The sequence below is a fragment of the Rathayibacter sp. AY1A2 genome (assembly GCF_002930935.1).
Classification (GTDB): Bacteria; Actinomycetota; Actinomycetes; order Actinomycetales; family Microbacteriaceae; genus Rathayibacter.
Window position 1 is genome coordinate 102099 of the sequence record NZ_PSTP01000007.1, and the last position, 42160, is coordinate 144258.

The following is a 42160-nucleotide window of genomic DNA, read 5'->3' on the forward strand; positions in this document are numbered from 1 at the left end:
ACCGGCGATCCGCGTGGGAGCGGATCGTCGTGCGCGGTACGCAACCCGCTCTGCGGAACGCGACCACCCTCCCCGGCCGACCGCGGCCGATCGACGACGCAGGAGGAGAGAGGCTCCTGAGCACGGCTGAGCGCAACCGGCGATCCGCGTGGGAGCGGATCGTCGTGCGCGGTACGCGACCCGCTCTTCCCATCGTCCCCACCTCCTGAGGCCGACCGCGGCCGATCGACGACGCAGGAGGAGAGAGGCTATGAGTGCAGCCGCAGCGCCGTCCAGAGCTCGGTGCGGGCGGAGACGTCGTCGAGGTCGAGGCCGAGGGCGCGCTCGACGGCGGTGATGCGGTTGCGGAGGGTGTGACGGTGCACGCCGAGGTCGCGGGCGGCGGGCTCCCAGGCGCCGTTGCGGCGGAGCCAGACGCGGGCGCTCTCGAGCAGCACGGCTCCCTCGGGGGTCAGCAGCGGTGCGAGCATCCGGCGGGCGAGCGGTGCTGCTCCGGCGGCGGCGAGGAGCCCGATCATCCCCTCGGCGGCGACGTCCTCGAACCGGACCACCGGCCCGTCTCCTGTCCGCTCGGCGGCGCGCCGCGCCTCCTCGAGGCCCCGGTCCAGGTCCGACCAGCCGATCGGGGCGGAGGCGCCGGCGCTCGCGCCGTGCCGCTCCAGCACGGCGGTCAGCGGCTCGAGTCCGTCGGCGGCGGCCACGGCGACGAGCGAGCCGTCCCTCTCGGCGAAGAACAGGCGCGCGCCGTCCTCCTCCGCCACGACCTCCAGCTCGTCGAGGAGCGAGTCGCCGTGCAGGGGCGCGCTCAGCACGACCACCCGCACGGGCTCGGCGGGCAGCGGGCTCCCCAGGCGCCGTGCGGTGCTCTCGGCGACGTCGAAGGCTCCCGCGGCCAGCAGCTCGAGCAGTCCGGAGCGCAGCTGCCGGCGGGAGGAGTCCAGCGCGCGCCGCTGCTCCAGCGCGATGCTCGCCAGGGCGATGACGCTCGCGACGAGGTCGCTGCCCGCCGGGTCCAGCGGCGTGCCCGTGCCCACGGCGAGCACCCCGCGCAGGTGGTCGCGGCGCCCGATCGTCTGCAGCGTCACTCCGCCGCCGTCGTCGAGCCGGAGTCCCGCTCGGCTGCCGCGGGTCAGCGCGTGCCTCGCGGCCGCGGCGACCGCCTCCTCCGCCGGCACGTCGAGCCGGGTGGGCAGGTGCACCCTCTGCCCGGCCGCGTCGTAGAGGGCGACCCAGCAGTCCAGCTGCCGCTCCAGCTCGGTGAGGATCGCCGCGAGCCCGTCCGGCCGCAGCGCCGCGCGGGCGACCCGCCGCTGCGCCTCGAGCGACCACTCCAGCCGCTCGCGCTGCTCCCGCGAGATCACGTCGGCGACGAAGCGGATGATCCCCATGAACGGAGTCAGGTCCGCCACCTCCAGCAGCGGCAGGCCCTGGCGCTCGCACGCCGTGACGAGAGCGGCGGGCACCTCGTCGTGCACGATGCGGGTGGCGAAGCCGAGCGCGCGGATGCCGCGGCCGCGCAGCCGGGCGACGTACTCCTCCGAGAACTCGGCGCTGTCGTGCCCGGTGAAGTGGACGCCGTCGGTCAGCAGCAGCTGGCCCGACTCGAGCCAGGGCGTCGGATCGACGAGGTCCGAGGAGTGCGCCCACACCAGAGGGGCGTCGAGATCGGCCTCGTCGTGGACGCCGGCGAGCACGCGCAGGCGGAAGGCCGGTTCGGCCAGCAGATCGCGGACGGTCGCGGGCATGCGCGGCTCCCTTCGACGTTCCGTCCATCGTAGGGTCCGCGGATCGACGGATCCGCACGCCCTCTTCCGAGGCCCGCGCGGCACGATGGGGAGCATGACGTCCTCGACCGCCCCCACCGTCCGCGACAACGCCTCGGTCACCGCCGCCGACCGGTCCCGCGTGTTCCACTCCTGGTCGGCGCAGGGCGCGCTGAATCCGCTGCCGATCGCGGGCGGTCTCGGCGCCGAGGTCTGGGACGTCGACGGCACCCGCTACCTCGACTTCTCGAGCCAGCTCGTGAACGTCACCATCGGCTACCAGCACCCGAAGGTCGTCGCCGCGATCCAGGAGCAGGCGGGCGTCCTCACCACCGTCGGCCCGGCCTACGCGAACGAGACCCGCGCCGAGGCGGCCCGCCTGATCACCGAGCGGGCGCCCGAGGGCATGGAGAAGGTCTTCTTCACCAACGGCGGCGCGGACGCGAACGAGAACGCGATCCGCATGGCGCGGCTGTTCACCGGCCGCGACAAGGTCGTCTCGCTGTACCGCTCGTACCACGGCAACACGGGAGCGGCGATCGTCTCGACCGGCGACTGGCGCCGCATCCCCAACGAGTACTCCCGCGGGCACGTGCACGCCTTCGGGCCCTACCTGTACCGCAGCGAGTTCTGGGCCGAGACCCTCGAGCAGGAGTGCGAGCGCGCCCTCCACCACCTCGAGCGCGTCGTGCAGGCGGAGGGGCCGGAGTCGATCGCCACGTTCCTCCTCGAGACCATCCCCGGCACCGCCGGCGTGCTCACCCCGCCGCCCGGCTACCTCGCGGGTGTCCGCGAGATCGCCGACCGGTACGGCATCCAGCTGATCCTCGACGAGGTCATGGCGGGCTTCGGCCGCACGGGGGAGTGGTTCGCCTTCGACGCCTTCGACGTGCGCCCCGACCTGATCACCTTCGCGAAGGGCGTCAACTCCGGCTACGTTCCGATCGGCGGCGTCGTCATCTCGGATCCGATCGCCCACCACTTCGACGAGCGCGTCTTCCCCGGCGGTCTCACCTACTCGGGCCACCCGCTCGCCGCGGCCAGCGTCGTCGCGACGCTCCAGGCGATGGAGGAGGAGGGGATCGTCGACAACGCGCGCACCATCGGCTCGGAGCACCTGGCCCCCGGCCTGGCGGCGCTCGAGGCGAAGCACGACCTGATCGGCGAGGTCCGGGGCTCCGGAGTGTTCTGGGCCCTGGAGCTGGTCACCGACCGGGCCGCGCGCACCCCGCTGCCGGCGGCCTCCGTCGCCCGCCTCAAGACCGACCTGCTGTCGCGCGGCCTCCTGCCCTTCACCGCCGACAACCGGATCCACGTGGTCCCGCCGGCCGTCATCACCCCCGCCGAGGTCGCCCGCGGCCTCGGCATCCTCGACGACGCCCTCACCGCCTTCAGCGGCTGACCGCACTCCGTTCCGCAGGCGGCGGCGTTCTCGCGGGGCGTATCCGGGGATCCGCGTTCCAGCGGATCCCCGTCGCCGTGCGCGTCCCGCTCCTCGGAACCCGGCCCCGCGCTGGAGCCGACTGCGGGACGCCGCGAAGGCAGCGGCGCCGTCGCGAGGCGTATCCGGGGATCCGCGTTCCAGCGGATCCCCGTCGCCGTACGCATCCCGCTCCTCGAGACCCGGCCGCGCGCTGGAGCCGACTGCGGGACGCCGCTCGGGGAGCGGCGTCCTCGCGAGGCGTATCCGGGGATCCGCGTTCCAGCGGATCCGCGTCGCCGTGGGCGACCCGCTCCTCGGGACCCGGCCGCGCGCTCGAGCCGACTGCGGGACGCCGCGCGGGGAGCGGCGTCCTAACCAGCGGCGTCCTCGCGAGGCGTATCCGGGGATCCGCGTTCCAGCGGATCCGCGTCGCCGTGCGCATCCCGCTCCTCGGGACCCGGCCATGCGCTCGAGCCGACTGCGGGACGCCGCGCGGGGAGCGGCGTCCTAACCAGCACTGTGCAAGGCGAACGCCGTCACGAACCCGAGGACCGCGTACAGCCCGGTGAGCACGTCGTCGCGGTCGAACGCCTCGGGGATCATCGTGTTCGAGATCATGGCGAGGATCGCGCCGGCGGCGACGGTCGTCACGAAGGCCACGACCGCGCCCGGTGCGGTGGCGAAGACCAGGAAGCCGACCAGCGCCGCGGCGGCCGAGATCGCGGCGATCCCGCCCCAGACGGTGAAGACGTAGCGGGCGGAGCGGCCGTCGGCCTTCATGCCGACCGTCGAGGACAGGCCCTCGGGGAGGTTCGAGATCGCGACCGCGGCGACGATGGGCACGCTGATCGCCGCTCCCGCGCCGCCCTGGGCGACCGAGAGGCCGAGCACGATCGATTCGGGGACCCCGTCGATCAGGGCGCCGGCCGCGATGGCCGCGCCTCCTCCTCCGCCCGACCCCTTCGCGCTCTTGCGGTTCCCCGCGCCGGCGCGGGTGAGCAGCGCGTCCGCGCCGACGAAGACGACGGCTCCCGCGAGCGTGCCGAGGATCGTCGGGAGCAGTCCTCCGTCGTCCGCCGCCTCCTGCACGAGCTCGTAGGCGAGCGCCGAGATCAGTACCCCTGCTCCGAAGGCGGAGATCGCGGCGGTGAGCTTCGGGGGCACGCGCACGAACCAGGCGAGCGCGGCGCCGATCAGGAGGGTGGCGCCGCCGATGGCGCCGCTGGCGAGGGCGAGGGTCCAGGGAGGCACGGCTCCACCCTGGCATCGGCGGCGTCCGGTCGCGGCGGGCTTGACGGGGGCGCTCCGGCGGCGCTCGACCCTCCTCCGCCGGCCCCGACAGCTGTCGTGCAGGCGTCGGGCCGCGATGCCCGGCCGATCCTCGGCGATGGAGGGCCGCTCGGGCCGGGCGTCCCCGTAAACTGCCGGAATGGCGGAGTTCAGCGCGAGTGTTTTCCAGAACGAGTTCCTCTCGGACGGCGCCACCGACGTGCACGCCATCGTCACGGTGACCGCGTCCGGCACGGGGGTCGCCGGGTCCGACGGGGCCGCGGCCGAGATCATCATCGTGGACTGCTCCGGATCGATGACCGGCGAGAACATGACGGCCGCGAAGCGCGCCGCCGCCGTGGCCGTCGACCAGATCCTGGACGGCACCTTCTTCGCCGTCGTGGCCGGGTCCGAGCGCGCCGACCGCGCCTTCCCGTACCCCAACGCCACCGTCTCGATGGTGCGGATGGAGCCGGGGGCGCGAGCCGCGGCGAAGGAGGCGATCGGCTACCTCCAGGCCGACGGCGGCACCGCGATGGGCACCTGGCTGACCCTCGCCCGCCAGCTGTTCGCGACCGTGCCGGAGGCGACGCAGAGGCACGCGATCCTCCTCACCGACGGCAAGAACGAGCACGAGTCGCGGATGCAGCTGGACGCGGCGATCCGCGCGGCGTCGGGCGACTTCCAGTGCGACGTGCGCGGCGTCGGCTCCCGCTGGATCGTCGAGGAGGCGCGCACCATCGCGAGCGCCCTGCTGGGCACCGTGGGCCTGATCGCGAACCCGGCCGACATGGCTGCCGACTTCGAGTCGCTGATGCGGGCGTCGATGGGCCGGGGAGTCGCCAACGGCGAGCTCCGCGTCTGGACTCCGCAGGGCGCGCAGCTGCTCTTCGTCCGCCAGGTCGCTCCGAACCTCGAGGACCTCAGCTCCCGGCGGAACGCCGTGAACCCGCTCACCGGCGCCTACCCGACCGGCGCCTGGGGCGACGAGTCGCGGGAGTACCACGTGGCGGTCCGGGTCGCGTCGAAGCCGGTCGGCTCGGAGCAGCTCGCCGCGCGGGTGCAGCTCAGCGTGCGCGACGAGGTGGTCGCCTCCGCCCTGGTGAAGGCGCGCTGGACGGACGACTCCGCCCTGACCGCCCGCATCGACCCCGCCGTCGCCCACTACACCGGCCAGACCGAGCTCGCCTCCGCGATCCAGGACGGGCTTGCGGCCAAGGCGCGGGGCGACGAGGCGACCGCCACGGTCAAGCTCGGGCGGGCGGTGCAGCTCGCCTCCGTCACCGGGAACGACGAGGCGACCGCGAAGCTGCGGAAGGTCGTCGAGATCGACGACCCGAACGAGGGCACCGTGCGGCTCAAGCGCGGCGTGGACCGCCTCGACGAGATGGCGCTGGACACCGCGTCGACCAAGACCACGCGGGTGCGCAAGTGAGCTTCCGCTGCCCCGAGGGGCACACCTCGCAGTCCGGGGACTACTGCGACGTCTGCGGGGCGCCCATCGGTGCCGCTGCGGCCCCGTCGCCCGCTCCCGCCGCGCCGACCACCGCGATCCCGACCGGCCCCTCGGTCTGCCCGCACTGCTCGTTCCCGAACGAGCCCGGCGCCCTGTTCTGCGAGAACTGCGGCTACGACTTCACGACCGGCTCCCTCCCCGAGGCCGATCCGTTCACCTCCTCCGGCGCCGTCCGCGCTCCGGGCGAGGTCGGCGGCTCCGCGACGCCGTCGGGGGACCCGGCCCAGCACCTGGGCGAGGCGCCCGCGCCGCAGGCCGATCCCGCGGCTCCGACCGAGCTGGTCCCGGAGCAGGAGGCCGGCTTCGACACCCCCGTCGCGACCGCGCCGCCCGCCGCTCCGCCGACCGAGGTGATCCCGGAGGCCCCTGCACCCGAGGCCGCAGCCCCCGACCCGGCACCCGGGGCCTCAGCGTCGGAGGAGGCCGCGTCCGCGCCGGCCACCGGCTCCGCCCGCCCCGCCGCCGCCTCCGCGGACCCGGACCGCCCGTGGATCGCCGAGCTCTGGGTCGACCCGGAGTGGTACGCCGAGCAGCGCGCCGACGACCCCATGCCCTCGCCCGGCCCGCCCGCGACCGTCGTCCTCCGCGAGCGCACCCTGCTCGTCGGCCGCCCGTCCGTCTCCCGCGGCATCTCGCCGCAGGTGGACTGCGGCTCCGACTCCGGTGTCTCGCGGCGCCACTGCCAGCTGAGCACCGACGGCTACCGCTGGTGGGTCGAGGATCTGCAGTCGGCGAACGGCACGTACCTCGCCCCGGCCGGGGCGCCGCTCCCGCAGTCGCCGATCGCCGCCGGGCAGCGCCGCGAGGTCGAGGAGGGCGACCGGATCTACGTGGGCGCCTGGACGCGGATCGTGCTCCGTCCCGCGTTCCCCGGCGAGGCCTAGGGCCCCGCGCCCGGTCGGTCAGCGACCGGCGAGCGCTCCGAGCATCCACGACAGCGCCGCGATCGCGCCGACGCCGACCACGCTCGAGCCGATGATCACGGAGCGCCGGATCCGTGCCGCGCGCGAGTCCGAGGCGGTCGGCGCGCCCGAAGCCGAGCCCGTCGTCATCCCGCCGCGGAGCCGGTGCGCGACCTCGTCGGCGGTCGGCCGCTTCTCCGGGTCCCGCTGCGTCATCGAGGTCAGCAGCGCCCGCCACTCCGCCGGCAGGGTGTCGGGCACGGAGGGGCTGCGGTGGAGGCGGGCGATCGCCGCCTCGAGGACGGTGCCCGAGTACTCCCGGTGACCGGTGATCGCCTCGAGGAGGACCAGGCCGAGGGAGAAGACGTCGCTCGCTCCGCTGATCGGCTCGCCCGCGACCTGCTCCGGGCTGACGAAGCTCGCGGTGCCGATCACGACGCCGTCGCTGGTGAGGCGGGAGCCGTCCATGAAGTGCGCCACGCCGAAGTCGGTGAGCTTGGCGGTGCGGGCGTAGCCGCTGGAGGCGACCTCGCTGACCAGGATGTTCGCGGGCTTCACGTCGCGGTGCACGACGCCGCGCTCGTGCAGGTAGGCCAGGGCCTCCGCGAGCTGCGTGCCGATCGCCGCGACCTCCGCCGCCGGGAGGGGGCCGGACTCGAGCCGCGCCTCCATCGTGGGGTCGGCGACGAGCTCCATCACGACGTAGCGGCGGACCTCGCCGCCGAAGTTGTGCAGCCCCGCGTCGAAGAGGTTGACGATGCCCGGGTGGGCGAAGGAGCTCAGCATCCGCACCTCGCGCTCCTGGCGGGCCACGTCCTCGGGGTTCGAGGCCTCCGCGCGGAACACCTTCACGGCGACCTCGCGCTGCACGGTCTCGTCGCGGGCCCGGTAGACCGAGCCCATCCCGCCGGAGCCGATGCGCTCGATCAGGTAGTAGCGGCCGGCCACCTTCTGCTGGGCGGCGTTCGCGGCGACGGTACTCATGGCGATCCCGCCTTCCGCTCGAACGGTGCGCTCCGGAGCGCACGAGGTGGGCGCCTGCGACGACGGTACCGCGGGGCGGCGCCGGCCGGGTCGGCGGAACGGGGGGATTGACACTCCCGGCCCCGGACGGGGGGACGAATGGCCGCTCAGCGCACCGATCCGCACCCCCCCCGCCGCAGGGTCAGCGGAGGCCGCTGCGCGCGAAGCCCTGCACGAAGTAGCGCTGGAACACCAGGAACAGCACCACCATCGGCACGACGTTCACCAGGGCGAACGCCATGGTCGCTCCGTAGTCGCTGCCGAACTGCCCCTGGAGGAAGAGCAGCCCGATCGGGAGCGTGAACAGCGCGTTCTCCTTCAGGGCGATGAGCGGCCAGGCGAAGTCGTTCCAGGAGCCGAGCAGCGACATGAAGAAGAGCACGGCGATGAGCGGCTTCGAGAGGGGGAGGACGATGGCCGTGAACACGCGGAAGTGCCCGGCGCCGTCGATCCGGGCCGCCTCGATCAGGTCCCGCGGGATCGCGAGGATGAACTGCCGCGCCAGGAACAGCCCGAACGCCGATGCCGCCGTCGGCAGGATCACCGCCCAGTAGCTCCCGTAGAGGCCGAGGTCGGTGACGAGCCGGAACAGCGCCACCATGATCACCTGCACGGGCAGGGTGAGCGTCGACAGGGCCAGGAGGAAGAGCACTCCGGATCCGCGGAACCGCAGCTGCGCGAAGGCGTAGCCGCCGAGCAGGTTGATCGTCACGGTGATCAGGGCGGTGACCAGGCTGATCGCGAGGGAGTTGCCGAACCAGGTCGCCACGGGGAACGACGAGAACACGCGCTCGAAGTTCACCAGCGTCAGCTCGCGCGGCCAGAGGCGGAGGGTGCCGCCGAGCAGCTCGGACCGCGAGGAGAACGCGACGACGACCATCCAGTACAGCGGGAAGACGATGACCACCGAGACGGCGAGGGCGAGGGCGAGGCGGAGCAGGCGCGAGGTGCGCGACGTGCGGATCATTCGACGAGGTCCCTCGAGCGGTTGGTGCGCCACTGCACCGCGGTGAAGATCATGGTCAGGATCAGCAGCACGATGCCGATGGCTGCGGCGTAGCCCTGGTCGCGGGTGACGAACCCGGTGTCGTAGGCGTAGGTCACGAGCACCGAGGTCGCGTTCTGCGGTCCGCCGCCGGTGAGCACGAAGACGATGTCGAACACCTGGAACGAGTAGATGACGTTGAGGATGAGCAGGAAGAACGACGACGGGCCGACCAGCGGCAGCGTCACGTGGCGGAACTGCTGCCACGCGTTCGCTCCGTCGAGCCGGGCCGCCTCGTAGAGCGCCGGGTTCACCCCCTGCAGCCCCGCCAGGTAGATCAGCATGTTGAAGCCGGTGCGCCACCACAGGGTGACGAGCACCACGGAGGCGAAGGCCGCCGCTCCGCCGGACTGCCAGGCGATGCGGGGGAGGCCGATCGTCTGGAGCATGCCGTCGAGCACGCCGCTGTTCTCGTCGAAGATCAGCACGCCCATCAGCGCCGTCGCCACGCCGGAGACCGCCATCGGCAGGATGAGGATGCTGCGGAACACCGGCCGCGCGGGCAGCACCGAGTTCATCAGCACCGCCGCGCCGAGGCCCAGCGCCATCGAGAGCGGGGTCACGATCAGGGTGAACAGCGCCGTGTTCAGCGTCGAGCGCCAGAAGAGGCCGTCGCCGAGCAGCCGCGCGTAGTTGTCGAGCCCGACGAAGACGCCGTCGCCGAAGCCGTTCGTGCGCTGGAAGCCGATCAGGAACGCGCCGCCCAGGGGGACGAACACGAACAGGCCGAGCATCAGCAGGTTCGGCGCGAGGAACGCGTAGGCGGCCGCCGTCTCGCGGGCGGGGGCGCGGGAGGTGCGCCGGGGGCGGGCGGTCACCGCCTCCGGCGCGAGGACCGACCGGCTCACTGCGTCGCGGCCGCGATGCCGGCGGTGAGGCCGGCGATGGTGTCCTCGGTGCTGCGCCCGCCGACGAAGGCCTGCTCCAGCTGCTCCTTGAGCACCGTGATGATCGCGGCCATGTCGGGCGAGGCGACCTGCGCCGAGTCGGACGCCTGGACGGTGCCCGCCTGGCCGAGGAACACCTCGGCGAGCTCGGGGCGCACGGCGAACTCGATGCCCGACTCCGTGAGGTCGCGGCGAGTGGGGAGGAGCGAGGCGCCGGCGCAGAAGTCGCGCATCGCCTCCTCCTCCGTCACGAACGCGAGGAAGGAGGCGGCCAGCTCCGGGTTCTTCGCGGCCTTGGTCGCGACGAGGGCGTTGCCGCCGAAGTCGCCGCCTCCGCGCACGTTGCGCGGGGAGTAGGTGGCGCCCCACTCGAAGTCGAGGGTGGAGTCGGCGTCGGGGATGAGGAACGCGCCGGCGAAGGTCATCGCGGTGGTCTGCGAGTACCAGAGGTCGCTGGCGTAGGTGGTCGCCTGCACAGAGCTGCTCGGCGGCACGAGGCCGTCGGTGAAGAAGCTGCGGCTGAAGTCGATCGCGGCGCGGCCGGCGGCGGAGTCGATCGCGGGCCCGGACAGGTCCTCGGTGAGGAAGCGGCCGTCGGCCTGGAAGAGCAGGCTGAGCCAGCGCGTGACGCCGTTGCCCTGCCAGTTGTAGGCGAAGGGGTAGCGCTCGGCGGGGAGCGAGGCGCGCAGCTTCCGCCCGACCTCGGTGAACTCCTCCCAGGTCCACGCCTCCTCGGGCGAGGAGGGGAAGGAGGTGACGCCCGCGTCGGCCAGCACCTGCGTGTTGTAGAGGATCAGCGAGGTGTCGGTGTGGTGGGGGACGCCGAAGGGGCTCCCGCCGCTCTGCACCGCGGCCCAGGCCGGATCGGTGAACCGCTCGGCGACGTCGGAGTCGAGGAAGCCCGACAGGTCCAGGAGCTGGTCGCGGCCGGCGTAGCTGCCGAACGTGTAGTACGGGACCCGGAAGACGTCCGGCGGGTTCCCCGCCTGCAGCTGCGCGTCGATGTTGGTGAACATCTGCTCGTACGGGACCGCGTTGAGGGTCACGGTGGCGCCGGCTTTCGCCGACTGGAACGCGTCGATCGCGCGCCGGAAGCCGGCCAGCTCGGCGTCGGTGCCCCAGGTGGTGAAGGTGAGGGTGTCGCTGCCGGCGCTCGCCGCGGGGCCCGCGGGGGCGAAGCCGCAGCCGGAGAGGACCGGGACGGAGGCGGCGACGCCGAGCGCTCCGAGGAAGCGGCGGCGGTCGAGGACCGCGCGTCCGAGCTGCGAGAGGTCGAGAGCCCCCGCGGGGAGCCCCTTGCTGGTCAGGCCCATGACGGCCTCCTTCCGGGGGCCAGCGGCAGGCTCCCGGGGGCAGGCTATTCCGGCAGGGCCGCGGGAATCGCGGCTGGACGGATCGGCCGATCCATGAGAGGAGCGGCCGATCCGCGCGGCGGGCGTTCAGCCGCGGTGGCCGAGCATCCCCTCGAACGAGCCGTCGAGCGCCCACGGGTCGGGCGTGGAGCCCGAGCGGGAGGAGCGGGCGGCTTGATCGGCCAGCTCGCGTCCGGCGCGCTCGATGCGCGAGGGCAGCGCCCGTCCGTCCTCGGTCGCGCCGCCCCAGTCGTCCGTCGCCGCGAACACGGTGGTCGCGAGGGGCGCCGCGTGCAGGTAGGTGAAGAGCGGGCGCATCGCGTAGTCGACGGCCAGGGAGTGGCGGGGGGACCCGCCCGTGGCCGCCAGCAGCACGGGCAGACCGCGCAGCGCCTCCGTGTCGAGCACGTCGACGAACGACTTGAAGAGCCCGCTGTAGCTGGTGGTGAAGATCGGCGTCACGGCGATCAGGCCGTCGGCGCCGGCGACCGCGTCGAGCGCGGTCTGCAGTGCGGGGCTCGCGAAGCCGGTGAGGAGGTTGTTCGTGACGTCGTGCGCGAGGTCGCGCAGCTCCACGACGCTCCGCTCGACGGCGAAGCCCTGCTCGGCGAGGGAGGACTCGGCGGCGTCGGCCAGGCGGTCGGCGAGCAGCCGGGTCGAGGACGGCTGGCTGAGGCCGGCCGAGAGGACGGTGATCCTGCGGGTGTCCATGGAGAGCTCCTGACTAGACGGTGACGGGCTCGGCCGCGGGCTGCGCGTCGCGCGCGGCCACGAGGGAGGCGTGGGTGGGGGCGTCGGGCACGTGCGCGGGGCGGCCCTCGGCGAAGCCGGCGCGGAGGGCGGGGAGGATCTCGCCGAGCATGTCCATCTGCTCCAGGACGGTCTTCAGCGGGAGTCCCGCGTGGTCCATCAGGAAGAGCTGGCGCTGGTAGTCGCCGACGTACTCGCGGAAGCCGAGGGTGCGGTCGATGATCTGCTGCGGGGAGCCGACGGTGAGCGGGGTCTGCTCCGTGAAGTCCTCGAGCGAGGGGCCGTGGCCGTAGACGGGGGCGTTGTCGAAGTAGGGGCGGAACTGCGAGACCGCGTCCTGCGAGTTCTTCGCCAGGAAGATCTGCCCGCCGAGGCCGACGATCGCCTGATCGGCGGTCCCGTGGCCGTAGTGCTCGAAGCGCTGGCGGTAGAGCTGCACCATCTTCTGGGTGTGCGAGGCGGGCCAGAAGATGTGGTTCGCGAAGAAGCCGTCGCCGTAGTAGGCGGCCTGCTCGGCGATCTGCGGGGAGCGGATCGATCCGTGCCACACGAACGGCGCGACACCGTCGAGGGGGCGCGGGGTCGACTGGAAGCCCTGGAGGGGAGTGCGGAACTGGCCCTCCCAGTCGACGAAGTCCTCGGTCCACAGGCGGTGCAGCAGGTCGTAGTTCTCGATCGTCAGCTCGATGCCGCGGCGGATGTCCTTGCCGAACCACGGGTAGACGGGGCCGGTGTTGCCGCGGCCGAGCATCAGGTCGACGCGGCCGCCGGCGAGGTGCTGGAGCATCGCGTAGTCCTCGGCGAGCTTCACGGGGTCGTTCGTGGTGATGAGGGCCATCGCGGTGGAGAGCGTGATCCTCTCGGTCTTCGCCGCGAGGTAGCCGAGCGTGGTGGTGGGGGAGGAGGACCAGAACGGCGGGTTGTGGTGCTCGCCCAGGGCGAAGACGTCGAGGCCGATCTCCTCCGCCTTCAGCGCGATCGCGAGGGTCGCCTGGATCTTCTCGGACTCGGACGGGGTCCGTCCGGTCGTGGGGTCGGTCGTGATGTCGCTGACCGTGAAGATGCCGAACTGCATCAGGCGCTCCTTCTGTCCTCCGGCCCGGTGGGGCCTGGTCCATGCGTTTGCATGTACATCCTCATTCAACCACGTGCGGCCGGATCTATTCCCGAGATCCCCGGGCCTCCGCCGGGCTGTCGCAGGACGGCGGAGGCGCCGTGCCCGGACGTCGCCGACCCGCCCCGCTCGCCCCGCGGCCGCCCGAAACATCCCCGCAATACGCCCCGCACTAGAGTCGTGCCATGGGTGACCTCTTCGACGGATACGGGTCCCAGAAGGTCGAGCGGCCCGACACGGGCGCCACCCCCTGGGACGAGATGTTCGCCGACGTGGCGTCGACCGGAGGCCCCGACGGGGTCCGCGGCGCCTATCGCGACATCTACTCCTCGCTCGCGCGGATGACCCAGGAGGAGCTGCGCGGCCGCACCGACGCGCTCGCCTCCTCCTACCTCGCGCAGGGCGTCACCTTCGACTTCGCGGGGGAGGAGCGGCCGTTCCCGCTCGACGCCGTCCCCCGGGTGATCGAGCGCGCCGAGTGGAACGAGGTGCAGACCGGCATCAAGCAGCGGGTCCGTGCTCTCGAGGCGTTCCTCGCCGACGTCTACGGCCCGCAGAACGCCGTGGCCGACGGCGTCATCCCCGCCGGGCTCATCTCGAGCTCCAGCCACTTCCACCGGCAGGCCGCGGGCATCGTCCCCGCGAACGGCGTGCGGATCCAGGTGTCCGGGATCGACCTGATCCGCGACGAGAAGGGCGGCTGGCGGGTCCTCGAGGACAACGTCCGCGTGCCCTCCGGCGTCTCCTACGTCATCTCGAACCGCCGGGTGATGGCGCAGACGCTGCCCGAGCTGTTCGTCTCGATGCGGGTGCGCCCGGTCGGCGACTACCCGAACAAGCTGCTGCAGGCACTGCGCGCCTCCGCCCCCGACGGCGTCGACGACCCGACCGTGGTCGTGCTCACTCCGGGCGTCTACAACTCCGCCTACTTCGAGCACACCCTCCTCGCCCGCCTCATGGGCGTCGAGCTGGTCGAGGGCCGCGACCTGTTCTGCACGGGCGGCAAGGTGTTCATGCGCACCACCTCCGGCCCGACCCGGGTCGACGTGATCTACCGCCGCGTGGACGACGAGTTCCTCGATCCGCTGCAGTTCCGCGCCGACTCGATGCTCGGCTCACCCGGGCTGATGCTCGCGGCCCGGCTCGGGAACGTCACGATCGCCAACGCGGTCGGCAACGGCGTCGCCGACGACAAGCTCGTCTACACCTACCTGCCCGACCTCATCCGCTACTACCTCTCGGAGGAGCCGGTGATCAAGAACGTCGACACGTGGCGGCTCGAGGATCCGGGAGCGCTCGAGGAGGTGCTCGACCGCCTCGACGAGCTCGTCGTGAAGCCGGTCGACGGCTCCGGCGGCAAGGGCCTGGTCGTGGGGCCGGCCGCCTCGGCGAAGGAGCTCGCGGAGCTGCGGTCCCGCCTCCAGGCCGACCCGCGCGGCTGGATCGCGCAGCCGGTCGTGCAGCTCTCCACCATCCCCACCCTCGTCGACGACGGGATGCGCCCCCGGCACGCCGACCTGCGGCCCTTCGCCGTGAACGACGGCACCGACGTCTGGGTGCTGCCCGGCGGCCTGACCCGCGTCGCGCTCCCGGAGGGGCAGCTCGTCGTCAACTCGTCGCAGGGCGGCGGATCGAAGGACACCTGGGTGGTCGGCCTCGAGGAGGCGCGCAGCGCCGAGCCCGAGGCGCGCGACATCCAGGCGCTCGTCGCCGAGCAGGCCGCTGTCACCAGCTCCATCCCGATCGTCTACCCGCTCAACCACACGCCCGACCACTCGCCGCAGGACGCGCCGAACACCGACCAGGACCAGCAGCAGCAGCAGACGCTCGCGGCGGGGGAGGACGACTGATGCTCTCCCGGATCGCCGAGTCGCTGTTCTGGATCGGCCGCTACATCGAGCGGTCCGACGGCACCGCCCGCATCCTCGACGTCCACCTCCAGCTCCTGCTCGAGGACCCGTGGATCGACGAGGACACGGCCTGCCGCTCGCTCCTGTCGGTGATGGGCTCGACCCCGCCCGACGACATGGGCGAGATCACCCGTGCCGACGTGCTGGCGATCCTCGCGATCGACCGCACGAACCCCGCCTCGATCGCCTACTCGCTCGGCGCGGCCCGCGAGAACGCCCGCCGGGCGCGCGAGATCGTCTCGACCGAGCTCTGGGAGTGCCTCAACACCACGCGCACCCGGATGCCGCGCCGCGTCTCGGGCGAGCGGGTGTCGGAGTTCTTCAGCTGGGTGAGGGAGCGCTCCGCCCTCGCCGTCGGCATCATCGAGTCGGCGACCTCGCGCGACGAGGCCTGGCAGTTCTTCACGCTCGGCCGCTCGATCGAGCGCGCCGACATGACCGCCCGCCTGCTCGCCACCCGCTCGCTGACCGAGGCGAGCGGCCCCTCCTGGACCACGATCCTCCGCTCCTGCGGCGCCTACGAGGCGTACCTGCGCACCTACCGGGGCGTGCCGAGCGCGCGGAACGCGGCCGAGTTCCTCCTCCTGGACCGGCTGTTCCCGCGCTCGATCCTCTTCTCGGTCTCGCGGGCGGAGGCGTGCATGCGCGACATCGAGCCGCGCACCGGCCGCATCGGCCACTCCGGCGACGCGCAGCGCGTCCTCGGGCGGATCCGCAGCGAGCTGGAGTTCCGGCCGATCACCGACATCCTCGAGGACCTGCCGCGGCACATGGACAGCGTGCAGGAGGCGACCTCGGCCGCGTCCGAGGCGATCCGCCAGCGGTACTTCCCCACCAACGTCATGCCGAGCTGGATCGGGGAGGCGCTGTGAGCAGGCTGCGCATCAGGCACACCACGGGCTTCACCTACGCGGGGGACGTGGTCGCGTCCTACAACGAGGCGCGGATGCTCCCCGCCTCCTCGGACGGGCAGCTGGTGCTGTTCTCGAACCTCGACATCCGGCCGGTGACCTCGGTGCACGCCTACACCGACTACTGGGGCACCCGCGTCTCGTCGTTCGACGTGCTCGACGCCCACCGCGAGCTCTCGCTGACGGCGACCTCGCTCGTCGAGATCCGGCCGAAGCAGCACCCCGACCACCCGACCGGGTGGGATCAGCTGTCCGAGCAGGTCGAGACGCGCACCGAGTACGTGGAGCAGTCGAAGCAGACCCACCGCACCGCGCCGCCGGAGGACCTCTCGGCGATGGCGCGCTCGCTCGCGGACGAGGCGGCCGGGCCGTGCGAGGCCGCGCTCACGATCGCCGAGACGATCGGCCGGGCGATGACCTACCGGCAGGGCGTCACCGGCGTGCACTCCACCGCGACGGAGTCGTGGACCGCGCGCGAGGGCGTCTGCCAGGACATCACGCACATCGTCCTCGGGGCGCTGCGCTCGGTGGGCATCCCGGCGCGCTACGTCTCGGGCTACCTGCACCCCAAGCCGCACGCCGAGATCGGCGAGACCGTGGTGGGGGAGTCGCACGCCTGGGTCGAGTGGTTCTGCGGAGGAGCGTGGCGCGGCTACGACCCGACGAACCTGATCGACATCGGCGACCGCCACGTCACCGTCGGCCGGGGGCGCGACTACAACGACATCGCGCCGCTGCGCGGGGTGTTCGCCGGGCCCCGCTCGTCGAAGCTCTTCGTCCGCGTCGAGATCACCCGCGAGGCCTGAGGGCGGGTGGCGGACGCGCCCGGCGTCGGGGGCGACCCGTCGAGTGGGCGGTCCGCGGATCCGCCCGGCGTGCGGACCGGCCGACGGAGCCTAGGCGCGCGGGCGCAGCAGGGGGACACCGCCGGTCGCCGGCAGAGCCTCCGGCTCGGGGGCCGCGAGCCGGGCGGCGCGGCGCAGACGGAGGTGGAAGGCGAGTCCGATGGCGGCCGCCGCGATCCCGGAGGCGGCGCCGACCAGCATCGCCTGGCGCGGACCGTAGGCGTTCGCGACCCAGCCGATCAGCGGTGCGCCGATCGGGGTGCCGCCGACGAAGATGGCCATGTAGAGCGCCATGACCCGGCCCCGCATCTCGGGGGCGGTCGAGAGCTGCACGTAGCCGTTGGCCGAGGTCATCAGCGTCTGCGCCGCGATGCCGACGAAGGGGAGCAGGATCGCGAACGCCCAGACCGTCGGCATGACGCCGGCCAGCGCGAGCGCGACGCCGAACGCCGCGGAGGCGCCGACGATGAGCCGGAGCCTCGGGCGGTCGCGGCGAGCCGAGAGGAGCGCTCCCAGCACCGAGCCGACGGCGATGGCGGAGGAGAGCAGGCCGAACTCGCTCGCCCCCATGTCGAACTCGACGGTCGCCATCGTCGAGGCGAAGATCGGGAAGTTCAGGCCGAAGGTGCCGATCAGGAACACGATCGCGAGCACCACGAGGATGTCCGGCCGCTTCGACACGTAGCGGAACCCCTCCAGCAGCGCACCCGGGCCGCGCGTGGCGCGCGGGGCGCTGCGGAGCTGGTCGCGGTGGAGTGCGCGCAGCGAGAGCAGGACGGCGAGGAAGCTCGCGGCGTTGAGGAGGAAGACCCAGCCGGAGCCGACCGCGGCGATGAGCACGCCCGCGAGGGCCGGTCCGATCATCCGCGCCGAGTTGAAGGAGGCCGAGTTCAGCGAGACGGCGTTGGTGAGGTCGCGCTCCTCGACCAGCGCCGAGACGAACGTCTGGCGCACGGGCGCGTCGATCGCCGCGGCGAAGCCGAGCAGCAGGGCGAAGAGGTAGACCATCCAGAGCTGGACGACCCCGGTCACGACGATGAGCCCCAGGCCGAGCCCGAGCGCGCCCATCGCGCCCTGGGTGGCCATCAGGAGCTTCCGCCGGTCGAAGCGGTCGGCGATGAAGCCGGAGAAGGGGACCATCACGAGCTGCGGTCCGAACTGCAGCGCCATGGTCACGCCGAGCGCCGTCGCGTCGTGGTCGGTCAGGTCGTTGATCACGATCCAGTCCTGGGCCGTGCGCTGCATCCAGGTGCCGACGTTCGAGACCATCGCGCCCGCGAACCAGATGCGGTAGTTCGGCACGGCGAGGGAGCGGAACATCGCGCTCATCGGTCGGCCACCGCGCGCAGGACCGCCGCCGCGTCGTGGAGGAGGCGCAGGTCCTCGGGAGGGAGCTCCTCGAGGCGCGCCACGAGCCAGGCGTCGCGGCTGCGGCGCACGTCGAGCACCAGTGCGGTGCCGGCCTCCGTGGGGCGGATGCGGGTGACGCGGCCGTCGGCGGGGTCGGCCAGGCGCTCCGCGAGTCCTTCGTCGACCAGGCAGCCGACCGTGCGGGTCATCGACGGCGGGCGGACCCGCTCCGCCTCGGCCAGCTCGCCGAGGGTCTTCGCGCCCTCGCGGTGCAGGAGCGCGAGCACGCTGAACTGCGGATCGTTGAGCTCGTGCTGGGCCTTCTCCTGCCGGAGCCGCCGTCCGAGCCGGCCGACCGCTGCCCGCACCTCGCCGGCGAGGGAGGTCAGCGGGAGATCGGTCTGCGGGGTGTCGGTCGGAGGGGTCTCGGTCTGCAGGGTCTCGGTCTGCAGGGTCTCGGTCGATGGCACATAGTTAGCCTAACAAAAGAACTGCCGCTCAGGCGGAGGTCCGCGCGGTCCGCACCGCCCCGATGCTCGCGGCGACCACGAGCGCGATCCCGACGGCCTCGACGGCGCTGAGGCGCTGCCCGAGCACGAGGAAGCCCGAGAGCGCGGCCGCCCCGGGGGAGAGCGACATCAGGATCGAGAAGGTCGAGGAGCGCAGGCGCCGCAGCGCCAGCAGCTCCAGCGCGTAGGGCACCGCGGAGGAGAGCACCGCCACGGCGAGCCCGAGGAGCAGCACCGGCGGCACCACCAGGGCGGGCCCGGCGGAGGCGAGGCCGAACGGCAGCGACACGATCGCGCCGGCCGCCAGCGCCAGCGCGAGCCCGTCGATCCCCTGGAACCGCCCGCCGGTGCGGCCGGCGAAGACGATGTACGCGGCCCAGAGCACTGCGGCTCCCAGCGCGAAGCCGACGCCGACCGGGTCCAGCGCCGAGAACCCGCCCTGCGACAGGGTCACCACTCCGGCCAGCGCGAGCACCGCCCAGACCAGGCTCAGCACGCTCCTCCCGGCGATCACCGAGAGCGTCAGCGGCCCGAGCACCTCGAGGGTGACGGCGGCGCCCTGCGGGATCCGGGCGATGGCCTCGTAGTAGCAGGCGTTCATCCCGCCGAGGGCGAGACCGTAGGCGGCGACGGTGGCCCAGTCGCTCCGGCTGTGGCCGCGCAGCCGCGGACGGCAGACCAGGAGCAGCACGACGGCCGAGAACACCAGCCGGAGCGTGACGGTGCCGATCGGCCCCGCGGCGGGGAAGAGCAGTACGGCGAAGGAGGCGCCCAGCTGCACGCTCGCGACCGACCCGAGCACCAGGCCGATCGAGCCCGCGCTCGCCGGGCGCCGCTCCGGAGCGGCCGCTGCGCTCAGCTGGAGCGCCGCTGCGTCTGGACGGGCGGGACGTTGTAGCCGAGCAGGCCGACGCCGGTCGCGTCCCAGCGCAGCGTGGTCAGCGAGACGTTGTCGACCACCGGGAAGGTGTGCCGGTACGTCTCCGGGTTGATGCCGAGATAGGCGCACAGCAGGAGGCGGATGAGCGTGCCGTGCGCGACGACGAGCACCCGGCCGTCGGGGTGCTCGCGGTGGATGCGCGCGAGTGAGGTGTTCGCGCGGGCGACGGCGTCGAGGCCGGACTCGCCGCCGGGCATCGGCTGGATGGCCGGCGCCGCGACCCACGCGTGGTACTCGTCCGGGAAGCGCTTCTCCATCTCGTCGGTGGTCAGCCCCTCACCGCGGCCGAAGTCGACCTCGACCAGCGCCGGGTCGGGCTGCAGCTCGAGGTGGGCCGCCCGCGCGGCGGGCACGGCGGTGCGCACGGCCCGGACCAGGGTGGAGGAGTACACCGCCTCGAGGTCGGCGTCGACGGCCCAGGCGGCCAGAGTCGCCGCCTGGTCCTGGCCCCGGGGGGTCAGCGCGATGTCGGAGGAGCCCGCGAAGCGGTTCTCGGAGTGCCAGACAGTCTCTCCGTGCCGGGCGAGGATCAGGGTCGTCACCCCCTGAGCCTACCGACCGCGCGGGCCCGCGGGCCCCGCGCTCAGGCGGCGGGAACGCCGTAGTGCGCGTCGACCATCACCGGGAGGTGGTCCGAGACGCCCTGGGGCAGCGTGGAGACCCGCTCGATCCGCACGGAGTCGCTGATCGCGAAGTCGAAGTGGCCGCTGAAGTAGCGGTAGCGCGCGTAGGTGGGGGAGTCGCTCCGCGAGACCAGGTAGCCGTTCCGGGTCATCCGGCGGTCGAGTCCGCGGAAGAACCACGGGTAGTTGTAGTCGCCGACCATCAGGGAGGGGGTGTCCGGCGCGTACTCGCGCAGCCGGTTCAGCGCCTCGTCGATCTGCTTGCGGCGCAGGGCGTTGCCGGCCGAGAGCGGGGCGGCGTGGAAGGAGGAGACGGCGATCGATCCGCCGTCGCGGTCGTCGAGGCGGACGGCCAGCAGGCGCTCGTGAGCGGGGGACATCACGCGGTCGTGCATGGACTTGCTGAGCTCGAACGCGGCGCTGCCGGAGAGTTCGAAGCGGTCCTGCGAGTAGTAGACGGCCAGGCCCAGGCGGTTGCGGGCCGTGACGGACGCGAGCCGGAGCGAGCCCACCTCCTGCGGCAGCTTCGTGGTGTCGCACTCCTGCAGGCACAGCACGTCGATGTCGTGGCGGGCGGCGAGGGGGGCGATCTCGGCGTGCGCTCGGTGCTCCCGGAGGTTGTAGGAGATCACGCGGAGGGCGCGTTCGGTCGGCTGCATTTCGCCAGTGTAGGGCGCGCCGACCGAGCGCCGGCCGACCCTCCGGCGAACACGGAGGGACCTCCTCGGAACGCGGTCGGAACGTTCGCCGACCGGCCGGGGAGGTCCCTCGCGGAGCCGTGTCAGTGCTGCTCGGTGCCCGAGGCGTCGGTCTCGGCGTCGGTGCCGTGGACGCCGTCGGTGGGGCCCCAGTCGGGCAGCGGGGGGTTCTGCTCCTCGCCGTCGGCGCCGACGCCGTCGGCCAGGGGGGAGGCCGCGCCGCCGACCTCGTCGAGGCCCGCGGAGGTGCCGGTCTCGGTGGCGGGGTCGGGCGTGCGCGCGCCGTCGGTCGTGTCGGTGCCGTCGGTCGTGTCGGTGGGGGTGGGCTCGATGTCGTAGTCGGAGCTGCTCATGTCCCGACGCTACGACTCCGCCGCCCGCGGGGGCACCCCCTTGCGCTCCCGCGAACGACGGAGGCCCCCCGCACCGGGAAGGTGCGAGGGGCCTCCGAAGGGGGAGTGCTCAGCGTCCGTAGGCGGAGGCGGCGGGGCAGTCGAACGGGTCGCCGCCGGCCGACAGGCCGACCTTGTTGAGGTAGCGGACGACGATCGCGTACGACTCCATCAGCGAGGTCTCGGTGTAGGGGATCTGGTGGGTGGTGCAGTACTCCTTGGCGATGACCTGCGCACGGCGCAGCGCCGGGCGGGGCATGTTCGGGAAGAGGTGGTGCTCCACCTGGTAGTTGAGGCCGCCCATGTAGAGGTCGGTGAACCAGGTGCTGCGGATGCTGCGCGAGGTGAGGACCTGGCGGCGGAGGAAGTCGACGCGCGCCTCCTTCGGCAGCAGCGGCATGCCCTTGTGGTTCGGCGCGAACGAGGCGCCCATGTAGAGGCCGAAGACGCCCAGCTGCACGCCGACGAAGGCGAACGCCATGCCGAGGGGGAGGGCCCAGAAGACGACGGCGAGGTAGAGGCCGACGCGGGTGACGAGCATGGTGATCTCGACCCAGCGCTTGTCGACCTTGCCCTTGCCGAACACGGTGCGGAAGCCGTGCAGGTGCAGGTTGAGGCCCTCGAGCAGCAGGAGCGGGAAGAACGCGTAGCCCTGGCGGCGGGTGAGCCAGGCGTAGAGGCCGCGCGAGCGGGCCGCGTCCTCGGCGGTGAAGGAGACGACGTCGCGCTCGATGTCCGGGTCCTTGCCCAGCACGTTCGGGTTCGCGTGGTGGCGGCTGTGCTTGGTCATCCACCAGGAGTAGCTGATGCCGACGAAGAGATTCGCGAGGGTGCGGCCGGCGATGTCGTTGGCCTTGCCGGACTCGAACACCTGGCGGTGCGAGGCCTCGTGGGCGAGGAAGGCGAACTGCGTCAGCACGATGCCGAGGGCGGCGGCGAGCAGGAGCTGGAACCAGGAGTCGCCCAGCAGGACGAAGCCGGTGACGATGCCGCCGAGCGCGAGGACCAGCGCGCCGAACATCGTGTAGTAGAAGCCGGTGCGGCGGCGGAGGAGCCCCGCGTCGCGGACCGTGCTGAGGAGACCGGAGTACTCGGTCGTCGGGTTGACGCGGCCGTCGGCGCGCGGACGGGTGCGGACGACGCGGGGGGCGCCTCCGGTGACGGACGTGGTGGTGGGGGTGCTCATCGGCGCCTCGCTCTTCGTGGTGACCGTCGGCGTCGACGATCTCTCGGTGAGCGATCCCGACGGGGGCGGTCCGCTCATGGTTCACCGCGTCGGTAGGGGCCGGACGCGGCATCAGGGCGACCGGGGTCAAGGGCAACCTGGTGTGAACACTACGGGGACGGCGGCGGCACCGCACCATGGCGATTGCCAGCCTTCGCTCCGCGCGTGTCGGGAAGGGGAGTGCGCCTCCGGCAGGACCGCCGGAGGCGCACGGGCTCAGGAGCCGATCGAGTCCTGCGGGCGGCCGGACTTGAGCGCGGCGAGGCGCGCCTCCACCTCGGTCATCTCACCGAGGTCCTCGAGCGACTCGAACTGCGCGTCCAGGCTCGAGGAGGCGAGCTCCTCCGCGCCGCGGACGCGCGCCTCCTCGCGGCGGATCTTCTGCTCGAAGCGGCTCACCTCGCTCGTCGGGTCCATCAGGTCGATGCTCTTCACGGCGTCCTGGACCTGGCTCTGCGCCTCGACGGTCTTCGAGCGCGCGATCAGCTCGTCGCGCTTGCTCGAGAGCTGCTGCAGCTTCTCGCGCATCTGGTTCAGGCCCGACTTGAGCTTGTCGACGACCTCGGTCTGCGAGGCGATGGTCGGCTCGGCGTCCTTCGCCTCCTTCTCGGACTGGATCTGGCGCTGCAGAGCGACCTTGGCCAGCGCGTCGAACTTGTCGGCGTCGCCGGCGCTCCCGCCGGTGCGCAGCTCGTCGGCCTTGCGGCTCGCGGCGAGGGCCTTGCCGCCCCACTCCTGGGCGTTCTGCACGTCCTCGCGGTAGTCGTCCTCGAGCAGGCGCAGGTTGCCGATCGTGGTGGCGATCGCCGCCTCGGCGTCGCGGATGCTGTCGGTGTAGTCGCGGACCATCTGGTCGAGCATCTTCTGCGGGTCCTCGGCCTGGTCGAGGAGCGCGTTGATGTTGGCCTTCGCGAGCTGCGCGATGCGGCCGAAGATCGACTGTCTCTGAGCCATGGGTGTCTCTCCTTGCGTCGTGGGTGGTGCCGGATGTCGGAGGTGGTGCCGGAGTCGTGGGGGGAGGTGGTGGTCGTCGGTCGTGCGCGGATGCCCGGGGGCGCTCAGAAGCGCCCGCCGCCGCCGCGGCGTCCGCCGCCGCCGCTGCTGCGCCCGCCGCCGAAGCCGCCGCCGCCGGAGCGCCGGGACGAGCCGCCGCCGCCGAAGCCGCCGCTGAACCCGCCTCCGCCGAAGCCGCCCGAGCGGTAGCCGCTGCGGCGTCCGCCTCCCAGGAGCGACTCGACCAGGATCCCGCCGAGGAACGCGCCGGTCGTGTCGCCTCCGTAGGGGCTGCCGACGGCGTTCGGGGCGGAGTAGGAGCCGGCGTCGGCCCGCGCCCGCTCGAGCGCCTGCTGGGCGAGCTGCGAAGCGCGCTGGGCGGAGGCGAGAGCCTCGCGGGGGTCGGTGGCGGCGATGCGCTCGGCGTATTCGGCCGAGCGGGCGGCCTCGGCGACGCGGGTGCGCGCTTCCGAGCCGACCGCGCCGCGGCGGGCCGCGATGAAGTCCTCGGCGGCCGAGACGCGGCTGCGGGCGGAGGTGAGCTCGGCGCCGAGGGCGGCCCGCTCGCGCTCGCGCTGGGCCTGCGCGTCGCGGAACCCGCCGACGGCGGCGTCGATCGTGGCGTCGGCGGCGGTGAGCGCCTCGAGCAGGGCGAGCGGGTCGTTCGGCCGCACGGAGGCGGCGCGCTCGACGTCGTCGAGGGCGGCCTCGGTCGAGGCGACCGCCGCGGCGACGTTCTGCGCCTGGGCGGCGGACTCCGCGTCCTGGAAGGCGGCGAGCGCTCGTCCCTGCGCCACGTCGGCGCGGATCTCGGCGACGCGGCCGGCGAGCGACGCCTCCGCCTTCTGCAGCTCGTCGCCGCGCGTGGCCACCGCGTCGACGAGCCCGGAGGCCTGCTCGGCGGCCTGCTGCCCGGCGCGCAGCAGCACGGCGGCGCGGCCGGAGTCGCCGGCCTGCAGCGCCTGCTGGGCGCCGGCGAGCTGGTCGCGGGTGAAGCGGAGGCGGTCCTCGGCCTGGTCGGCGTCGTCGCCCACGTCGTCGATCGCGGTCGGCGCGTAGCGGGAGGCGAGCTCGGCGAGGCGGGCGCGGGCCGACGGGAGGCGGTCGCCGACCTCGGCGGCGCGAGCCGAGAGCGCGGCGGCGAACTGCGGCGCGTTCTTCTCGAGGTCGCGCAGCTCCTCGAACGCACTCGCGCGCTCGTCGAGCGTCTGCTCGGCGTCGGCGCAGAGCTGGAGGATGCGCTGGTAGCCGTCGCGGCGCTCCTGATCGGTCTCCGGCTCGGCGTCGTCGAGACGCTGCTGCAGGGTGAAGGCCTCGCCGAGCAGGCGCTTCGCGGTGACGAGCGCCTCGCGGAACGCGCCGGTCGCGTCGGCGCCGAACTGCGCCTCCGCGAAGCCGACCTCCTGCTCGCTGGTGCGGACGGCGTCGTCGGCGTGGACGAGGGCCGACCCGGCACGGGTGGCGAGCTCGTCGATCGAGGCCTCCACCGCCTCCTGGGCGCGGCGCTTCCGCGCGCGGCGGACGAGCAGCAGCACCACGAGGCCGATCACGACGAGCGCCGCGAGCACGCCGAGCGCGATCAGCAGCCCCGAGCCGAGGGACTCGCCGGCGCTGGGCGCGTCGAGGCGCTGCCCGATCCCGTCGGCGGCGGCCACCGCGGCTCCGGCCCAGTCGCCGTCGGCGAGCCTCGGCTCGATGTCGTCGGACTGGAGCGAGGAGACCTGCGCGTCGTCGAGGGCGAAGCCCTGCGCGACCGACACCTGGTACTGGCGGGCGTCGACCGCGACGGCCAGGAGGACGTCGTCGGTGCCCAGTCCGTTGCGGGTCGCGGTCTCGTCCGCCCACGCGGCGCGGTCGGACGGATCGGTGAAGGAGTCGACGAAGGCGACGAACAGCTGCACGCGGTGCTGGTCGTAGAGGGCCCGCGAGGCCTGCTCGATCTCGGCGGTCTCTCCGGAGCTCAGCACCCCGACCGAGTCGAGGACGGTGGAGGAGGAGAAGGAGACGGGCGATTCGGCCGTCGCCGCGGTCGCGGGGACCAGCGCGAGGACCGCGGCGATCAGGAGGGCCGCGAGCGCCGGCAGCAGCCGGAAGCTCACGGGGTGGTGGGGTCTCGCCGGCATCGCGCACACTCCTTCGTCGTCGCCTCCCGAGTGTAGACAGCCCCGGTGTCCGAGCAGGGGTCGGGAGGCGGCAGGCCGTCGACCGCGTGCCCGGGGCGCGGGGGATGGGAGAACGCCGGGAGGAGGAATGACCGTGCTCCGCTCGCGGTTGCTGCCCGGAGTGCGCCGCAGGTGCACGTGCCTCCCCCCTCAGGGCAGCCCCCTGAGACAGCTCCGTAGAAAGGCGATCCCGTGGATCCGTTCTCCCCCCTCACCGCCGGCGACCTCGACCTCCCCAACCGCATCGTCCTGGCACCGATGACGCGACTGCGCTCCGACGAGCAGGGCGTGCCCGGCGCGATCGTCGCCGAGTACTACGCCCAGCGCGCGAGCATGGGCCTGCTGATCAGCGAGGGCGTCTTCCCCAGCGCCGAGTCCAAGGGCTACGCCGGGCAGCCCGGCATCGAGACCGAGGCGCAGGCCGCGGGCTGGCGCGCCGTCGCCGACGCCGTGCACGCCGCGGGCGGACGCATCGTCATGCAGCTGATGAACGCGGGCCGCGTCTCGCACACCGAGATCACCGGCACCGACCGCATCGTCGCCCCGAGCGCCGTCGCCATCGACGGAGAGGTGCACACCCCCTCCGGCAAGAAGCCCTTCCCGGTGCCGCACGCGCTGACCACCGAGGAGCTGGCGACCGTCCGCGACGAGTTCGTCGCCGCCGCCCGCCGCGCGATCGACGCCGGCTTCGACGGAGTCGAGGTGCACGGCGCCAACGGCTACCTGCTGCACGAGTTCCTCTCGCCCGTCTCCAACGTGCGCACCGACCAGTACGGCGGGACCCCGGCCGAGCGCGCCGCGTTCCCGCTCGAGGTCACCCGCGCGATCGTCGACGAGGTCGGAGCGGGCCGCGTCGGCATCCGCCTCTCGCCGGCCCACAACATCCAGGACGTCGTCGAGACCGACGGCGACGACGTGCGCGCCACCTACGAGGCCGTCGTCGACGGGCTCGCCCCGCTCGGCCTGGCCTACCTCAGCGTCCTGCACGCCGAGCCCGCCGGCGAGCTGGTCCAGGACCTCCGCTCGCGCTTCGACGGCGTCTTCATCGCCAACAGCGGCTTCGGCTCGCCGACCAGCCGCGAGGAGGCGACCGAGCTGATCAGCGAGGGCCACGCCGACGCCGTGGCCGTCGGCCGCCCGGCGATCGCCAACCCCGACCTGGTCGAGCGCTGGCAGGGCGGGCACCCCGAGAACGAGGTCGTCCAGGAGACGGTCTACGGCGGAGGAGCCGAGGGCTACACCGACTACGAGCCCCTCTCGGCGTAGTCGCGACTCACGCGGAAGGCCCGCTCCCTCGAGGGGGAGCGGGCCTTCCGCGTACCGGGGGGATCAGCTCTCGCTGCCCCGGCTCTTCAGCTCGGACTCGATGCGGGCGTCCTGCTCGGGCGAGAGCTCGTGGTCCTCGTCCTCCGGGCCGGCCGTCTCGCCGACGCGGCCCTCGCCGAGGGCGTGGATCGAGGTGATCTCGTCCTCGAGCGCGGCGTCGCGGTCGTGCTCGCTCACGAGCCGGTCTCGATCTCCCCGGCGGAGACGGCCTCGGCGTACTTGCGGAGGTCCGGGCCGGGCTCGAAGTCGATGAAGCGGTCCTTGAGGCGCGCGTTCAGCTCCGCGAACACGTCCTCCCAGGGCTCGCCCTTCTTGCTCGTCGCGAGGTCGAGCACCGCCTCGCGGAGGACCCTGTCCGAGTCCTCGAGGATCTTGTCGCGGGCTTCGTCGTTCCAGCGGATGTCCTGTGCGTCCATGCTCCGACCGTAGGCGCGGGGCCGGGGCGCCCCAAGGACTTGCGGGCGGGGGGCGGGAGGCGTAGGAGCCCCCGCCGCTCCGCGCTCAGGAGAGCGCCGGCAGCACCTCGCGCTCGAACAGCTCGATGCCGGACCGGTCGTAGGCGGCGTCCGGGAAGTAGAGGATGCCGTAGTCCATCCCGCGCGACTGCATGCCGGCGAGCCGGTCGACGATCTGCGCGGGAGTGCCGACCGCGAGCGCGTCGGGGCTGCGGTACTCGGCGACGAAGGACGCCGCTCCCTCCGCGCCGAGGTACGGCACCACGCGCTCCTCGAGACGCTGCAGCGCCGCCTCGACCTCCGCCTCCGTCTCGCCGATCACGACGTTGTAGTTCGAGCTCCGGGTGATCGCCGAGAAGTCGGTGCCCAGGCGCTCGCAGTGCCCGCGGAGGACCGAGCTCTTGTGGTCGAACGCCTCCGGGGTCCCGGCGAAGTTCGTGTACTGCGCGTACTGGGCCGCGATCCGCAGCGTGACCTTCTCGCCGCCGCCGGCGACCCACAGCGGGATGCCGCCCTCCTGCAGGGGCAGCGGCCGGTTCTGCGCGCCGTCCACCTGGTAGTAGCGGCCGTCGAGGGTCGCGGACCCGGTCGTCCAGGCCTGCTGCAGGATCTGCACTCCCTCGTCGAGCCGGCCCAGCCGCTCGGCGATCGGCGGGAAGCCGTAGCCGTACGCGCGCCACTCGTGCTCGTACCAGCCGCCGCCGATGCCCATCTCGACCCGCCCGCCCGAGACGATGTCGACGGTCGTCGCGACCTTGGCGAGGTAGGCGGGGTTCCGGTAGCCCATGCAGGTGCACATCTGGCCCAGCCGCACGCGCGACGTGGTGGCGCCGAACGCGCTCATCAGCGACCACGCCTCGTGCGTCGCCTCCTCCGTCACCTGCGGGACGGTGTGGAAGTGGTCGTAGACCCAGATCGACTCCCAGGCGCCGTCGTCGGCGTGCCGGGCGAGGTCGCTCATGGTGCGCCACTGGTCGGCGGCCGGGACGCCGACGAGGTCGTGGCGCCAGCCCTGGGGGATGAAGAGTCCGAATCGCATGCCGCCGACCCTAGGGCGGCCCGGCCTCCGAGGTCGAGGGGGTCGCGGTGCTCGCGTACGCTTCCGACCGATGCTGACCTTCACAGAGGATCTCGGACTCCCCGTCCTCGCGCTGATGATCCTCGCCGCCTTCGCGGCCGGCTGGATCGACGCGGTCGTGGGCGGCGGCGGACTCCTCCAGCTCCCCGCCCTGCTCCTCGTGCCGGGGATCTCGCCCGTGCAGGCGCTCGCCACGAACAAGCTGGCCTCGATCTTCGGCACGACCACCAGCGCGATCACCTACTACCGGCGCGCGAAGCCCGATCTGCGCACCGCACTGCCGATGGCGGCGGTCGCCCTCGCGGGCAGCTACGGAGGCGCGACGCTCGCCGGCCTCCTCCCGGCCGCGGTGTTCAAGCCGATCATCGTCGTCGCGCTGATCGTGGTCGCCGTCGTGACGATCGCCCGCCCGGCACTGGGCAGCGTCACGGTGCTCAAGCACGCGGGCCGGCGCCACCTCGTCACGGCGGCCGTGCTGGGACTCCTGATCGGCTTCTACGACGGCCTGATCGGACCGGGCACCGGGACCTTCCTGATCATCGCCCTGATCACCGCGCTGGGCTACGACTTCCTGCTCGCCAGCGCCAAGGCGAAGATCGTCAACGTCGCGACCAACCTCGGCGCCCTGCTCTACTTCGTGCCGGGCGGGCACGTGATCTGGCTGCTGGGCCTCCTGATGGGCGCCGCCAACGTGGCGGGCGCGTACCTCGGCTCGCGGATGGCCGTCGCTCGTGGCAGCCGCTTCATCCGGGTCGCGTTCCTCGTCGTGGTCGGCGCCCTCATCCTCAAGGTCGGCTCCGACGTCTGGACCGAGAACCTGGCGCCGCTGCTGCGCTAGCGCGGGCTGCGGGACCGAGCCGCGGAACGAGGACGGGACCCCCGCCGCAGCAGAAGGTCCCGTCCTCGTTCCGATCGCTCGGCGCTCCGCTCCGCCGACCTCAGCCGAAGGGGATCGAGCCGACCAGCACGCCGACGGCGAGCATGACCAGCGAGACGACGACCGCTCGCCACAGCACCTTGCGGTGGTGGTCGCCGAGGTTCACCGCGGCGAGGGAGACGAGCAGGAGGATCGCCGGGACCAGCGGGCTCTGGAGGTGCACCGGCTGCCCGGTGATGGAGGCGCGCGCCATCTCGACCGGCGAGATGCCGTAGTTCGCCGCGCTCTCGGAGAGCACGGGGAGGATGCCGTAGTAGAACGCGTCGTTCGACATGAAGAAGGTCATCGGGATGCTGAGCACGCCGGTGATCACGGCGAGGAACGGTCCGAGCGCCGGCGGGATCACCGCGACGACCCACTCCGCCATGGCGTCGACCATGCCGGTGCCGTTGAGGACGCCGATCAGCACGCCGGCCGCCAGCACCATCGACACGACGCCCACGATGCTCGGCGCGTGCTTGACGATCTCGGCCGCCTGGTCCTTCATCTTCGGGAAGTTGATCAGGAGGGCGACCGCGGAGCCGACCATGAACACGTAGGGCAGCGGCAGGATGTCGGCGACCAGCAGCGTCATCACCGCGAGGGTCAGGACCAGGTTCACCCAGATCAGCTTCGGGCGCAGCGTCTCGCGCTCGGGGTCGAGCATCGTGTCGGCCATCGCGGTGTCGGCGTCGTCGGCCTGCACGCGGGCGGCGACCGCCACCTGGGCTCCGCGCAGGGCCTGAGGGCCGCGGAGGAAGGAGAAGCGCTCCCGGGCGACGGTGCGGATGCCCCCGGTCAGCGCCGCGAGGCCGCCGGTGCGGGCGCCGCCCGGGCGGTAGGAGGAGCCGCGGCCGGCGCCGACGAGCTCCTGCTCGAGCATCGGCTCGGCCAGCGCGAGCGAGCCGAGGCGGCGGCGCTCGCCGAGCCCGAGGAACCAGGCGAAGACGAGCGTGACGACCAGGCCCACCGCGAGCGAGGGGAGCATCGGCACGAAGATCTCGCTCGGCGAGACCTGGAGGGCCGCGGCGGCGCGCACCGTCGGTCCGCCCCAGGGGACGATGTTGAGCGTGCCGTTGGCCAGGCCCGCGACGCAGGTCAGCACGACCGGGTTCATCCCCAGGCGCAGGTAGATCGGGAGCATCGCGGCGGTGGTGACGATGAAGGTGGTCGAGCCGTCGCCGTCGAGCGAGACCGCGCCGGCGAGCAGCGCCGTGCCGAGCACGACCTTCGCCGGGTCGTCGCCGAGCGCGCGGACGATGAAGCGGATCAGCGGGTCGAAGAGCCCGACGTCGATCATGATCCCGAAGTACATGATCGCGAACATCAGCAGCGCGGCCGTGGGCGCGAGGCTGCCGATCGCCTCGAGGACCATGTCGCCGATGCCGAGGCCGGCGCCCGCGAAGAGGCCGAAGATCGTCGGCACGACGATCAGGGCGACCATCGGCGTCAGCCGCTTGGTCATGATCAGGGCCATGAAGGCCAGGATCATGGTGAAACCGAGTACTACCAACACAGCTGACTCCTTCGTCCAGTGCCTCCGCCCGCGCTCGGCGGGAGAGCCGGCCGGGAGATGCTGGAAACCCTAGGCAGCCCCGCGTCCGGCGCCGGGGTATCGCTCATTACGGCGACATCTGCGCATAGTGTGGCTTCTGCGCATTCTGCGCACGACGACGGCGAGGAGGCCCCGATGCGCTTCGCGACCCACGTCCTGGTCCTGCAGCTCGCCACGGTGTCGGCCGCCGTGCTGGTCTGCGCGGGGCTCGTCACCGCGCTCAGCGTCCAGCAGCTGCGCGGCGAGGCGGAGGGCACGGCGCTCGCCATCGCCCGCACCGTCGCCGAGGATCCCGACGTGCGCGACGCGGTCGCCGCGTCCTCCGCCGTGCCCGGCGCGCCCGCCGCCTCGGAGCTGCGCGGCGGACCGCTCGAGGACGTCGCCGCCGCCGTCGAGCAGCGCACCGGCGCGCTCTTCGTCGTGATCACCGACGATCAGGGCATCCGCCTCGCCCACCCCGACGAGGACCGCCTCGGCGAGCGGGTCTCGACCAGCCCCGACGAGGCGCTCGCCGGGCGCGAGAGCGTCTCGTGGGGCACCGGCACGCTCGGCGAGTCGGCACGGGCGAAGGTCCCGGTCTTCGCCGAGGGGGAGCAGCGGGTCGTCGGCGAGGTCAGCATCGGCTTCGCGCGCTCCAGCGTCTTCACCGACCTGCCGACCGCGCTGCTCGGCGTCCTCGCCGCGGCGCTCGCCGGCCTGGTGCTCGCCGCCGTCGCCTCCGTCTTCATCCGCCGCCGCCTACTGCGCCTGACGCTCGGCCTCGCCCCGGAGGAGCTCACCTCGCTCGTGCAGGACCAGGCCGCCGTGCTCGACGGGGTCGACGAGGGCGTGCTCGCGCTCGACCGCGACGGGCGCGTCGGCGTCTGCAATGCGCGGGCCGCCGCGATCCTCGGCTCCGACGACCCGACCGGGCGGGCGCTGCACGGGCGGCCGCTCGCGGAGCTCGACCTGCCCGTTCCGCTGGCCGACGCGATCGGCGCCGCGCTGCACTCCGTCGAGCCGCCCCGCCCCGGAGGCGAGGAGGGCTTCGTCGTCCGCTCCCGCATCGTCTACGTCGACATCCGCCGGGTGACCCGCGGCGACCGCGACCTGGGCGTGGTGGTGGTGCTGCGCGACCGCACCGACCTCGCCGCGCTGAGCCGGCGCCTCGACGCGGTCGGCGCGATGACCAACGCGCTCCGGGTGCAGCGGCACGAGTTCGCCAACCGCCTGCACGTGGTCGCGGGCCTGCTGGATGCTGGGCGGACCGCGTCGGCGCGCGACTACCTCGACGAGGTGCTGACCCGCGGCCCGCTCAAGTACCCGGTGCAGCACGCCGACCGGCTGCAGGAGCCGTACCTCCAGGCGCTCGTCGGGGCGAAGGGGATCGAGGCGGCCGAGCGCGGTGTGCTGCTGACGCTCGGCGAGGAGACGCTGGTGCGCGGCACCGTCGTCGAGCCGGAGGACGTCGCCACGGTGGTCGGGAACCTGGTCGACAACGCGGTGCGCGCGGCGGTCGAGGGGCGGCGCGACGTGCGCTTCGTCGAGGTCGAGCTGCTCGACGACGGCGACGCGCTCTTCGTGACGGTCGCCGACTCCGGCGACGGAGTGCTCGATCCGGACTCGCTGTTCGACCGGGCCGGCGCGGGCGACCCCGTCGAGGACGACGGACGCGTGCACGGTCGGGGCTTCGGCCTGCCGCTGTGCCGTGAGGTGGCCGCCCGGCGCGGCGGCGAGGTCTGGCTGGCGGACGCCGGCGGAGCGGAGTCGGGGGCCGTGCTGTGCGCGCGCCTCCCCGGAGCGGTGCTGCCGCCGGAGCAGGACGGGGACGGGTCATGAGCGCGGACACGGCGCGGGAGCGCACGGTGCTGGTGGTGGACGACGACTTCCGGGTCGCCCAGCTGCACGCGGACCTGGTCGAGGCGCGGCAGGGGCTGACGGCCCTTCCTCCGGTGCACACGGCGCGCGCGGCGCGGGCGGCCGTCGCCGAGCACGCGCCCGATCTGATGCTGCTCGACGTGCACCTGCCGGATCAGAGCGGGATCGCGCTGCTCCGCGAGCTCGACACCGACGCGTTCGTCGTCAGCGCCGCCTCCGACGGGGCGACGGTGCGGCGCGCCCTGCACGCGGGGGCGCTCGGGTACCTCATCAAGCCGTTCGAGGCGCGCCTGCTCGGCGAGCGCCTCGACGCGTACGTGCGGTTCCGGAACGTGCTGCGGGAGGACCGCGCGGCCGATCAGGAGGCGGTGGAGCGGGCGCTGCGCATCCTGCACTCGGGCGACGCGACCGCCGCGCAGCCCTCGCGCTCGGCGACCGAGCAGCTCGTCCTGGCGCGCCTGGCCGAATCGGGCGCCGAGCTGTCGGCTCTCGAGGTGGCCGAGCGCGCCGGCATCTCGCGCGCCACCGCCCAGCGCTACCTCTCGGGCCTCGCGGGCCGCGGCCTAATCGAGATGACCCTCAGCTACGGCACCACCGGCCGCCCGGAGCACCGCTACCGCGCCCGCTGACCCTCCGCGAGCGGAGTCCGCGCTCGAGCCGGCGGGACGTTCTCGGCGGTCGGGACCCGCTCTCGGGGACCTGAGCGCCTAGGGGAGCTGACTGCGGAGCACCGGCGTGCGGTGCTCGGTCGAGCCGAACGGGGGATCCGCGTGTCAGCGGATCCTCCTAGGCGGTCGGGACCCGCTCTCGGGAACCCGACCGCCCGTGGGAGCCGACTGCGGTGCGCCGCCCTGCGGCGCACGAGACGGCCCGTCGAACGAGCGACCCGCGTGTCAGCGGATCGTTCTAGGCGGTCGGGACCCGCTCTCGGGAAACCGACCGCCTAGGAGAGCCGACTGCGGTGCGCCGCTTCGCGGCGCACGAGACGACTCAGTGCGTCGCGTCGACGTCCGCGCCCGCGGCCTCGGCCACGCGGCGGCGCTCGGCGGCCTCCGCGGCCATGCGGCGGCCCTTGGGGCTGACGAGGGAGGCGATCACCGTGATCACGAGGACGCCGATGATGACCGAGAGCGACAGTCCGGTGCCGATCTCGAAGACCTCCACGTGCTCGCCGTTGTTGATGAACGGCAGGTTGTTCTCGTGGAGCGCGTGCAGGATCAGCTTCACGCCGATGAAGGCGAGGATCGCGGCGAGGCCGATGCTGAGGTAGACGAGGCGGTCGAGCAGGCCGTCGATGAGGAAGTACAGCTGGCGCAGGCCCAGCAGCGAGAACGCGGTCGCCGTGAAGACGAGGTACACGTCGCTGGTGAGGCCGAAGATCGCCGGCACGCTGTCGAGGGCGAACAGGATGTCCGTTCCGCCGATCGCCGCCATGACGAGGATCATCGGCGTGAGGACCTTCTTGCCGTCGATGTGCGTGTAGAACTTGTCGCCGTCGTACTGGTCGCTCGTCTTGAAGATCCGCTTGGCCAGGCGCACCATCACGTTGTCGCTGGAGTGGTCGTCGCCCGGCTTGACCAGGTTGAACGCGGTCAGCAGCAGGATCAGGCCGAAGATGTAGAAGACCCAGGCGAACGAGTTGATCAGTGCGGCGCCGAGGAAGATGAAGCCGGTGCGGGCGATCAGCGCGAAGACGATGCCGAAGAGGAGCACCTTCTGCTGGTCGGCGCGGGGCACCTTGAAGCTCGCCATGATGATGAGGAAGACGAACAGGTTGTCGACCGAGAGGGCCTTCTCGGTGATGTACCCCGCGAAGTACTCCGATCCGGGCGTCGCTCCGCCGAAGACGAGGACGCCGAGCCCGAAGAGCACGGCGATGCCGACGTAGAGCGCCGACCAGATCGACGACTCCTTCAGCGTGGGCTCGTGGGCCTTCCGGACGTGGAAGAAGAAGTCGAAGAGCAGGAGCAGGACGATGAAGACGATCGTCAGGGTCCAGATCAGGGGCGATACGGTCATGAAGGGGCTGGCCTCGCTCGTGAAGGGGGGTCGGGGGACGGTCGCGGGGGTCGCTCGTCAAGGGAAAAGGTAGCGAGGCACCGTAGCGAGCAGGGTGCCCGCCGATGGATCGTGAGTATCTTCTCAGTTCTCCGCGCGTCCCTCGCGCCCAGCGGCCGGAGCGCCACACTGGTCACCATGACCGGCGCCGCTGTCGACAGGACCTTCCAGGACGCCTCCGGCGTCGTCATCCACTACCGCTGGTGGCCGCACCCCTCGCCCCGCGCGATCGTGCAGCTGGCCCACGGGGTCGGCGAGCACTCGGGGCGCTACGTCGAGCTGGCGGAGGCGCTGGTCGCCGCCGGGTACGCGGTCGCGGCGGACGACCACCGCGGGCACGGCCGGACCGGCCTCGAGCAGCACGGCGGCGACTCCTCCCGGCTCGGACTGCTGGGGCCGGGCGGCCTGCGCGCGACCGAGGCGGCGATCCTCCGGCTGACGGAGCTGCTCGCGGAGGAGAGCCCGGGAGTGCCGATCGTGCTGCTCGGCCACTCCTGGGGGTCGCTCATGGCGCAGCGGATCGTCGACCACCACTCCGGCGCCTACGCCGCGCTCGTGCTGAGCGGCACGGCCTACCGCCTCCCCGGGCACATGAACGCGGGCGACCTGGCGAAGCGGCACCGCGTCGCCGGCGGCCTCGGCCTCGAGTGGCTCTCCCGCGACCCGGAGGTCTGGCAGCGGTTCCACGACGACCCCCTCACCTTCACCACGCCGCTCGCGAAGCGGATCGGGCTGGTCGAGACCCTGCGGCTGGTCGGCCGCCCGAAGCGCGGGCCCGAGCATCCGCTGCCCCTGCTGCTGGTCGTGGGCGCCGACGACACCCTCGGCGGCGAGCGGTCGGTGCGCGCGCTCGCCCAGGCCTACCGGCGGCGGGCCGGGTACACGGACGTCTCGGTGCGGGTGTACCCGGAGGCGCGGCACGAGCTGTTCCAGGAGCTCAACCGGGCCGAGGTCACGGCCGATCTCGTGGAGTGGCTGGGCGAGCGCTTCCCCGCCCCGGCTCGCGCCTAGGCTGGCGTCATGCATGGCGAGTACAAGGTCCCCGGCGGAAAGCTCGTGGTCGTCGACCTCGACGTGGTCGACGGGAGGTTCGCCGGGTTCCGCCTGGCGGGCGACTTCTTCCTCGAGCCCGACACGGCCCTCGACGACATCGATCGCGCGGTCGTGGGCCTGCCGGCCGAGACGGACGCGAAGTCCATCGCCGCCGCCATCCGGCAGGCGCTCCCGGCCGACGCGGTCCTGCTCGGCTTCACGCCCGAGGCCGTCGCGGTCGCGATCCGCCGCTCGCTGCAGAAGGCGACCAGCTGGCGCGACTACGACTGGCGCATCGTGCACGACCGGGCCGTCTCTCCCGCGACCCACCTGGCGCTCGACGAGGTGCTGACCGCCGCGGTCGGCGAGGGCCGCCGGGAGCCGACGCTGCGGATCTGGGAGTGGGACCAGCCCGCCGTCGTCATCGGCAGCTTCCAGTCGCTCCGCAACGAGGTCGACCTCGACAACGCGGCGAAGTACGGCGTCGACGTGGTCCGCCGCATCTCGGGCGGCGGCGCGATGTTCATGGAGGCGGGCAGCGTCGTCACGTACTCGCTCTACGTCCCCGGCGACCTCGTCCAGGGGCTGACCTTCGCCGACTCCTACGCCTTCCTCGACGAGTGGGCCGTCAGCGCGCTGCAGTCGCTCGGGATCGACGCGGTCTACCAGCCGCTCAACGACATCACCTCGCCCTCGGGCAAGATCGGCGGCGCCGCGCAGAAGCGCCTGGGCTCCGGCGCCGTCCTCCACCACGTGACCATGAGCTACGACATCGACGCCGAGAAGATGGTGCAGGTGCTGCGGATCGGCCGCGAGAAGCTCTCGGACAAGGGCATCGCCTCCGCCGTGAAGCGCGTCGACCCGCTGCGCAGCCAGACCGGGCTCAGCCGAGCCGAGATCATCGAGCGGATGAAGGCGACCTTCGTGCAGCTGCACGGCGGCGAGGCGGGGACGCTGACCGAGGAGGAGTACGCGGCGGCGGAGGAGCTGGTGCGGACGAAGTACTCGACTCCGGAGTGGCTGCGGCGCGTCCCCTGACCGGCGGGTCCGGGGCGGCGGTCGCCGGCCCGTGGACCCGGAGCGGTACGCGGCGGGCCGGTCCGGCGGGCTCCCGTCAGCTCGCGAGGAGCTCCTGGTAGTCCGGGTGCTCGGCGATGAACTCGGCGACGAACGGGCAGGCCGGGACGATGCGCCCGCCGAAGCGCTCGTGCGCGTCGTCGAGGGCCGCCTCGACGAGGGTCTCGCCGAGGCCCTCGTGACGGTGCTCGGGCGCGATCTCGGTGTGGAGGAAGACCACGTCGCGGCCGCGGACGGCGTAGTCCGCGACTCCGACGGTCTCGCCGTCGAGCCAGAGCGTGTAGCGGGACGAGTCCTCGTCGTGGCGCACCTCGGAGATCATCGCGCCACTCTACGCCGGAGCCTCCCGGCACCCGTCGAGCCCGGGTGCGAGGTGCGGAGCGTGTCGCCGGGCTCACACGCACTGGCACAATTGCCGGGTGCCCAGGACGATCCAGATCGCGGACGGCGTCCCGGAGTCGCGGAGCGCGGTGTTCCACGCCGACAACCTCGAGGTCCTGCCGCAGCTGGCCGACGGGGCCTTCACCGTCGTCTACCTCGACCCGCCGTTCAACACGGGCCGGGCGCAGGTGCGCACCTCGACCACCTCGGTGCGCTCCACCACCGGCACGATCGCCGGCTTCAAGGGGCGCAGCTACGAGCGGATCCGCGGCGACCTCCTCCGCTACGACGACCGCTTCGACGACTACTGGTCGTTCCTCGAGCCGCGTCTGGCCGAGGCGTGGCGGCTCCTCGCCGACGACGGCACCCTCTACCTCCACCTCGATTACCGCGAGGCGCACTACGCGAAGGTGCTGCTCGACGCGCTCTTCGGCCGCGAGTGCTTCCTCAACGAGATCATCTGGGCCTACGACTACGGAGCGAAGGCCACGCGCCGCTGGCCGACCAAGCACGACACGATCCTCGTCTACGTGAAGGACCCGCGCGGCTACCACTTCGACTCCGCCGCCGTGGACCGCGAGCCGTACATGGCCCCGGGCCTGGTGACCCCCGAGAAGGCCGAGCGCGGCAAGCGGCCGACCGACGTGTGGTGGCACACGATCGTCTCGCCGACCGGCCGCGAGAAGACCGGGTACCCGACGCAGAAGCCGGAGGGGATCCTCCGCCGCATCGTGCAGGCGTCCAGCCGCGAGGGCGACGCCGTCCTCGACTTCTTCGCCGGTTCCGGCACGACCGGCGCCGTCGCGCACGCTCTCGGCCGCCGCTTCGTCCTCGTCGACGAGCACGCCGACGCGGTCGCCGTCATGCGCCGACGCTTCGCCGCCCTCGACCCGGCGCCGCTCTTCCTCTGACGCGGGCCCTCTCGACTCCTCAGACGTCGCCGTCCTCGCTCGCCACCCCCGCGACTCCTGCGCACCGGCCGGCTCCCACTGTCCAGGAGTCGTCGCAGTCGAGTTCGGTCGCTCCCACTGTCCAGAAGGTGTCGCACTCGACATCGATCGCTCCGACTGTCCAGGAGTTGTCGCACTCGACGCCGACTGCGACAACTCCTGGACAGTCGTGGTGGGAGGCGCGCCTCCCCAGGTGCGGGATCAGGGGTTCGTCCACAGAATGCGGATCGCGGGAGACGGACGAGGATCACGGACCGCCAGAATCGCGGCATGTCCAGTACCGACCTCGGAGCCTTCACCCGGCGAGCGGCACTCCGCGCCGGGATGACGGACGCCCGGCTGCGCACTCCCGCCCTGGCCAGCCCCTTCCACGGAGTGCGCACCCGGGTGGCGCCCGTCACGCACCTGGAACGAGCCGCCGCCTATCTGCCGCGGCTGCGGCCCTGGCAGCTCTTCTCCCACCTGACCGCGGCCGAAGCCTGGGGAGTGCCGCTCCCGGCGCGACCCGGCGAGGACGATCCGATCCACGTGGCGGCGACGACGCCGCACCGGCCCCCCAGGACCCGGGGTGTGATCGGCCACACCCTCACGGAGACGGACAGGGTCGAGCGGCACGGCCTGCCGGTGACGGGAGCGGTGTCGACGTGGATCGCGCTCGCGCCACTGCTGTCCGCCCGCGATCTCCTCGCGGCGACGGACCACCTCCTGTTCGAGCCGCGCTACCCGCGCCGGGACGATCCGCGTCCCCATGTCCGGCTTCACGAGCTGCAGGACCGCCTGGCCTCCCATCGGGGCCGGGGCCGACGCGGCCTGGCTGAGGCTCTGCGGCTGGCATCGACCGGAGCCGCCTCGCGGAGGGAGACCTGGCTCCGCGCTCTCGTCGAGGAGGCGGGACTGCCCGCGCCCGACGTGAACGCCGAGATCAGGATCGGCGGCCGACTGCTCGCGGTCGGCGATCTGGTCTTCGAACGGTGGAAGGTGGTGGCGGAGTACGACGGCGGCCAGCACCGGACGGACGACGCGCAGTTCTCACGCGATCGTGAACGGCTCCTGGCCCTGCACCTCGCGGGCTGGATCGTCGTGGTCGTCCGCGCGGAGGGTCTGATTCGGGGCAGGGCGCGCACGATCGCCGAGCTCCGTGCCGCTCTCGTGGCCCACGGCTGGCGACCGTGACGCACCCCGTCGACGGATCGACCCGCTCGTCCATCCCCGCCCCGCCGCCCGCGTCCGCCCCACCGTCCTGATCCGCCCGCCGGTCCGCATCCGATCGAGCACGCAGAGCCCTCCGACTACGCAGAAGTAGTCGCACTCGGCGTCGACTGCGACGACTCCTGGACAGTCGCGGGCCGGCGTCAGCTGCTGGCGCGGACGACCAGCGACGTCGGCATCAGCGTGCGGTGCTCCACGGGGAGCCCCTCGATGCGGGCGGTCAGCAGCTCCACCATGCGGGCGCCGAGCTCGTCGGGGAGCTGGCGAACGGTGGTCAGCGCGGGGACGGCGTTCCGCGCGAAGAGATCGTCGTCGAAGCCCACGACGGACACGTCCTCGGGGATCCGGCGGCCGGCCTCGCGGAGGGCGGCGTAGGCGCCGACCGCCATCTGGTCGTTCGCGGCGAAGACGCCGTCCAGGTCGGGGTCGCGGGCGAGGAGGCGGCGCATCGCCTCGGTGCCGCTGGCCGGCGAGAAGTCTCCCCACTCGACGAGGTCGTCGGCGAGGCCGGCGTCGGTGAGTGCTCCGCGCCAGCCGATCAGGCGGTCGACGCCCGGCGGCATGTCGGCGGGGCCCGCGATGGTGGCGATCCGGCGCCGGCCGCGCTCGATCAGGTGCGCGGTGGCGACGGCCGCCCCCTCCGTGTTGTCCACGTCGACGAAGTAGGAGCCGCGCTCGTCCGGCGAGAGCGGCCGGCCGCCGAAGACGATCGGCAGCGTGCCCGAGAGCGCCGCGTAGGAGTGGTCGCCGGAGTGGTGCGAGACCACGAGCGCGCCGTCGACATTGCCGCCGAGCAGGTACCGCCGCGTCTTCTCGCCGTCCGTCTCGGACGCGATCAGCATCGAGAGCGTGTAGTCCGTGTCGGCCAGGCGCATCGCGGCGCCCTGCACGATCGAGGCGAAGAACGGGTCCGCGAAGACGCGCGCGGTCGACTCCGGCACGATCAGCGCGATCGACTGCGTGCGCCGCGAGGCGAGCATCCGCGCCGCGTGATTGGGCACGTAGTCGAGCTCGCCGATCGCCTTCTCGACGGCGGCCACGATCTCGGCCGCCACCTGCGGGGCGCCGTTGACCACCCGCGAGACCGTCGCGCGCGAGACTCCGGCCCGCGCCGCGACCATCTCGAGGGTGGGGGAGCGGCCCCCGCCGCGGACGCCCGTCGGCTCGCTCACGGGTCAGTCCAGGATCGCCGCGGCGCTGCCGCCGAGCAGTCGGGAGTAGACCAGGCCCGAGTCCTTCACGGTCCGCTCCTGCGTGTCGTAGTCGACGTGCACGATGCCGAAGCGCTTCTCGTAGCCCCAGGCCCACTCGTAGTTGTCGAGGAGGGACCAGACGAAGTAGCCGCGGACGTCGGCGCCCTGGTCGATCGCGTCGGCGACCTTCTCGACGTGGTCGAGCACGTACTGCGTGCGGTCCGCGTCGAGCACGCGGCCGTCCTCGACGACGTCGTCGTAGGCGGCGCCGTTCTCGGTCACGTAGAGCGGAGGGAGGTTCTCGTACTCCAGGCCCAGGCGGGTCAGCAGGTAGCGCAGCCCGTCGGGGTTCACCTCCCAGTCCATCGCGGTGCGCGGCAGACCGCGCGACGGGAAGGTGATGAACTCGGAGCCGACCCAGGGGGAGCCGACCTCGCGGTCGGTCGCCTGGGCGAAGTCGTCGGCTCCGGCCGGCAGCGGATGCGCCGAGACGTTGTCGTCGTGGTAGTGGTTCACGCCGAGGAAGTCGAGCGGGAGCGAGATGAGATCGAGGTCGCCGTCGACGATCAGCTCGTCGAGCCCGAGCCCTTCGACGTCCTCGAGCAGGTCCTCGGGGTACTCGCCGCGCAGCAGCGGGTCGAGGAAGATCCGGTTCTGGAGCGCGTCGAAGCGGCGTGCGGCGTCGAGGTCGGCCTCGTCCTCGGGGTCGTCGGGGACGGCGTTCGAGAGGTTGAGCGTGATGCCCAGGTTCTGCGCTCCGAGCTGCCGGAGCGTCGAGACGGCCAGCCCGTGGGCGAGGTGCGTGTGGTGCACGGCGGCGAGGGCCTTCTGCTGCGAGATCACGCCGGGGGCGTGCACGCCCGCGCCGTAGGAGAGCAGGGTCGAGCAGAACGGCTCGTTGAACGTCGTCCAGTGCTGCACCCGGTCGCCGAGGCTCTCGTAGACGGCCTCGGCGTAGTCCCGGAAGCGCTCGGCGGTGTCGCGGTTCGCCCAGCCGCCGGTCTCCTCGACGGCCTGCGGGAGGTCCCAGTGGTAGAGGGTCAGCCACGGCAGCACGCCGGCGCCGAGCAGCTCGTCGACCAGGCGGGAGTAGAAGTCGAGGCCCTCGGGGTTCACGGCGCGGTCGCCCGGCTTCACGCGCGCCCAGCTGACCGAGAAGCGGTAGGAGCCGAGCCCCAGCTCCTTCATCAGCCGCACGTCCGCGGGCATCCGGTGGTAGTGGTCCACCGCGACCTCGGGGGTGTCGCCCTTCGCGACCGCTCCGGGGACGCGGGAGAAGGCGTCCCAGATGCTGTCCTCCTTGCCGCCCTCGTGGCCGGCGCCCTCGATCTGGGCGGCGGCGGTCGCGGATCCCCAGAGGAAGCCGGCGGGCCAGTCGCGGACGGCGTCTTCGCCGCGAACGACCAGATGGCGGTCGGCGCCTACGCCGCCCTCCGCGAGGCCGGCCGCCGGATCCCCGAGGACGTGTCCG

40 protein-coding genes are annotated in these 42160 nt (G+C 72.9%); 15 read left to right on the top strand and 25 right to left on the bottom strand.

Annotated elements, in window-relative coordinates:
• Positions 1-248: 248 nt before the first annotated feature.
• Entirely contained in the window at positions 249-1745 is a 1497-nt protein-coding gene (locus C5B93_RS08645) for a PucR family transcriptional regulator (protein WP_181068364.1), read from the bottom strand.
• A 94-nt stretch (positions 1746-1839) separates the two neighbouring features.
• Here C5B93_RS08645 and C5B93_RS08650 point away from each other — a divergent pair, with 94 nt between their 5' ends.
• Positions 1840-3165, top strand: coding sequence for an aspartate aminotransferase family protein (locus C5B93_RS08650; protein WP_104292245.1), 1326 nt, complete (start codon positions 1840-1842; stop codon positions 3163-3165).
• Positions 3166-3693: 528 nt separating this feature from the next.
• On the opposite strand, the gene C5B93_RS08655 is transcribed toward C5B93_RS08650, so the two are convergent.
• Positions 3694-4437, bottom strand: coding sequence for a ZIP family metal transporter (locus C5B93_RS08655; RefSeq protein ID WP_104223842.1), 744 nt, complete (start codon positions 4435-4437; stop codon positions 3694-3696).
• A gap of 178 nt (positions 4438-4615) precedes the next feature.
• On the opposite strand from C5B93_RS08655, the gene C5B93_RS08660 reads away from it, so the two are divergent.
• Together C5B93_RS08660 and C5B93_RS08665 are read left to right on the top strand one after the other, a co-directional pair.
• Positions 4616-5890 (top strand): VWA domain-containing protein, encoded by a 1275-nt coding sequence (locus C5B93_RS08660; protein ID WP_104223843.1) that lies wholly within the window; start codon positions 4616-4618, stop codon positions 5888-5890.
• Positions 5887-6855 carry an FHA domain-containing protein gene (locus C5B93_RS08665; RefSeq protein ID WP_104292246.1) on the top strand — a complete coding sequence of 323 codons (969 nt, stop codon included), beginning with the start codon at positions 5887-5889 and terminating at the stop codon, positions 6853-6855. Before C5B93_RS08660 ends, C5B93_RS08665 begins: the two co-directional genes overlap by 4 nt.
• 18 nt (positions 6856-6873) lie before the next feature.
• On the opposite strand, the gene C5B93_RS08670 is transcribed toward C5B93_RS08665, so the two are convergent.
• The 6 genes from C5B93_RS08670 to C5B93_RS08695 form a co-directional block, all read right to left on the bottom strand.
• Positions 6874-7857 (bottom strand): serine/threonine-protein kinase, encoded by a 984-nt coding sequence (locus C5B93_RS08670; RefSeq protein ID WP_104223845.1) that lies wholly within the window; start codon positions 7855-7857, stop codon positions 6874-6876.
• Positions 7858-8038: 181 nt separating this feature from the next.
• A complete protein-coding gene (locus C5B93_RS08675; RefSeq protein ID WP_104233145.1) occupies positions 8039-8863 on the bottom strand; it encodes a carbohydrate ABC transporter permease in 825 nt (274 codons plus the stop codon).
• Complete coding sequence (locus tag C5B93_RS08680) at positions 8860-9759, bottom strand: carbohydrate ABC transporter permease (protein ID WP_244229482.1); 900 nt, start codon at positions 9757-9759, stop codon at positions 8860-8862. Before C5B93_RS08680 ends, C5B93_RS08675 begins: the two co-directional genes overlap by 4 nt.
• 26 nt (positions 9760-9785) lie before the next feature.
• Positions 9786-11141 (bottom strand): sugar ABC transporter substrate-binding protein, encoded by a 1356-nt coding sequence (locus C5B93_RS08685; protein WP_104292247.1) that lies wholly within the window; start codon positions 11139-11141, stop codon positions 9786-9788.
• A 126-nt stretch (positions 11142-11267) separates the two neighbouring features.
• Complete coding sequence (locus C5B93_RS08690; protein WP_104292248.1) at positions 11268-11891, bottom strand: FMN reductase; 624 nt, start codon at positions 11889-11891, stop codon at positions 11268-11270.
• A 13-nt stretch (positions 11892-11904) separates the two neighbouring features.
• Complete coding sequence (locus C5B93_RS08695) at positions 11905-13005, bottom strand: LLM class flavin-dependent oxidoreductase (protein WP_104226200.1); 1101 nt, start codon at positions 13003-13005, stop codon at positions 11905-11907.
• 224 nt (positions 13006-13229) lie between these two features.
• On the opposite strand from C5B93_RS08695, the gene C5B93_RS08700 reads away from it, so the two are divergent.
• From C5B93_RS08700 to C5B93_RS08710, 3 genes are read left to right on the top strand one after another with little or no spacing between them, the layout of a single operon-like run.
• Positions 13230-14894, top strand: a complete 1665-nt coding sequence (locus C5B93_RS08700) for a circularly permuted type 2 ATP-grasp protein (RefSeq protein ID WP_104223850.1) — start codon at positions 13230-13232, stop codon at positions 14892-14894.
• Positions 14894-15826 carry an alpha-E domain-containing protein gene (locus C5B93_RS08705; protein WP_104292249.1) on the top strand — a complete coding sequence of 311 codons (933 nt, stop codon included), beginning with the start codon at positions 14894-14896 and terminating at the stop codon, positions 15824-15826. Before C5B93_RS08700 ends, C5B93_RS08705 begins: the two co-directional genes overlap by 1 nt.
• The gene (locus C5B93_RS08710) at positions 15823-16671 is read left to right on the top strand and encodes a transglutaminase family protein (protein ID WP_104292250.1); all 849 of its coding nucleotides are present in this window, start codon (positions 15823-15825) and stop codon (positions 16669-16671) included. The genes C5B93_RS08705 and C5B93_RS08710 overlap by 4 nt, the downstream gene beginning before the upstream one ends.
• Before the next feature lie 90 nt (positions 16672-16761).
• Here the strand turns inward: C5B93_RS08710 and C5B93_RS08715 are convergent, their stop codons facing one another.
• The 9 genes from C5B93_RS08715 to C5B93_RS08755 form a co-directional block, all read right to left on the bottom strand.
• Positions 16762-18039: an MFS transporter gene (locus tag C5B93_RS08715; protein ID WP_104246866.1), complete on the bottom strand. Its 1278-nt coding sequence runs from the start codon at positions 18037-18039 to the stop codon at positions 16762-16764.
• Positions 18036-18530 carry a MarR family winged helix-turn-helix transcriptional regulator gene (locus tag C5B93_RS08720; protein ID WP_258068180.1) on the bottom strand — a complete coding sequence of 165 codons (495 nt, stop codon included), beginning with the start codon at positions 18528-18530 and terminating at the stop codon, positions 18036-18038. The genes C5B93_RS08715 and C5B93_RS08720 overlap by 4 nt, the downstream gene beginning before the upstream one ends.
• A gap of 28 nt (positions 18531-18558) precedes the next feature.
• Positions 18559-19371 carry a DMT family transporter gene (locus tag C5B93_RS08725; RefSeq protein WP_244229480.1) on the bottom strand — a complete coding sequence of 271 codons (813 nt, stop codon included), beginning with the start codon at positions 19369-19371 and terminating at the stop codon, positions 18559-18561.
• A 53-nt stretch (positions 19372-19424) separates the two neighbouring features.
• Entirely contained in the window at positions 19425-20051 is a 627-nt protein-coding gene (locus C5B93_RS08730) for a histidine phosphatase family protein (protein WP_104223854.1), read from the bottom strand.
• Between the two features lie 41 nt (positions 20052-20092).
• Positions 20093-20791, bottom strand: a complete 699-nt coding sequence (locus C5B93_RS08735) for an endonuclease/exonuclease/phosphatase family protein (RefSeq protein WP_104223855.1) — start codon at positions 20789-20791, stop codon at positions 20093-20095.
• Positions 20792-20913: 122 nt separating this feature from the next.
• The gene (locus C5B93_RS08740; RefSeq protein WP_104226203.1) at positions 20914-21183 is read right to left on the bottom strand and encodes a hypothetical protein; all 270 of its coding nucleotides are present in this window, start codon (positions 21181-21183) and stop codon (positions 20914-20916) included.
• A gap of 109 nt (positions 21184-21292) precedes the next feature.
• Positions 21293-22408 carry an acyl-CoA desaturase gene (locus C5B93_RS08745; protein ID WP_104292262.1) on the bottom strand — a complete coding sequence of 372 codons (1116 nt, stop codon included), beginning with the start codon at positions 22406-22408 and terminating at the stop codon, positions 21293-21295.
• Between the two features lie 255 nt (positions 22409-22663).
• Positions 22664-23401, bottom strand: a complete 738-nt coding sequence (locus C5B93_RS08750; protein ID WP_104223858.1) for a PspA/IM30 family protein — start codon at positions 23399-23401, stop codon at positions 22664-22666.
• 104 nt (positions 23402-23505) lie between these two features.
• Positions 23506-25563, bottom strand: coding sequence for a TPM domain-containing protein (locus C5B93_RS08755; protein ID WP_104292251.1), 2058 nt, complete (start codon positions 25561-25563; stop codon positions 23506-23508).
• 231 nt (positions 25564-25794) lie between these two features.
• Here C5B93_RS08755 and C5B93_RS08760 point away from each other — a divergent pair, with 231 nt between their 5' ends.
• Entirely contained in the window at positions 25795-26868 is a 1074-nt protein-coding gene (locus C5B93_RS08760) for an alkene reductase (RefSeq protein WP_104292252.1), read from the top strand.
• A 63-nt stretch (positions 26869-26931) separates the two neighbouring features.
• Here C5B93_RS08760 and C5B93_RS17235 read toward each other — a convergent pair whose 3' ends face one another.
• From C5B93_RS17235 to C5B93_RS08770, 3 genes are all read right to left on the bottom strand, one after another.
• Entirely contained in the window at positions 26932-27105 is a 174-nt protein-coding gene (locus C5B93_RS17235) for a hypothetical protein (RefSeq protein ID WP_160035225.1), read from the bottom strand.
• Positions 27102-27344, bottom strand: coding sequence for a hypothetical protein (locus tag C5B93_RS08765; protein WP_068251275.1), 243 nt, complete (start codon positions 27342-27344; stop codon positions 27102-27104). Before C5B93_RS08765 ends, C5B93_RS17235 begins: the two co-directional genes overlap by 4 nt.
• 85 nt (positions 27345-27429) lie before the next feature.
• A complete protein-coding gene (locus C5B93_RS08770) occupies positions 27430-28422 on the bottom strand; it encodes an LLM class F420-dependent oxidoreductase (RefSeq protein ID WP_104246861.1) in 993 nt (330 codons plus the stop codon).
• 70 nt (positions 28423-28492) lie between these two features.
• Here C5B93_RS08770 and C5B93_RS08775 point away from each other — a divergent pair, with 70 nt between their 5' ends.
• Positions 28493-29299: a TSUP family transporter gene (locus C5B93_RS08775; protein ID WP_104223862.1), complete on the top strand. Its 807-nt coding sequence runs from the start codon at positions 28493-28495 to the stop codon at positions 29297-29299.
• A gap of 100 nt (positions 29300-29399) precedes the next feature.
• Here C5B93_RS08775 and C5B93_RS08780 read toward each other — a convergent pair whose 3' ends face one another.
• Entirely contained in the window at positions 29400-30869 is a 1470-nt protein-coding gene (locus tag C5B93_RS08780; protein WP_104258108.1) for a CitMHS family transporter, read from the bottom strand.
• Positions 30870-31067: 198 nt separating this feature from the next.
• Between C5B93_RS08780 and C5B93_RS08785 the strand changes: the two genes are divergently transcribed.
• Both C5B93_RS08785 and C5B93_RS08790 read left to right on the top strand, forming a co-directional pair.
• Positions 31068-32750 carry a sensor histidine kinase gene (locus C5B93_RS08785; RefSeq protein ID WP_104258109.1) on the top strand — a complete coding sequence of 561 codons (1683 nt, stop codon included), beginning with the start codon at positions 31068-31070 and terminating at the stop codon, positions 32748-32750.
• On the top strand, positions 32747-33418 hold the full coding sequence (locus C5B93_RS08790) for a response regulator (RefSeq protein WP_104292253.1): 672 nt from the start codon (positions 32747-32749) through the stop codon (positions 33416-33418). Before C5B93_RS08785 ends, C5B93_RS08790 begins: the two co-directional genes overlap by 4 nt.
• Positions 33419-33779: 361 nt before the next feature.
• Here C5B93_RS08790 and C5B93_RS08795 read toward each other — a convergent pair whose 3' ends face one another.
• Complete coding sequence (locus C5B93_RS08795; protein WP_104223866.1) at positions 33780-34808, bottom strand: TerC family protein; 1029 nt, start codon at positions 34806-34808, stop codon at positions 33780-33782.
• 177 nt (positions 34809-34985) lie between these two features.
• On the opposite strand from C5B93_RS08795, the gene C5B93_RS08800 reads away from it, so the two are divergent.
• Both C5B93_RS08800 and C5B93_RS08805 read left to right on the top strand, forming a co-directional pair.
• On the top strand, positions 34986-35858 hold the full coding sequence (locus C5B93_RS08800; RefSeq protein ID WP_104233159.1) for an alpha/beta fold hydrolase: 873 nt from the start codon (positions 34986-34988) through the stop codon (positions 35856-35858).
• 9 nt (positions 35859-35867) lie between these two features.
• A complete protein-coding gene (locus tag C5B93_RS08805) occupies positions 35868-36917 on the top strand; it encodes a biotin/lipoate A/B protein ligase family protein (RefSeq protein WP_104292254.1) in 1050 nt (349 codons plus the stop codon).
• Positions 36918-36993: 76 nt separating this feature from the next.
• Here the strand turns inward: C5B93_RS08805 and C5B93_RS08810 are convergent, their stop codons facing one another.
• Entirely contained in the window at positions 36994-37278 is a 285-nt protein-coding gene (locus C5B93_RS08810) for a GNAT family N-acetyltransferase (protein WP_104233160.1), read from the bottom strand.
• 97 nt (positions 37279-37375) lie between these two features.
• Between C5B93_RS08810 and C5B93_RS08815 the strand changes: the two genes are divergently transcribed.
• Together C5B93_RS08815 and C5B93_RS08820 are read left to right on the top strand one after the other, a co-directional pair.
• Positions 37376-38248: a site-specific DNA-methyltransferase gene (locus tag C5B93_RS08815; RefSeq protein WP_104225160.1), complete on the top strand. Its 873-nt coding sequence runs from the start codon at positions 37376-37378 to the stop codon at positions 38246-38248.
• Between the two features lie 309 nt (positions 38249-38557).
• Positions 38558-39460, top strand: coding sequence for a hypothetical protein (locus tag C5B93_RS08820; RefSeq protein ID WP_104292255.1), 903 nt, complete (start codon positions 38558-38560; stop codon positions 39458-39460).
• Between the two features lie 179 nt (positions 39461-39639).
• On the opposite strand, the gene C5B93_RS08825 is transcribed toward C5B93_RS08820, so the two are convergent.
• On the bottom strand, positions 39640-40617 hold the full coding sequence (locus tag C5B93_RS08825; protein WP_104225165.1) for a LacI family DNA-binding transcriptional regulator: 978 nt from the start codon (positions 40615-40617) through the stop codon (positions 39640-39642).
• Positions 40618-40671: 54 nt separating this feature from the next.
• Positions 40672-42096 carry a GH1 family beta-glucosidase gene (locus C5B93_RS08830; RefSeq protein WP_104292263.1) on the bottom strand — a complete coding sequence of 475 codons (1425 nt, stop codon included), beginning with the start codon at positions 42094-42096 and terminating at the stop codon, positions 40672-40674.
• Here C5B93_RS08830 and C5B93_RS17635 point away from each other — a divergent pair.
• Positions 42097-42160, top strand: a 64-nt coding sequence (locus C5B93_RS17635; RefSeq protein ID WP_258068182.1) for a hypothetical protein, incomplete at its 3' end; no start/stop codon positions are given.

Bases quoted from the DNA above. Each gene is read 5' to 3' on its own strand.
- C5B93_RS08810 (WP_104233160.1), bottom strand. From the start codon at position 37,278: ATGATCTCCGAGGTGCGCCACGACGAGGACTCGTCCCGCTACACGCTC.
- C5B93_RS08695 (WP_104226200.1), bottom strand. From the start codon at position 13,005: ATGCAGTTCGGCATCTTCACGGTCAGCGACATCACGACCGACCCCACG.
- C5B93_RS08775 (WP_104223862.1), top strand. From the start codon at position 28,493: ATGCTGACCTTCACAGAGGATCTCGGACTCCCCGTCCTCGCGCTGATG.
- C5B93_RS08660 (WP_104223843.1), top strand. From the start codon at position 4,616: ATGGCGGAGTTCAGCGCGAGTGTTTTCCAGAACGAGTTCCTCTCGGAC.
- C5B93_RS08650 (WP_104292245.1), top strand. From the start codon at position 1,840: ATGACGTCCTCGACCGCCCCCACCGTCCGCGACAACGCCTCGGTCACC.
- C5B93_RS08765 (WP_068251275.1), bottom strand. From the start codon at position 27,344: ATGGACGCACAGGACATCCGCTGGAACGACGAAGCCCGCGACAAGATC.
- C5B93_RS08820 (WP_104292255.1), top strand. From the start codon at position 38,558: ATGTCCAGTACCGACCTCGGAGCCTTCACCCGGCGAGCGGCACTCCGC.
- C5B93_RS08690 (WP_104292248.1), bottom strand. From the start codon at position 11,891: ATGGACACCCGCAGGATCACCGTCCTCTCGGCCGGCCTCAGCCAGCCG.
- C5B93_RS08685 (WP_104292247.1), bottom strand. From the start codon at position 11,141: ATGGGCCTGACCAGCAAGGGGCTCCCCGCGGGGGCTCTCGACCTCTCG.
- C5B93_RS08750 (WP_104223858.1), bottom strand. From the start codon at position 23,401: ATGGCTCAGAGACAGTCGATCTTCGGCCGCATCGCGCAGCTCGCGAAG.
- C5B93_RS08770 (WP_104246861.1), bottom strand. From the start codon at position 28,422: ATGCGATTCGGACTCTTCATCCCCCAGGGCTGGCGCCACGACCTCGTC.
- C5B93_RS08670 (WP_104223845.1), bottom strand. From the start codon at position 7,857: ATGAGTACCGTCGCCGCGAACGCCGCCCAGCAGAAGGTGGCCGGCCGC.
- C5B93_RS08795 (WP_104223866.1), bottom strand. From the start codon at position 34,808: ATGACCGTATCGCCCCTGATCTGGACCCTGACGATCGTCTTCATCGTC.
- C5B93_RS08715 (WP_104246866.1), bottom strand. From the start codon at position 18,039: ATGAGCGCGATGTTCCGCTCCCTCGCCGTGCCGAACTACCGCATCTGG.
- C5B93_RS08785 (WP_104258109.1), top strand. From the start codon at position 31,068: ATGCGCTTCGCGACCCACGTCCTGGTCCTGCAGCTCGCCACGGTGTCG.
- C5B93_RS08700 (WP_104223850.1), top strand. From the start codon at position 13,230: ATGGGTGACCTCTTCGACGGATACGGGTCCCAGAAGGTCGAGCGGCCC.
- C5B93_RS08755 (WP_104292251.1), bottom strand. From the start codon at position 25,563: ATGCCGGCGAGACCCCACCACCCCGTGAGCTTCCGGCTGCTGCCGGCG.
- C5B93_RS08645 (WP_181068364.1), bottom strand. From the start codon at position 1,745: ATGCCCGCGACCGTCCGCGATCTGCTGGCCGAACCGGCCTTCCGCCTG.
- C5B93_RS08675 (WP_104233145.1), bottom strand. From the start codon at position 8,863: ATGATCCGCACGTCGCGCACCTCGCGCCTGCTCCGCCTCGCCCTCGCC.
- C5B93_RS08825 (WP_104225165.1), bottom strand. From the start codon at position 40,617: ATGGTCGCGGCGCGGGCCGGAGTCTCGCGCGCGACGGTCTCGCGGGTG.
- C5B93_RS08745 (WP_104292262.1), bottom strand. From the start codon at position 22,408: ATGAGCACCCCCACCACCACGTCCGTCACCGGAGGCGCCCCCCGCGTC.
- C5B93_RS08800 (WP_104233159.1), top strand. From the start codon at position 34,986: ATGACCGGCGCCGCTGTCGACAGGACCTTCCAGGACGCCTCCGGCGTC.
- C5B93_RS08805 (WP_104292254.1), top strand. From the start codon at position 35,868: ATGCATGGCGAGTACAAGGTCCCCGGCGGAAAGCTCGTGGTCGTCGAC.
- C5B93_RS08790 (WP_104292253.1), top strand. From the start codon at position 32,747: ATGAGCGCGGACACGGCGCGGGAGCGCACGGTGCTGGTGGTGGACGAC.
- C5B93_RS08780 (WP_104258108.1), bottom strand. From the start codon at position 30,869: ATGATCCTGGCCTTCATGGCCCTGATCATGACCAAGCGGCTGACGCCG.
- C5B93_RS08735 (WP_104223855.1), bottom strand. From the start codon at position 20,791: ATGCAGCCGACCGAACGCGCCCTCCGCGTGATCTCCTACAACCTCCGG.
- C5B93_RS08740 (WP_104226203.1), bottom strand. From the start codon at position 21,183: ATGAGCAGCTCCGACTACGACATCGAGCCCACCCCCACCGACACGACC.
- C5B93_RS08705 (WP_104292249.1), top strand. From the start codon at position 14,894: ATGCTCTCCCGGATCGCCGAGTCGCTGTTCTGGATCGGCCGCTACATC.